Source organism: Promicromonospora sp. NPDC023987, from assembly GCF_040639055.1.
Classification (GTDB): domain Bacteria; phylum Actinomycetota; class Actinomycetes; order Actinomycetales; family Cellulomonadaceae; genus Promicromonospora.
In genome coordinates this window covers 1-49,886 of the sequence record NZ_JBEZZF010000043.1, presented here as the reverse complement: position 1 = coordinate 49,886, position 49,886 = coordinate 1, and the positions used below count along the sequence as shown (strand labels likewise).

At 71.5% G+C, this 49,886-nt stretch carries 45 protein-coding genes and 1 riboswitch; of the genes, 23 read left to right on the top strand and 22 right to left on the bottom strand.

The window, feature by feature from the left end:
* Positions 1 to 85: 85 nt before the first annotated feature.
* Entirely contained in the window at positions 86 to 556 is a 471-nt protein-coding gene (locus AB0F40_RS18395) for an STAS domain-containing protein (RefSeq protein ID WP_357470606.1), read from the bottom strand.
* Between the two features lie 270 nt (positions 557 to 826).
* Here AB0F40_RS18395 and AB0F40_RS18390 point away from each other — a divergent pair, with 270 nt between their 5' ends.
* Positions 827 to 3,175, top strand: a complete 2,349-nt coding sequence (locus AB0F40_RS18390) for a SpoIIE family protein phosphatase (protein WP_357470603.1) — start codon at positions 827 to 829, stop codon at positions 3,173 to 3,175.
* A 179-nt stretch (positions 3,176 to 3,354) separates the two neighbouring features.
* Here the strand turns inward: AB0F40_RS18390 and AB0F40_RS18385 are convergent, their stop codons facing one another.
* On the bottom strand, positions 3,355 to 3,759 hold the full coding sequence (locus AB0F40_RS18385; RefSeq protein WP_357470600.1) for an STAS domain-containing protein: 405 nt from the start codon (positions 3,757 to 3,759) through the stop codon (positions 3,355 to 3,357).
* Between the two features lie 131 nt (positions 3,760 to 3,890).
* Between AB0F40_RS18385 and AB0F40_RS18380 the strand changes: the two genes are divergently transcribed.
* The 3 genes from AB0F40_RS18380 (at position 3,891) to purD (ending at position 7,024) form a co-directional block, all read left to right on the top strand.
* Positions 3,891 to 4,334: a DUF3151 domain-containing protein gene (locus tag AB0F40_RS18380; RefSeq protein ID WP_357470597.1), complete on the top strand. Its 444-nt coding sequence runs from the start codon at positions 3,891 to 3,893 to the stop codon at positions 4,332 to 4,334.
* Positions 4,335 to 4,409: 75 nt separating this feature from the next.
* Complete coding sequence (locus tag AB0F40_RS18375) at positions 4,410 to 5,702, top strand: adenylosuccinate synthase (RefSeq protein ID WP_357470594.1); 1,293 nt, start codon at positions 4,410 to 4,412, stop codon at positions 5,700 to 5,702.
* 32 nt (positions 5,703 to 5,734) lie between these two features.
* Entirely contained in the window at positions 5,735 to 7,024 is a 1,290-nt protein-coding gene (gene purD, locus AB0F40_RS18370) for a phosphoribosylamine--glycine ligase (RefSeq protein ID WP_357470591.1), read from the top strand.
* Between the two features lie 346 nt (positions 7,025 to 7,370).
* On the opposite strand, the gene AB0F40_RS18365 is transcribed toward purD, so the two are convergent.
* Complete coding sequence (locus AB0F40_RS18365; RefSeq protein ID WP_357470588.1) at positions 7,371 to 9,665, bottom strand: substrate-binding domain-containing protein; 2,295 nt, start codon at positions 9,663 to 9,665, stop codon at positions 7,371 to 7,373.
* Positions 9,666 to 9,728: 63 nt separating this feature from the next.
* Here AB0F40_RS18365 and AB0F40_RS18360 point away from each other — a divergent pair, with 63 nt between their 5' ends.
* The 3 genes from AB0F40_RS18360 to AB0F40_RS18350 all read left to right on the top strand — a co-directional run bounded on the left by AB0F40_RS18360 (position 9,729) and on the right by AB0F40_RS18350 (position 13,504).
* On the top strand, positions 9,729 to 10,841 hold the full coding sequence (locus AB0F40_RS18360; RefSeq protein WP_357470585.1) for a LacI family DNA-binding transcriptional regulator: 1,113 nt from the start codon (positions 9,729 to 9,731) through the stop codon (positions 10,839 to 10,841).
* Positions 10,842 to 11,023: 182 nt separating this feature from the next.
* On the top strand, positions 11,024 to 12,385 hold the full coding sequence (locus AB0F40_RS18355) for a glycoside hydrolase family 6 protein (RefSeq protein ID WP_357470582.1): 1,362 nt from the start codon (positions 11,024 to 11,026) through the stop codon (positions 12,383 to 12,385).
* Between the two features lie 354 nt (positions 12,386 to 12,739).
* Positions 12,740 to 13,504 carry an alpha/beta hydrolase gene (locus AB0F40_RS18350; protein WP_357470579.1) on the top strand — a complete coding sequence of 255 codons (765 nt, stop codon included), beginning with the start codon at positions 12,740 to 12,742 and terminating at the stop codon, positions 13,502 to 13,504.
* Positions 13,505 to 13,508: 4 nt separating this feature from the next.
* Here AB0F40_RS18350 and AB0F40_RS18345 read toward each other — a convergent pair whose 3' ends face one another.
* Both AB0F40_RS18345 and AB0F40_RS18340 read right to left on the bottom strand, forming a co-directional pair.
* Positions 13,509 to 14,753, bottom strand: a complete 1,245-nt coding sequence (locus AB0F40_RS18345; protein ID WP_357470575.1) for a HipA domain-containing protein — start codon at positions 14,751 to 14,753, stop codon at positions 13,509 to 13,511.
* Positions 14,746 to 14,985, bottom strand: a complete 240-nt coding sequence (locus tag AB0F40_RS18340) for a helix-turn-helix transcriptional regulator (protein WP_357470572.1) — start codon at positions 14,983 to 14,985, stop codon at positions 14,746 to 14,748. Before AB0F40_RS18340 ends, AB0F40_RS18345 begins: the two co-directional genes overlap by 8 nt.
* Positions 14,986 to 15,277: 292 nt before the next feature.
* Here AB0F40_RS18340 and purS point away from each other — a divergent pair, with 292 nt between their 5' ends.
* Genes purS through AB0F40_RS18325 form a run of 3 tightly spaced genes read left to right on the top strand, consistent with a single transcriptional unit; the run spans position 15,278 to position 17,497 of the window.
* Positions 15,278 to 15,571, top strand: coding sequence for a phosphoribosylformylglycinamidine synthase subunit PurS (gene purS / locus AB0F40_RS18335; RefSeq protein ID WP_357470569.1), 294 nt, complete (start codon positions 15,278 to 15,280; stop codon positions 15,569 to 15,571).
* Positions 15,571 to 16,320 (top strand): phosphoribosylformylglycinamidine synthase subunit PurQ, encoded by a 750-nt coding sequence (gene purQ / locus AB0F40_RS18330; protein ID WP_357470566.1) that lies wholly within the window; start codon positions 15,571 to 15,573, stop codon positions 16,318 to 16,320. Before purS ends, purQ begins: the two co-directional genes overlap by 1 nt.
* A gap of 22 nt (positions 16,321 to 16,342) precedes the next feature.
* Positions 16,343 to 17,497, top strand: a complete 1,155-nt coding sequence (locus AB0F40_RS18325; protein ID WP_357470563.1) for a GNAT family N-acetyltransferase — start codon at positions 16,343 to 16,345, stop codon at positions 17,495 to 17,497.
* A gap of 6 nt (positions 17,498 to 17,503) precedes the next feature.
* Here the strand turns inward: AB0F40_RS18325 and AB0F40_RS18320 are convergent, their stop codons facing one another.
* From AB0F40_RS18320 to AB0F40_RS18310, 3 genes are all read right to left on the bottom strand, one after another.
* Positions 17,504 to 18,289, bottom strand: a complete 786-nt coding sequence (locus tag AB0F40_RS18320; protein ID WP_357470609.1) for an MBL fold metallo-hydrolase — start codon at positions 18,287 to 18,289, stop codon at positions 17,504 to 17,506.
* A 132-nt stretch (positions 18,290 to 18,421) separates the two neighbouring features.
* Positions 18,422 to 19,690 (bottom strand): O-succinylhomoserine sulfhydrylase, encoded by a 1,269-nt coding sequence (locus AB0F40_RS18315; protein ID WP_357470560.1) that lies wholly within the window; start codon positions 19,688 to 19,690, stop codon positions 18,422 to 18,424.
* Positions 19,687 to 20,136 (bottom strand): rhodanese-like domain-containing protein, encoded by a 450-nt coding sequence (locus AB0F40_RS18310; protein ID WP_357470557.1) that lies wholly within the window; start codon positions 20,134 to 20,136, stop codon positions 19,687 to 19,689. The genes AB0F40_RS18315 and AB0F40_RS18310 overlap by 4 nt, the downstream gene beginning before the upstream one ends.
* 353 nt (positions 20,137 to 20,489) lie before the next feature.
* Here AB0F40_RS18310 and AB0F40_RS18305 point away from each other — a divergent pair, with 353 nt between their 5' ends.
* Positions 20,490 to 21,761, top strand: coding sequence for a DUF4143 domain-containing protein (locus tag AB0F40_RS18305; RefSeq protein WP_357470554.1), 1,272 nt, complete (start codon positions 20,490 to 20,492; stop codon positions 21,759 to 21,761).
* Between the two features lie 31 nt (positions 21,762 to 21,792).
* A complete protein-coding gene (locus AB0F40_RS18300; protein WP_357470551.1) occupies positions 21,793 to 22,551 on the top strand; it encodes an aminoglycoside phosphotransferase family protein in 759 nt (252 codons plus the stop codon).
* A gap of 65 nt (positions 22,552 to 22,616) precedes the next feature.
* Here AB0F40_RS18300 and AB0F40_RS18295 read toward each other — a convergent pair whose 3' ends face one another.
* Both AB0F40_RS18295 and AB0F40_RS18290 read right to left on the bottom strand, forming a co-directional pair.
* A complete protein-coding gene (locus AB0F40_RS18295; RefSeq protein WP_357470548.1) occupies positions 22,617 to 23,828 on the bottom strand; it encodes a glycosyltransferase in 1,212 nt (403 codons plus the stop codon).
* Positions 23,825 to 24,271, bottom strand: a complete 447-nt coding sequence (locus AB0F40_RS18290; RefSeq protein ID WP_357470545.1) for a MarR family transcriptional regulator — start codon at positions 24,269 to 24,271, stop codon at positions 23,825 to 23,827. Before AB0F40_RS18290 ends, AB0F40_RS18295 begins: the two co-directional genes overlap by 4 nt.
* 124 nt (positions 24,272 to 24,395) lie before the next feature.
* Positions 24,396 to 24,509, top strand: a riboswitch (SAM riboswitch).
* 32 nt (positions 24,510 to 24,541) lie between these two features.
* Here AB0F40_RS18290 and AB0F40_RS18285 point away from each other — a divergent pair.
* Positions 24,542 to 25,972 carry an aminotransferase class V-fold PLP-dependent enzyme gene (locus AB0F40_RS18285; protein WP_357470542.1) on the top strand — a complete coding sequence of 477 codons (1,431 nt, stop codon included), beginning with the start codon at positions 24,542 to 24,544 and terminating at the stop codon, positions 25,970 to 25,972.
* A gap of 19 nt (positions 25,973 to 25,991) precedes the next feature.
* Here the strand turns inward: AB0F40_RS18285 and AB0F40_RS18280 are convergent, their stop codons facing one another.
* Positions 25,992 to 27,500, bottom strand: coding sequence for an amidase (locus AB0F40_RS18280; protein ID WP_357470539.1), 1,509 nt, complete (start codon positions 27,498 to 27,500; stop codon positions 25,992 to 25,994).
* A 145-nt stretch (positions 27,501 to 27,645) separates the two neighbouring features.
* Between AB0F40_RS18280 and AB0F40_RS18275 the strand changes: the two genes are divergently transcribed.
* Entirely contained in the window at positions 27,646 to 28,581 is a 936-nt protein-coding gene (locus AB0F40_RS18275; protein ID WP_357470536.1) for a hypothetical protein, read from the top strand.
* Between the two features lie 107 nt (positions 28,582 to 28,688).
* On the opposite strand, the gene AB0F40_RS18270 is transcribed toward AB0F40_RS18275, so the two are convergent.
* Both AB0F40_RS18270 and AB0F40_RS18265 read right to left on the bottom strand, forming a co-directional pair.
* Positions 28,689 to 29,582, bottom strand: a complete 894-nt coding sequence (locus AB0F40_RS18270) for an LLM class flavin-dependent oxidoreductase (protein ID WP_357470533.1) — start codon at positions 29,580 to 29,582, stop codon at positions 28,689 to 28,691.
* A gap of 28 nt (positions 29,583 to 29,610) precedes the next feature.
* Positions 29,611 to 30,612, bottom strand: a complete 1,002-nt coding sequence (locus AB0F40_RS18265; RefSeq protein ID WP_357470530.1) for a helix-turn-helix domain-containing protein — start codon at positions 30,610 to 30,612, stop codon at positions 29,611 to 29,613.
* Between the two features lie 64 nt (positions 30,613 to 30,676).
* Here AB0F40_RS18265 and AB0F40_RS18260 point away from each other — a divergent pair, with 64 nt between their 5' ends.
* On the top strand, positions 30,677 to 31,564 hold the full coding sequence (locus AB0F40_RS18260; protein ID WP_357470527.1) for a hypothetical protein: 888 nt from the start codon (positions 30,677 to 30,679) through the stop codon (positions 31,562 to 31,564).
* Between the two features lie 60 nt (positions 31,565 to 31,624).
* Here AB0F40_RS18260 and AB0F40_RS18255 read toward each other — a convergent pair whose 3' ends face one another.
* Genes AB0F40_RS18255 through AB0F40_RS18245 form a run of 3 tightly spaced genes read right to left on the bottom strand, consistent with a single transcriptional unit; the run spans position 31,625 to position 35,294 of the window.
* Positions 31,625 to 32,590: a MaoC/PaaZ C-terminal domain-containing protein gene (locus tag AB0F40_RS18255; protein WP_357470524.1), complete on the bottom strand. Its 966-nt coding sequence runs from the start codon at positions 32,588 to 32,590 to the stop codon at positions 31,625 to 31,627.
* Positions 32,587 to 33,936, bottom strand: coding sequence for a 3-oxoacyl-ACP reductase (locus AB0F40_RS18250; RefSeq protein WP_357470521.1), 1,350 nt, complete (start codon positions 33,934 to 33,936; stop codon positions 32,587 to 32,589). The genes AB0F40_RS18255 and AB0F40_RS18250 overlap by 4 nt, the downstream gene beginning before the upstream one ends.
* Positions 33,937 to 33,971: 35 nt before the next feature.
* Positions 33,972 to 35,294 carry an acetyl-CoA C-acetyltransferase gene (locus AB0F40_RS18245; protein ID WP_357470518.1) on the bottom strand — a complete coding sequence of 441 codons (1,323 nt, stop codon included), beginning with the start codon at positions 35,292 to 35,294 and terminating at the stop codon, positions 33,972 to 33,974.
* A 182-nt stretch (positions 35,295 to 35,476) separates the two neighbouring features.
* Here AB0F40_RS18245 and AB0F40_RS18240 point away from each other — a divergent pair, with 182 nt between their 5' ends.
* On the top strand, positions 35,477 to 36,217 hold the full coding sequence (locus tag AB0F40_RS18240) for a TetR/AcrR family transcriptional regulator (protein ID WP_357470515.1): 741 nt from the start codon (positions 35,477 to 35,479) through the stop codon (positions 36,215 to 36,217).
* Positions 36,218 to 36,277: 60 nt separating this feature from the next.
* A complete protein-coding gene (locus tag AB0F40_RS18235; protein ID WP_357470512.1) occupies positions 36,278 to 38,392 on the top strand; it encodes an acyl-CoA dehydrogenase in 2,115 nt (704 codons plus the stop codon).
* 9 nt (positions 38,393 to 38,401) lie between these two features.
* Here AB0F40_RS18235 and AB0F40_RS18230 read toward each other — a convergent pair whose 3' ends face one another.
* Positions 38,402 to 38,701 carry a hypothetical protein gene (locus tag AB0F40_RS18230; protein ID WP_357470509.1) on the bottom strand — a complete coding sequence of 100 codons (300 nt, stop codon included), beginning with the start codon at positions 38,699 to 38,701 and terminating at the stop codon, positions 38,402 to 38,404.
* Positions 38,702 to 38,983: 282 nt separating this feature from the next.
* Positions 38,984 to 39,862, bottom strand: a complete 879-nt coding sequence (locus AB0F40_RS18225) for a DUF2599 domain-containing protein (protein ID WP_357470505.1) — start codon at positions 39,860 to 39,862, stop codon at positions 38,984 to 38,986.
* 77 nt (positions 39,863 to 39,939) lie between these two features.
* Between AB0F40_RS18225 and AB0F40_RS18220 the strand changes: the two genes are divergently transcribed.
* On the top strand, positions 39,940 to 40,596 hold the full coding sequence (locus AB0F40_RS18220) for a hypothetical protein (RefSeq protein WP_357470502.1): 657 nt from the start codon (positions 39,940 to 39,942) through the stop codon (positions 40,594 to 40,596).
* On the opposite strand, the gene AB0F40_RS18215 is transcribed toward AB0F40_RS18220, so the two are convergent.
* The 3 genes from AB0F40_RS18215 to AB0F40_RS18205 form a co-directional block, all read right to left on the bottom strand.
* Entirely contained in the window at positions 40,562 to 41,743 is a 1,182-nt protein-coding gene (locus AB0F40_RS18215) for a T6SS immunity protein Tdi1 domain-containing protein (protein WP_357470499.1), read from the bottom strand. The two genes, AB0F40_RS18220 and AB0F40_RS18215, sit on opposite strands and share 35 nt — an antisense overlap.
* A gap of 83 nt (positions 41,744 to 41,826) precedes the next feature.
* Positions 41,827 to 42,477 carry a response regulator transcription factor gene (locus tag AB0F40_RS18210; protein WP_357470497.1) on the bottom strand — a complete coding sequence of 217 codons (651 nt, stop codon included), beginning with the start codon at positions 42,475 to 42,477 and terminating at the stop codon, positions 41,827 to 41,829.
* Positions 42,474 to 43,583: a histidine kinase gene (locus AB0F40_RS18205; protein WP_357470493.1), complete on the bottom strand. Its 1,110-nt coding sequence runs from the start codon at positions 43,581 to 43,583 to the stop codon at positions 42,474 to 42,476. The genes AB0F40_RS18210 and AB0F40_RS18205 overlap by 4 nt, the downstream gene beginning before the upstream one ends.
* 226 nt (positions 43,584 to 43,809) lie before the next feature.
* Here AB0F40_RS18205 and AB0F40_RS18200 point away from each other — a divergent pair, with 226 nt between their 5' ends.
* From AB0F40_RS18200 to AB0F40_RS18190, 3 genes are all read left to right on the top strand, one after another.
* Complete coding sequence (locus AB0F40_RS18200) at positions 43,810 to 44,187, top strand: hypothetical protein (protein WP_357470490.1); 378 nt, start codon at positions 43,810 to 43,812, stop codon at positions 44,185 to 44,187.
* Positions 44,184 to 44,705, top strand: a complete 522-nt coding sequence (locus tag AB0F40_RS18195) for a hypothetical protein (protein WP_357470487.1) — start codon at positions 44,184 to 44,186, stop codon at positions 44,703 to 44,705. Before AB0F40_RS18200 ends, AB0F40_RS18195 begins: the two co-directional genes overlap by 4 nt.
* Before the next feature lie 63 nt (positions 44,706 to 44,768).
* The gene (locus tag AB0F40_RS18190; protein ID WP_357470485.1) at positions 44,769 to 45,257 is read left to right on the top strand and encodes a GNAT family N-acetyltransferase; all 489 of its coding nucleotides are present in this window, start codon (positions 44,769 to 44,771) and stop codon (positions 45,255 to 45,257) included.
* Here AB0F40_RS18190 and AB0F40_RS18185 read toward each other — a convergent pair.
* Positions 45,239 to 46,156: an EamA family transporter gene (locus AB0F40_RS18185; RefSeq protein WP_357470482.1), complete on the bottom strand. Its 918-nt coding sequence runs from the start codon at positions 46,154 to 46,156 to the stop codon at positions 45,239 to 45,241. The two genes, AB0F40_RS18190 and AB0F40_RS18185, sit on opposite strands and share 19 nt — an antisense overlap.
* A 222-nt stretch (positions 46,157 to 46,378) precedes the next feature.
* Between AB0F40_RS18185 and AB0F40_RS18180 the strand changes: the two genes are divergently transcribed.
* Both AB0F40_RS18180 and purL read left to right on the top strand, forming a co-directional pair.
* On the top strand, positions 46,379 to 47,257 hold the full coding sequence (locus AB0F40_RS18180) for a glycoside hydrolase family 16 protein (protein WP_357470479.1): 879 nt from the start codon (positions 46,379 to 46,381) through the stop codon (positions 47,255 to 47,257).
* Positions 47,258 to 47,422: 165 nt separating this feature from the next.
* The gene (purL, locus tag AB0F40_RS18175; RefSeq protein WP_357470477.1) at positions 47,423 to 49,762 is read left to right on the top strand and encodes a phosphoribosylformylglycinamidine synthase subunit PurL; all 2,340 of its coding nucleotides are present in this window, start codon (positions 47,423 to 47,425) and stop codon (positions 49,760 to 49,762) included.
* The last annotated feature ends 124 nt before the right edge of the window (positions 49,763 to 49,886 follow it).

The following is a 49,886-nucleotide window of genomic DNA, read 5'->3' as shown; positions in this document are numbered from 1 at the left end:
CCCGTGTTTATGGTTAAATGTCCTGGTGGTCGGTAGCCCGAGCTACCGACCACCTGACCTTTTACCGATCACCCAGGGGTGGCCGTCAGCTGCTTACACCGGCAGGGGCCGGAGCACCGCCGGACGGCGGCGGACCCGACGGGCCCTCGTCGTCCAGCTCGAAGCCCGGGTCCTCGTCCACGATGTCGAGGAGGTCACCGATCCGGGTCACCTCGAGCAGAAAGCGCACGGTCGGCGGTGCGCGCAGCACGCGCACGCGGTGCGGGCTGCGGCTCGCGAGGCGCGCGAGGAACGCGACGCCCGACGAGTCCATGAAAGTCACATGATGCGCGTCGATCTCGACCGGGAGACGTGACTCCTCGGCCGCGGCCGTGGCCTCGTGCAGATCTCCACCGATATCGGCGTCGATCTCTCCGGAGAGCACGATCCGGGCGCGGGAGCGGCCCACGATGACGTGAATACTCGCGGGGTCGCCGATCTCGGGGGTCTGATGGCCGGGGTCCTGGGGGCTCCCGCCCTGCGGACCGCGCGGGGGGTCGTAAGTTCCGTCCTGCACGGTTCTCCTTCCGGGAGCAGTGGTCGTGGCGCTGTGTCGGTCCGATGATAGAGGTTGAGGTTCAGATCTCGGACCGTCCCAATCTACGGTTGAATGACCTGCTGGAGAAGCACCTCGAGCAATAGATACCGTTGGGAGGGCATTTTGACCGATTCGTCCGGTCTGACACCGTCCTCTCCGCCGCCGCGGCACCCCGGCCTTTCCATCTTCGGCCTTGGTCCGACTCAGGACGGGACATCGAACGGTAGAACCAGCAGGACATCGAACGGTATGTCGAACGGGAACGGCTTCGACACCGGCAGGCCCGCGCGCTCCGAGGCGGTGAGCGTGCCCCCGAGCATCCCGCCGAACAGCGCGCCGCGCGGCGCGCACCGGGCAGCCGGCGGCGCGGAACCGCGTCGGCACGCCGCGGGGTCGGGCATCCCGCGCACCCTGCCGCCGTCGATCGGTGACGTGGTCCTGCGCGCCGCGGTGAACGTGGGCATCCCCGTGTTCCTCACCGGGCCCACCGAGGACGGCATGCCGATGCTCTGGGCCAACAGCGCCTTCGAGCACTACGCCGGCGTGCGGTTCACCGACTTCGCGGGATACACCGTGCGCAGGCTCGGCGAGATGCTCGTGGAGCCGCAGGACCTCGAGCGCATGGCCGAGCTGGTGAACGCGGGCCAGGAGGTGCACGCGACCGTACGGTCCCACCTGCGCGGCGGTACGCACGGCTGGGCCCAGCTCACGCTCACCCCTGCCCGTGCGGGCCACAGCGACCGCATCACCCACTGGGTCGGGTTCAGCGTCGACGTCTCCGACCACATGGAGCGGCACGCCGCCCAGCTCGCGAGCCTCGAGGTCGAGCGGCAGCAGCGCGAGGACCTCGACCTCATCGCGCAGACCACCGAGATCCTGACCGACCTGGAGTACCCGTACGCCCTGCGCGACATCGCGGAGCTGCTCCAGTCGATGGTGCGCTGGGCGGGCTTCTACGTGAACGACGACGGCCTCAAGCACGCCGCCGGCATCGATGTCGCGGCACCGCCGAGCGGTCGCGGGCGCCGGCACGCGCGGTACATCGAGGGCGACAACATCGCGGACAAGAGCCAGCGCCGTCGGCCGCAGACCGATGCGCTCGGTGACTCGGTCACCACCGGTCCCATGCCCATCCTCGAGGTGGTGGACTCGGTGCAGGACGTGCTCGACGGCGTGCTCGACGGCCCCGTCGCGCTGCACCTCGACATCCCGCACGCGCCGCACTCGGCGTCGGGCTGGCTGCAGCGCGACCTCACGTTGCGCCTCGCCGACGAGCTGGGCAAGGCGCCCGACTCGGTAGTGGTGCACCCCGTCGCCGGGCGGCGGGACGTGCTCGGCCTGGTCGTGATCGTCCCGGACGAGGACGAGGCCGGCGACTACGTCGAGGTCGACGAGCCGGACACGCTGCGCACGGTCGTGGAGGTGGTGGCCCGCCGCGCGGGCAGCGCCATCGACAACGCGCGCATGTACGCGCGGGAGCACAAGCTCGCCGAGACCCTGCAGCGCGCCATGCTCCCCGAGCAGGCCGACGTCGCGGGGCTCGACGTGTGGACCTACTACGCCCCGAACGCCGAGCACGCCCAGGTGGGCGGTGACTGGTACGACGTGCTCCAGATCTCGCCGGATCTCGTCGGCCTGGTCATCGGCGACGTCGTCGGCCACGACGTCGAGGCCGCCGCCACCATGGGGCAGCTGCGGTCCGTGGTGCGCTCGTACGCCTTCGAGCTGTCGACGCCGAGCCGCGTGCTCGAGCGCGTGGACCAGCTCGTGGCGGGCATGGGCATCCCGCGTTCGGCAAGCATGGTGTACGCCTCGCTGAAGCGTGAGGAGGAGCCGGACGTCTGGACCATCGGCTACTCGCGTGCGGGCCACCTGCCGCCGCTCCTGCTGCGCGCCGGTGAGGTGATCAAGCTGGACGAGGGCGGGGGCGCGCTCGTCGGCTTCGGCTCACGGGAGCGGACCACCGGCGAGGCGCGCCTCCAGCCGGGTGACACGCTGCTGTTCTACACGGACGGTCTGATCGAGCGGCGTGACCGCTCCCTGCGGCTCGGCCTGGAGGCGCTGCTGGAGACGGCGTCGGCCATCACGGCGCGCGATGCTGCGGGCGTGGGCGAGGAGCTGCTGTCCCGCCTGGCGGACGCGCCGGAGGACGACGTCGCGATAGTGGTCGTCCGCATCCCCGACCCGACCGGCGACGCCGGCGAGACCGCCCTGTCGCCGCGGTGGCGGCGCTGGATGCTGCCGAGCGAGCCGTCGTCGATCGGCCGGGCCCGGCACGCGGTGCTGCGCACCTGCCAGGCGTGGGGCATCGAGGAGTCCGCGCAGGCCGAGCTCGTGGTGTCGGAGCTGGTCGCGAACGGCGTGCTGCACGGCTGGGGGCACATCGCGCTGCGCCTGTACGACACGGGCGACGGGCTGCGGATCGAGGTCGAGGACAACAACCCGGCGCCGCCGGTGGCGACCGACGGGCACCCGAACCGTCTGGGCGGCTTCGGCATGCAGATCGTGGACCGGCTGGCCGAGTGGGGCTGGCGCCCGTCGGGCAGCGGCAAGCTCGTCTGGGCGAAGCTCCGCCGTCAGCCGACCCCGCCGAAGTAGAACTGGGGCGAGATAGAACCCCAGCGAAGTAGAACCCCAGCGAAGTAGAACCCCAGCGAAGTAGAACCCCAGCGAAGTAGAACCCCAGCGCAACCCCGTGGGGCGCACTTGCGGTTCTACTTCGCCAGGGTTCTATCTCGCCAGGGTTCTACTTCGGCGGGATGGGGGTGGATAACGTTTTACGCAGTGGACGCGTCGCGATGGGATAACGGGGATACGTCATCATCCCGCGACGACATCACCGCGAACCCCGAGTCGGGCGCGGCCGGCTCGCACGAGTGCTCGTCGTCGACGCGGAAGAGCTCCATCGCTCCGCACACCTCGAGCACGAACAGGTCGCGCTCGTCAGCTCCGCGGATCACGGTCGCGCCGCCGCGCTTACGGCCGGCGTCGGCCAGCGAGATGAGGAACGCGGCTCCGGTGGAGTCCATGAACGTGACCCGGCACATGTCGATGACGAGCAGCTGCCGGCGCAGGCCGACGACGCGCGCCGCGATCTCCGGGAACTGGTCTCGTTCGGCGAGGTCGAGGTCGCCGGCGATCACGAGCGTCGTCGTCGTGGGAGACGTCGCGATCTCGATCATGTGTCGAGCGTAACGACTGTTCCCGGATCGCACCGGATGAAAGGCAAAATTCACCGTCCCTGTCGTCGTCCGGGGCAATCCGGTGCGGTCCCGTTTGTCCATTCCCGCCGCCCGGGTGTGAGAATTTGCGCATGAGCACTCACGAGAACCTGCTGCAGGGCCCGGAGCCGACGCTGCTTCCCGACGACTACCCGGCGGCTCGTGAGCGGCTGACCAGCGGTGACGACCCGGTCGCGGTGGCGGCGTCGGCCCCGGCGTCGTCGCTCGTCTGGGCGGTCCTGGCGGAGGGCGCGCTCGCCGCGGACAGCCCTGCCGGCAATGTCGAGGCGTACGCGTACGCGCGCACCGGCTACCACCGCGGGCTGGACGCGCTGCGCCGGGCCGGGTGGCGCGGACAGGGTCCGGTCCCGGCGAGCCACGAGCCGAACCAGGGCTTTCTCCGGTCGCTGCTCGCGCTCTCCCGGGCGGCTCACCTCATCGGCGAGGAGGACGAGTCGGAGCGTTGTGCGAAGTTCCTGGCGGACTCGGGAACGTCGGTGGACGAGGTACGCGCCCTGACGCTCACCACGAAGTAGACTCGGGCGCGGCCCGTCGGCGCCATCGTGCGCACCCGGCGGAGCAAATCAGGCAATCCGAGAAGGTGGAGATCCATGCCAGGCGTCGTGCTCGTCGGGGCCCAGTGGGGCGATGAGGGCAAGGGAAAGGCGACGGACCTCCTGGGCTCCCGCGTCGATTACGTGGTCAAGTTCAACGGGGGGAACAACGCGGGGCACACCGTCGTCATCGACGACGAGAAGTACGCGCTGCACCTCCTGCCGTCGGGGATCCTGTCGCCCGGCGTTGTGCCGGTCATCGCCAACGGCGTGGTGGTCGACATCGAGGTCCTGTTCCAGGAGCTCGACGCCCTGATCGAGCGCGGGGTCGACGTGTCCCGCCTGCTCGTCTCGGGCAGCGCGCACATCATCGCCCCGTACCACCGCACCATCGACAAGGTCACCGAGCGGTTCCTCGGCAAGCGCCGCATCGGCACGACAGGCCGGGGGATCGGCCCGTCGTACGCCGACAAGATCAACCGCGTCGGGATCCGCATGTGGGATCTGTTCGACGAGAAGATCCTGCGCGCCAAGATCGAGGGCTCGCTCGACCAGAAGAACCACCTGCTGGTGAAGGTCTACAACCGGCGCGCGATCACGGTGGACGAGACGCTCGACGAGCTGCTCCAGTACGCCGACCGCCTGCGGCCCATGGTCACGGACACCGCCGTCGAGCTGGACAAGGCCATCCAGGCGGGCAAGACCGTCCTGTTCGAGGCCGGCCAGGCGACCATGCTCGACATCGACCACGGCACCTACCCGTTCGTCACGTCGTCCAGCGCGACGGCGGGCGGCGCGGTGACCGGTTCCGGCGTCGGGCCCACGCGGATCGACTCCGTGATCGGCGTCATCAAGGCCTACACGACGCGCGTCGGCGAGGGGCCGTTCCCCACCGAGCTGTTCGACGACAAGGGCGAGTTCCTGCGCAAGACCGGCGGTGAGTACGGCGTCACCACGGGCCGCGCGCGCCGCACCGGCTGGTACGACGCCGTCATCGCCCGCTACGCGACCCGCATCAACGGGCTCACCGACATCGTGCTCACCAAGCTCGACGTGCTCACCGGCATGGAGAAGGTGCCCGTCTGCGTGGCGTACGACGTCGACGGCGTCCGCCACGAGGAGATGCCCACCGACCAGACGGCGTTCCACCACGCGAAGCCGATCTACGAGGAGTTCGACGGCTGGTGGGAGGACATCTCCAAGGCCCGCGCCTTTTCTGACCTGCCGCCGAACGCCCAGGCCTACGTGAAGGCCCTGGAGGAGATGTCGGGCACCCGGATCTCCGCGATCGGCGTCGGCCCGAAGCGGGACGAGATCATCCCCGTCCACGACCTCATCCACCCGCGCTGAGTCCATACCCACCAAGAGAGCCCTCTGCCACAGTGAAGATCCTCGTCATCGGTACCGGTGCCCGTGAGCACGCCATCATCCACTCCCTCCACCGGGAGACCGCGTCGGGGGCCGCCGCCCACGAGCTGCACGCCGCGCCGGGCAACCCGGGCATCGCCGCGCTGGCCACCCTGCACAAGGTCGATCCCCTGGACGGCGCGGCGGTGACGGCGCTGGCCGAGCAGGTTGGCGCCGAGCTGGTCGTCGTCGGGCCCGAGGCGCCCCTGGTCGCCGGCGTGGCGGACTCGGTCCGGGCGGCGGGCGTCCCGGTGTTCGGGCCGTCGGGGGAGGCGGCCCGGCTCGAGGGCTCCAAGTCGTTCGCCAAGGAGGTCATGGCCGCGGCGGGCGTGCCGACGGCGATGGCGCACGTGTGCACCGACGCCACCGAGGTCGCCGCGGCGCTCGACGCGTTCGGTGCTCCCTACGTGGTCAAGGACGACGGCCTCGCGGCAGGCAAGGGCGTGGTCGTCACCGACGACCGCGAGGTCGCCCTCGCCCATGGCGAAGCCTGCCTGTCCCACGAGAACGGCCGCGTGGTGGTCGAGGAGTACCTCGACGGCCCCGAGGTCTCGCTCTTCTGCGTGTCCGACGGCGCGACTGTGGTCCCGCTGGTCCCCGCACAGGACTTCAAGCGCGTTCGGAACGATGACGAAGGCCCCAACACGGGCGGCATGGGCGCCTACACCCCGCTCGACTGGGCGCCGTCGGGCCTCGTGGACGAGGTACTGACGCGCGTCGCCCAGCCCACCGTCGACGAGATGGCGCGCCGTGGCACGCCGTTCTCCGGCGTCCTGTATGTCGGGCTCGCGCTCACCAGCCGGGGCACCCGCGTGGTCGAGTTCAACGCGCGCTTCGGCGACCCGGAGACCCAGTCGGTGCTCGCCCGGCTCATGACTCCGCTGTCGGAGGTCATGCTCGCGGCGGCGCGCGGCAGGCTCGGTGAGCTCGAACCGCTGCGCTGGCGCCCCGAGGCGTCGGTGACCGTGGTCGTCGCGTCCGAGGGCTATCCCGAGCTGGCGCGGTCCGGCGACCCGATCACCGGCATCGAGGACGCGGAGTCGCTCCCCGGGGTGCACGTGCTGCACGCGGGCACCGGCCGCGCCGAGGCCGGCGACCTGGTCAGCTCGGGCGGCCGGGTCCTGTCCGTCGTGGCGCTCGGCACGGACCTGGCGGACGCCCGGCGCCGGGCCTACGAGGGCGTCGCGAAGATCGGGCTCAAGGGTTCGCATCACCGCACGGACATCGCGCTGAAGGCGGAGCGCGGCGAGGTCACCGTCCTGTAGGGCGGCCCAGCCGTAATGCGTCCAGCGGGGAAGGTCCGGACCGCGTCCAAACCGGAGTTCCACCCCTGACCGTTCCGGACTTCACACCATGTCAGTTCCGGAGTTCGACGGGTGTCGTCGCCTTCGAGGTCAAGGCTGCCGCAAGGGTCGCTGGCGACGACTTTCGAGGTCTGCGCAAGTTGCGCGACCTGCTAGGGGACGCCTTCGTCGCGGGCGTCGCCCTCTACACCGGTGCCCGCAGCTACACCTACGAGGATCGGCTCCACGTCATGCCGGTCGACAGACTCTGGCGCGAGTAGTGGGTCCCTGATCAGGATGTGGGACATCGCTCGGCGCAACCGGCCTTTCACCGCGCCACGCCCCCACGTTCGCGTGCCGGCATGCCGGTGACGTCCATGAGCACCCCGATCATGCGCGCGCGGATGCCGGCGTCGTCGGTCACGGTGGTGGCGCGGCAGCGCACCGACATCTCGCGGCCGTCGACGGCGAGCAGGCGGTGCTCCAGGTCGAGCGGCTCGGCCGCGCCCCCGAGCTGGCGGGCGATGGCGATCTGCACGGCGCGCACGTCCTGTGGGTGCACCCGCCCGGTCCACTCCTCGATGCCGGTGCACGGGGCGTCGTCGGGCAGGCCGACCAGAGCCCGCCAGGTACGCGAGTAGAACACCTGGCCGGTCGCGATGTCCCAGTCCCAGGTGCCCTCCAGCGCCACGTCCTGGACGAGGGCGTTGCGCTCGACCTCGGTGCGGAGGTCGAGGACCAGCGCGCGTTCCCTGGCCGCGGCCTTGGCGAGCGCAGTCTGCTGACGCTGCAGCGAGGTGAGACGGTCCTCCCGGTCGAGGGCGACGGCGACCATGGCAGCCCAGTGGTCGTACTTGTCGCGGGAGCTGGTGGCGTGCGTGTCCACGCCGCCGCCGATGGCGAGCATGCCCCAGTCGCTCTGCCCGAACGTCACCGGCACGACGAACACGACGCCTTCGCCGGCCAGTGCCGGCGGTGGGAACTCGCGCACGGGCAGCTGCGTGCCGACCAGGGCGGTCGCCTTGCGGGACACCGCGGTGGTGCCCACGATCTCGAGCGTCCGTGCCCCGTCCGCGGGGCGGTTCGCGGGGCCGTTCGCAGGGCGGTTCGCGGGGCCGGGCACTGAGCCGGGCGCCGGCGCGGTACCGGACAGCGGCGCTACCTCGGCGTCGGTCCACAGCGCGAGCGTGGCGGGGCCGCGATGCCCCCGGGGGAGCCAGGTGAGCGCGCGGATCGCCCGGCCGTCGCCGTGCAGCAGGTCGAGGTCGAGCTCGTACTGGTCGCCGATCGTGCGTTCGAGCTGTCCGGACCGGGCCAGCAGGGTCTGGGTGCAGCCGGCGCTGAGGGCGACGAGCACGTCGGTGGCCGTGTGGGTGACCGCCCGGCCGCGTGCGGCGCGGCTCGGGGTGCTGGGCCGCTCGCCCGGCACCGTTGGTGCCTGGCCGCTCCGCACCTGTGCGCGGAACTCCTCCTCGACCGATCGCAGCGCGGGGATGAGCTGTTCCAGTGCCTCCGGGTGGGGCCGGAGGGCTCGCGTGCTCTCGGCGAGGCTCGTGAGCGTCGCCTGGGTGGGCGCCTGGCCCAGTGCTGCCGCACTGCGGAAGAGCCGCTGCACGCCCCGGAGCCAGGAGTCGAGGTCGGCGCCGGGCCCGAGGCGCGCCTCCGCGCCGTCGAACGTCGCGCGGGCCACCTCGCCGAGCCGCCGCCACGCGGTCGAGCCCTCCTGCGCGAGCGGGCCCCCGAGGTGCGTGCCCGCGCGTGCGTCGAGGCAGCCGCACGACTCGCGCGTGACGAGCGTCGAGCGGGACAGGTGCTGGCCGGCCACGCGTTCGCCACGGATCCGCGCGAGCAGCAGGGCGACGGCGAGCTCACCGACCTGGTCGTGGTGCGGATCCACCGACGCGAGCCGTGGGCGCACCCGGGCACCCGCCTCCGAGTGGTCGAACCCGACGATCGCCTGGTCTCCGGGGAGGTTCAGGCCCTGGGCGCGCAGCGCGCGGGAGAACCCGATCGCGTTGCGGTCCGTCGCGGCGACCGTCGCCGTCGTCGGCAGGCCGGGGCCGCCGACGAGGGCCTGCGCCACGGTGGCGGCGCTCGCCTCCTGGTTGTCGGCCGTGCGGTAGAGCCACTCGGGTCGTGGCGTGATGCCGTGTGCGACGAGCGTGGCGAGGTAGGCCGCGTGGCGTTCGACGATGTCGGCCTGCCGGAGGTTGCCGAGGAAGCCGATCTCCCGGTGCCCGTGCGCGATGAGATGCTCCACCGCCGCGCGGGTCCCGCCCTCGTTGTCCGGCGTCACCACCGGGGCGTCGATGCTGGCCGTGCGCTCGCTGACCAGCACGATCGGAGTGCCGTCGGCGTCGATCCGGAGCAGTGTCGCCTCGTTGACGGCGGTGGTGATGACGATGACGCCGTCGAGCTGGCCGAGGCTGACGGCGGCCGTACCCGGTGGGCGGTCCGGGAACTGGTCGCGTTCCAGGTCGGCTGGGTAGGTCTGCACCGCGACCACGCGGTGCCCGTCCGGGCGGACGGTGCGCGCGATCCCGGCGAGCACCCGCCCGAAGTAATAGCCCCCGACCACCGGGGACAGCACCCCGATGACATACCTGCGCTTTCCACTCAGCATGCAAATACACCCGTCTTCGTTGACGCTGTGCAAAATTCACCCGAGGGTGCATGCTACGTGGTTATGGTCCCATCGTCGCGACCGAACGATCCTGAACTGTCCGAATTTCCGGCGCGCGTGCGGCGGCCCACGATTGTTGACGTCGCCAGGGTGGCCGGCGTGTCCACGGCGGTCGTCTCGTACACCCTGAACGGCCGCAGCGGGGTCTCCGCCACGACCAGGGAACGGGTGCTCCGGGTGGCGGACGAGCTGGGCTGGCGACCCGCCACCGCGGCCCGGTCCCTCCGCAGCGGGCCGGCCGCCGCAGCACTGGTCGTGGTGCACGACCAGCCGTTCGGCACCCGTGCCGCGTTCCCGCTCGACCTCGTTGCGGGCGCGCTCCAGACCCTCGGGCCGGACACGCTCACGCTCGCGGTGCACGTCGCGGAGTCGCCCGCCGACGCCGCGCAGCTCATGGACCGCTGGTGGACGGAACGCCGCTACGCGGCCTTCGTCGTCACGGGCATCCGGGTCGACGACGCACGCCTGGCGGCCCTGCGGACCCTCCCGGCGCCTGCGGTGGTGGTGGGGGCCGCCGTCGACAACTCGCCCGGCACCTGGCAGCACGTGGTCCTGGACGACGGCGACGCGTTCGCTCAGGTGGGCTCCTTCCTGGCCGGCCTCGGGCACCGGCGGATCGCGATGGTCGCGGGATCGGAGCGTCTGGTCGCGCCGGCCCGCCGTGCGGCCGCGCTCGAGGCGGCGCTCGTGCGGCACGGGATCGAGCTGCGCACCGTCGCGGGCGACGGCCCCGAGCGCGCGTCGGCGGCGCTGCGCCCGCTGCTCTCGGCGGCCGACCGCCCCACAGCGATCGTGACCGACGACGACGCCACCGCCGGTCTGGTGCTCGACGTCGCCCGGCGGCTCGGCCTCGGCGTGCCGTGGGACCTGTCGGTGGTGGCCGGGACCGACTCGCCGGCCTGCTACCTGACGACGCCGTCCCTCACCGCGGTCCCCTACCCGGTCGAGGAGCTCGGCAGGGCCACCGGCTGGGCCCTGCGCGCGGCCCTCGGCGCCGCGACGTCCCGGCGTGCGGTGGGGGTGGACCCTACGGAGGGCGCCGCACCGCCGTCGGGCACCGTGCCGGTGGGGCGGTTCGTGGTGCGCGGCTCGACGGCACCTCCAGCCGGGGACTAATCGTTTAAGACGGTTCTGCTGGAGCTCAACGGTAGGCAAAGGTGCGACATGCCACGGCGGAACGAGCCGCCGCGGTGCGCGTGGCGTCGTCCGGCCCCGGCCGGAGCGGTACGCGCTCGGCACGACCAACGGAGGTCACCGTGTCTACAGCACCACGCCGCCCACGCGGCACGTCCCCACGCATGTCACGCACCCTCGCGGCAGCAGCAGCGGGTGCGCTCCTCGCGGCTCCCGCCCTGGTCGCCACGAGCGCGCCCGCCGTCGCGCTCGAGGACAACCCCTTCGTCGGGGCCGGGCAGTACGTCAACCCGGACTGGTCGGCGTCGGTCGAGGCCACTGCCGCCCAGGTGAGCGACGCCGGTCTCGCCGCCGACATGCTGGCCATCGCCGACGAGCCGACGTCGGTCTGGATGGACCGGATAGCGGCGATCGAGGGCACCGAACGCCAGCACGGCCTGGAGTGGCACCTCGACCAGGCGGTGACCCAGTCCGGCGGCTCGCCCCTGGTGTTCAACGTGGTCATCTACGACCTGCCGGGTCGCGACTGCCACGCCCTCGCGTCGAACGGCGAGCTGCCGGCCACCGCCGAGGGGATGCAGCGGTACAAGACCGAGTACATCGACCCGATCGTCGCGCTGCTGGACCGGCCGGAGTACGAGAACCTGCGGATCGTCGCCACGATAGAGCCGGACTCGCTGCCCAACCTCGTGACCAACCAGTCCGACGCCGACTGCGTCACCGCTGCGCCCTACTACCGTGAGGGCGTGCAGTACGCGCTGTCCGAGCTGTACGAGGTCGGCAACGTGTACTCATACCTCGACGCCGCCCACTCGGGCTGGCTCGGCTGGCCCAACAACGCCAGCGGCTCCGCCCAGGAGTTCGCGAACGTCATCGAGGGCAGCACCTACGGGTGGTCCGCAGTGTCCGGCTTCGTCACCAACACGGCGAACACCACGCCGCTGGAGGAGCCGTACCTGCCCAACCCCGACCTCCAGGTCGGCAGCGGTCAGGTAAAGTCCGCCGGCTGGTTCGAGTGGAACCCGGACTTCGACGAGGTCGACTGGACGGCGCACCTGTACGACCTGATGATCGCCCAGGGCGCGCCGTCGAGCATCGGCATGCTCATCGACACGTCGCGCAACGGCTGGGGCGGCCCCGACCGACCGACGGCGGTGAGCACGTCGACCGACCTGAACACCTACGTGAACGAGTCCAAGGTGGACCGCCGCAACCACCGCGGCGCCTGGTGCAACCCCGAGGGTGCCGGCATCGGTGAGCGGCCGACCGTGACGCCGTCGGGCCACCCGGAATCACACCTCGACGCCTACGTGTGGGTGAAGCCCCCGGGGGAGTCGGACGGCTCGTCGGTGGAGATCCCGAACGACGAGGGCAAGCGCCTCGACCGCATGTGCGACCCGACCTACCAGTCCAGCGAGCTGGGCGGAAACTACACGGGGGCGCTCGCGGACGCGCCGCTGTCGGGCCACTGGTTCCAGGCCCAGTTCGAGATGCTCGTCGCCAACGCGCACCCGGCTATCGGCTAAGAGGAGTGGGCTGGGGCCGGGCCTGGATGGCTGCCTGGGGCTGCCCGGTGGTCGCCGATCCGCAACTTGCGCGTCTAACGGGCTGCCCGGGGTCGCCGAACCGCAACGTGGACGTCCACTAGGCCGCCGAGGGTCGCCGAACCGCAACCTGAGCGTCATCCTGACCGTCGATCCGCAACCTGCACGTCTGCCTGGCCGCTGATGGACGATCAACCTTCGGGTCGGCGTCAGATGGACGTTCAGGTTGCGGTTCGGCCCCCAGACCCGGCCCCGGCCCCGCTCGTCTTGCTGAGTGGCGGCTTGATCTCCCGGAAGCTCGGGCGCAGCTACCATCACCCCTTTGTCGAGAGAGGAGTGACCGTGGCTCAGCGCGTCACGTTCGAGAGCACGTCCGGGCCGCTTCTCGCGGGCATCATCGATCCGCCCGACGGCGAGGTGCGCGGCTGGGGAGTGTTCTCCCACGGCTTCACGCTCGGCAAGGACTCGCCGGCCGCCGCACGGATCTGCAAGCAGCTCGCGAGCGAGGGCATCGGGATGCTCCGCTTCGACAACCTCGGGCTCGGCGACTCCGAGGGCGACTGGGGCGACGGGTCCTTCACGCACAAGGTCGCGGACACGGTGCAGGCGGCCCGGTTCATGGCCGACCAAGGGCGGCCGGTGCATCTCCTGGTCGGCCACTCGTTCGGCGGTGCCGCGGCGATCGCGGCCACCGGGGACATCCCCGGTGTGCAGGCCGTCGCGACGATCGGAGCACCCGTCGAGCCGCGCCATGCGGAGCACAACTACGACGCCGTCCTGGGCCGGGTGTTCGCCGACGGTCACGCCCAGTGGATGGTCGGCGGGCGAGCGCTGACGCTCAAGCGGCACTTCGTGGAGGACGTCCGCCGCGCCGACCTGCGGTCGAAGATCCGCGAGATGGACTCGCCGCTGCTCGTGATGCACTCGCCGACGGACAGCACGGTGGACATCTCGAACGCCGGGGAGATCTTCCAGGAGGCGCGGCACCCGCGGTCCTTCGTGTCGCTGGAGGGCGCCGACCACCTGCTCACCGCGCCGGGTCAGGCCAAGCGCGCGGCCCGCATCATCAGTGCCTGGGCGGATCAGTACCTGACGGTCTGAGCTGCTAGATCGCGGCACCGACGGGCCGGCCGGCGAGAAGATTCGAGGCGAATCTCGTGACATCTTCGACCAGGCCGGGATGTGCACGCGGGTCCGGTTCCTCGCTGTGGGCAGTCTCCAGCACCGTGGCGAGGGTCTGTTCGATGACGTCGTCGCTCTCCCGTAGCCCCCATGTTGCGAGCTCTGCGGCGAGATGGGTCCGCGTGACTGCGGCATGGCGATACGTGCGGTCGACTGCAAGTGCCAGCTCGCCGTCATTGGGGAGATGTGCCTGGGGAACGACGTCGTAGGCAGGTGCTAGTTCGAACGCGCTGTCGCGTGCGTGGAGCAGCGACACGTTCTTGGCGTGCAGGTCGAGGTTCCCGATCGCGACGGTGAGCGTCGCCAGTCGTGCAAGCTGCAGTGCGGACTCGTGCCGACCTGACCGGCTGAGCTCGCGTGCGATGCGGGCCAGCGAAGCCTTCCCGCCGAGCCGCTGGTACTTCTGGTCTCCGCGGAGGCCGAGCACCTGGTTGAAATCCTCCTGGTGAATGCGACTCGGTGGCTCGCCGTCGCCCCTGTTGGTGCGGTCGTAGCGCTCGATGACCAGGGCGGGGACTCCCTCGAATTCTTCGATGTGTGTGGTGAAGGTCGAGAGGCCCAGCGCGCGAGCGAACCGGGATCCGTACTCCTCGTCGTAGATGATCGTCGGGTACTCGCGCGACTCAGGCTTGAGGATGTGCGTCGACGGATAGCCGTCGACGACGCGCGACCAGCCCTGTCCGGAGTGGGCGAGTACGACCTTGTCCTGGACCCCGGCCAGTGACGTCTTACCGCTCAGGGGCTTGTTGGCCAACGGGAATGTTGCGACATTGCGCAACAGGTCCGCGACCTCGGACCGGGTGAGCGGCTCGCTTGCCGGCGTCCTCGGCTCCCCGGGTTTTTGGGGGTCCCAGATCTGGAGGGCACCTGCGACGTCACGTCCGTACTGGCGAAGCATGCCGACGACGTCGTGCTCCGCGACGTCGGCGTTCTGTGCCAGACGACTGAGCATGCGACCCTCGGGCAGAAGTTCCCGAAAGAAGTTCTGCCGTCGTGCTCGACGAGCGCGAGCGGGGATGACTGCCAACGGCACGGCGAGGGACATCACCGTGCTGTCGAGACCGAATGTCTCGATCGCCAGCTCGGTCGCTGCGAAGTCGAAGTTCGTACCCGTTCCGACGAGTGTGCCGACATGAATGTCGTAGAGCTCGACAACCAGATCACCCATCGGAGCTCCGGGGGCCGATCGTTGCGGTGAGCTCGGTACCGGTCTCTCTCATGAGGGCGAAGAGCCTGTCGACGAAGATCGACGGCTTGCCTGCCTCGATCTCCCAGATGTAGCGCTGCGACGTGCCGATGCGTGAGGCCATCTCACGCTGGCTCCATCCGTTGAGCAGGCGAGCTTGCTGAAGGATCCGCCCGAGCGATTCGGGGTCCGTGACCTTGCCGGTGTACGGCATCGCATACCTCCAGTGACTACGTTTTAGTAGTCGATCTACAAGACTCCGATAAGGTAGTCACCTGTGATGACTACGTTATGCGCGTCAGTGATGGTCATGCAAGCTGTCGAGCCGCCTCGGGAACGCTGCGCTCAATCGTGAACAAGAAACCCCTCCACTCGGGGATTTCCAGCAAGGAGTGCGAGAGGCGCGCGGTACAGGTCACCTTTCCCGGACGGCGAGGCACTGCTGAGCGCCAGTAGACTTGGGCAGAGATTCCCTCGCTATCTTTCCCGTCAGCAAGGAGCCCTCCGTGGGACGCGTCGTCGTCGAGGTCATGCCCAAGCCCGAGATCCTGGACCCCCAGGGCAAGGCCGTGGTCGGAGCGCTGCCGCGCCTCGGCTTCACCCAGTTCTCCGGTGTGCGTCAGGGCAAGCGGTTCGAGCTGGAGGTGGACGGTGAGGTGACGCCTGAGATCCTCGCCGCCGCTCAGGAAGCAGCAGTCACCCTGCTGTCCAACCCGGTGATCGAGGACGTCGTGTCCGTCGCCGAGGCCGCACCCGCCGAGGTCACCGGTGAGGCGAGCGGCGCACCGGTGGGTGCCTGATGTCGGCGATCGAGCCGACGTCGGCCACCACGCCCGTGCCGGGGATCGACGGCGCCCGGATCGGTGTCATCACCTTCCCCGGCACCCTCGACGACCGTGACGCGGCCCGGGCCATCCGGCTGGCTGGTGCCGAGGCGGTGTCGCTGTGGCACGCGGACGCGTCGCTGCAGGACGTCGACGCCGTGGTGCTGCCCGGCGGCTTCTCCTACGGCGACTACCTGCGCGCCGGCGCGATCAGCAGGTTCGCGCCGGCGATGACCGCGGTGGTCGACGCCGCCAAGGGCGGCATGCCGGTGCTCGGCATCTGCAACGGCTTCCAGGTCCTGACCGAGGCGCACCTGCTGCCCGGCTCGATGGTCAAGAACGACCACCTGCACTTCGTGTGCCGGGAGCAGTCGATGATCGTGGAGAACGCGCGCACCGCCTGGACCAACGAGTTCCGCCGCGGCCAGCAGATCAAGATTCCGCTGAAGAACCAGGACGGCCAGTTCGTCGCCGACGAGCGCACGCTCGACGAGCTCGAGGGCGAGGGCCGCGTCGTCTTCCGTTACGACGGCTGGAACCCGAACGGTTCGCGCCGCGACATCGCGGGCATCACCAACGATCGCGGCAACGTGGTGGGGCTCATGCCGCACCCCGAGCACGCGGTGGAGCCCGGCTTCGGCCCGGCATCCACCGATGGGCCGCGCTCCGGTGTCGACGGGCTGACGTTCTTCACGTCGGTGCTGTCGTCGCTGGTCCACGCCTGACGCGCGGCCGGAGCGGGTACGCATGACCGCTGAGGTTCTCACGGGCATCACGATCGAGACGGTCGGCTGGGACCATGCCGACGCCGTCCGCCTGCGTGCCGAGCAGCAGCACGAGATCGACCTGCGGTACGCGGAGCCGGGCAGGCCCGAGGCGACCGGACCTGACCCGCGCGACCAGGTCGACCCGTCGAACGTGTTCGCGACCCTGCTGCTCTGGGTCGACGGCGAGCCGACAGGTCACGCCGCCCTGCGCGACCTGTCGGGGCGCGACGACTACCAGGGCGGGCGGCACCCCGACGGGACGGCCGAGGTCAAGCGCGTGTACGTGGCGCCGGGCCACCGCGGGCGTGGGCTGTCCCGCACCCTGATGAGCGCGGTGGAGGACGTCGCCCGCTCCGCGGGAGTGCGGCACCTGGTCCTGGAGACGGGGCTGATGCAGCCCGAGTCACTGGGGCTGTACCTGCGGATGGGCTACGACCCGGTCGAGTCGTTCGGCGTGTTCTCGGACGAGCCCGGCTCGCGCTGCTTCGGCAAGTGGTTGGGTTCCGGGCCTCGAGGGGCTCGACCCGCGGAAGAGGTCGAGTCCGCTCCGCTGGTCGAGCCTGTCGAGACCCGCCCCGAGCTCCGCCAGGTGTCCTGGAACGACCCCAGCGCGGCGGCCCTGCGGCGCGCGATGTGGGAATTCCACAAGGAGCGCTATCCCGAGCTCGCGCGAGCCGTCGAGGCCCGAGGCGGCCACGCCGTCGCCGACGCGGAACGCGGCCGCCCGGCCCTGGTGACGTTCCTCGCGACCCTGGACGGCCGGCCGGTCGGCTGCGCGACGCTCGTGGCGGCGCAGGTCGGGCCCGAGCATCTCGCGGCAGACGCTCTCCGGGGCGTGGCCGGCCTCACCGCCGTCGGCGCGCCCGGAGCGGCGCAGGACACGTACGGCTTCGAGATGCGGAGCGTCTTCGTGGACCCGACCGCCCGCCGCTCCGGCGTCGCGACGGCCCTCGTCGGGCGGATCGAGGCGGAGGCCCGACGCCGGGGAGGGCGCGCGCTCTACCTCGGCACCGGTCGGCGGCAGCCGGAGGCCTTGCGCCTCTACGTCAAGCTCGGGTACCGGCCGGTACTGCCGTTCCCGCCGCACGACGACCCGCAGGACGCGCTGCTCCTGCTCCTGGGCAAGCTGCTCTGACCTGCCTCATCGGCCTTGGAGATAGTCCAGCTGCGCTCGGACCGACGAACGGGCCGCGCCCAGCACCGATGGGTCGACGTCGGCGTAGACCGTCCCCGTCACGTCGTCCAGGAGCGAGTCGGGGAGCGGCGCCGCGGCGTCGGGCAGCTCGGTCCTGAGCGCCGAGAGCGCCGCACGCACCTGGTCCAGGCGCTGCAACCGGTGCTCGCGGTACTCGCGTACCACCGCACCGAGATCCGGGATCACCGGTCCGTGACCCGGCAGGCCGGGCCCGGGGTGGGGCCCGTGCAGCGCCTTCAGCCGGTCGAGCGAGGCCAGGTAGTCCCGCAGGGAGCCGTCCGGTTCGGCCAGCACGGTCGTTCCGCGTCCCAGCACGGTGTCGCCGGTGAGCACCACCCTGCCCGACGCCGGGTCGCCGGGCACCGACACCACGAAGCACACGGAGTCGGCGGTGTGGCCCGGCGTGGTCAGCACCTCGATACGCAGGCCGGCGACATCGAGGACCTCGCCGTCGGCTAGCGGCCTGGGGCTCGTGCCGCCTATTTCTCCCCGGTCCCCGCCGACGCAGAACTCCGGCAGCACCCCCCGCGACGGCGCCCCGGTCAGCTCGCGGAACCGCGCCAGTCCGCCGGTGTGGTCCGCGTGCCGGTGGGTCACGAGTACCAGGTCGACCGGGCCGGCCGCTGCCACCGCCGCCAGATGCTGCTCCAGCGGCGGACCAGGATCCACGACCACGCAGCCCTGTGCCCCGGGCGCCCGCAGGACGTACGACCGGGTTCCGTCGAGAGTCATCGGCCCGGGGTTGTCGGCGCGCAACACCCAGGCAAGGGGCGAAACAGGATCCACGTAATCACCATATCCAGTGGCCGTTGAGTGCTGGATATTTGCGCTTTCAGACGCCTGCCGAGCGCAAATATCCAGCACTCAACGCCGGGTCTGGGTGAGGGCCTGTTCTAGGTCCTCGATCAGGTCCTGGGTGTCCTCCAGGCCGACCGAGAGGCGGACCGTCGTCTCCGTGATGCCGACGGCCGTGCGGCCTGCCGCGCCGAGCTTGCGGTGCGTGGTGGTCGCCGGGTGCGTGATGAGCGACTTCGAGTCCCCGAGGTTGTTCGAGATGTCGATGACCTGGAGCGCGTCGAGGAACTCGAAGGTGTGCTTCTTCGCGGTGTCGGCGTCGGCCCCCGGCGGGACCGCGAGGTCGAACGTGACCACGGTGCCGCCGCCGCTCATCTGGGCGCGGGCGAGGTCGGCCTGTGGGTGCGAGTCGAGGAACGGGTAGCGCACGGCTCCCACGCCGGGGAGCTCCTCCAGGGCGTGCGCCACCGTGAGCGCGCCGGCACCCTGCGCCGCGATGCGCACCGGCAGCGTCTCCAGGCCCTTGAGCAGCGTCCACGCGTTGAACGGCGACAGCGACGGCCCCGTGTTGCGGATGAACGTCTGCACCGGTCCGGTCACGTACTCGGCGGAGCCGAGGATCGCGCCGCCCAGCACCCGGCCCTGCCCGTCGATGTGCTTGGTCGCGGAGTAGACGACGACGTCGGCGCCCAGCTCCAGCGGCTTCTGCAGCAGCGGGGTGGCGAACACGTTGTCGAGCACCACGGTCGCCCCGGCGGCATGCGCGAGGTCGACGACGCCGCGCACGTCCACGATGTCCTGCATCGGGTTGGACGGCGTCTCGAAGAACACGACGTCCGCCGGTGTCGCGAGCGCCTCCTCCCACTGGGACAGCACGTGTCCGTCCACGTAGTCGGTGCGCACTCCCCACTTGGCGAGGATGTCCTGGAAGATCACCATGCTGGACCCGAACAGGGCCCGGGCCGCCACGATCCGGGAGCCTGAGCTGACGAGCGCGGCCAGTGCGGTGAACACCGCCGACATCCCGGTCGCCGTCGCGTAGCAGGCCTCTGCGCCCTCCAGCAGCCGGATCCGCTCCTCGAACGTGTGGACGGTCGGGTTCCCGTAGCGCGAGTAGACGAACCGGTCGATGTCGCCGGTGAACGCGGCCTCGGCCTCCGCCGCCGTCTCGTACACATAGCCCTGCGTCAGGAACAGCGCCTCGCTCGTCTCCTGGAAGTCGCTGCGCTGGTGCCCGCCGCGCACGGCGAGGGTGGCGGGGCGGACGCCGCGGGGGAGCGGTTTGCGGCCGGACCCACCGGGGGTCGCGTCGGGCGGGAACGCTCCGGTGACGGTCACTTGGCGTCCTCCGTCCAGGGCAGGCCGGCGACCTTCCAGCCCTGCTGGTCGCGGACGCCGTCGACCCCTGGCGCCCCCTCGAAGCCCTCCAGCACGTTGTACGACGGCGCGATGCCCGCCGCGGTGGCGAGCCGGGCGGCGCCGATGGAGCGTTGGCCGGAACGACAGAGAAAGATGACGGGGCCGTCGGCGATGCCCGCTGCCTTGAGCTCCTCCAGGAACCGGGTGTTGGGGCGCCCGCCTGCCTGCACCCACTCAGCGAACACAGGCTGCTTGTGGATCGATGCCGTGTCGGGGACGCCGATCGCGCGCCACTCGGCCTCGGTGCGGACGTCCACGAGCGTGGCGTCCGGGTCGGCGGCGAGCAGGTCCCAGGCCTGCTGGGGCGTGATGTCGCCGGCGTAACCCTCGGCCAGCTGGGCTTCGATGTGCGCGGGGACGCTCATGGTGTACCTCCATCGGTCGTGGCGGTAGCACCCTCGACCGTCCTCGCTCTGCCAGGTCGACAGGGCGGGGGCGCTGGGTTGCTGCGGCTTCGTCGTGCCACGTCACTCGGCCGCTCGGGATGGTCGTTCGCGATCGTACGACACGTTGTCCGATGGGTGGGATGCCGTCTCGACAGGCGGCGTGGGCCCGACGGGATGTAAAGTTTGATCCCGACGGGATGTAAAGTTTGATCCCGACGGGATGTAAAGTTTGATCCCGACGGGATGTAAAGTTTGATCCCGACAGGAGGCCAAAGCCCAACTGTGCCCAATTGTCGCCGGCATGCTCGGCGCGTGACCGGGAAGTGTCAGAGATGACCTACACACCCAGAGCGATCGACACGCATCTCACCGAGATGCTCAACGGGTTGCCGGCTGTCTCGATCGAGGGGCCGAAGGCGGTTGGCAAAACGAAGACTGCTGCGCGGCTCGCGCAGACAACCATCCGTCTCGATCGTGGGAACGAAGCGGAGCTTCTGGCGCTCGACCCGGACCGCCTGCACAGGGATCCGACACCGATCCTCATCGACGAATGGCAGCTTATGCCGCAGTCATGGGATCTCGTTCGCAGGGCGGTCGACGATGGCGCAGGTGCCGGCGCGTTTCTCCTGACTGGCTCAGCCACGCCACGGGCGAAGATTCACTCGGGCGCCGGGCGGATCGTCCGCATTCGCATGCGGCCGATGTCGTTTGCCGAGCGGCAGATCGAATCTCCGACCGTCTCGTTCGCAAGTCTGCTGAGAGACGGGCCCGCGGAGGTCGGCGGGCGAACTGAGGTCGCGCTGGGGGACTATGCCGAGGAGATCGTTCGCTCTGGCTTTCCTGGCATTCGCACTCAACAAGGCACACACCATCGTGACGCCCTCGACAGCTACCTGGCACGGATCGTCGAGCACGACTTCAGCGAGCTTGGTCATGTGGTTCGTCGTCCGAAAGTGCTCGAGGCATGGCTGACGGCGTATGCGGCGGCAACGGGAACGACGGCGACATACGAGACGATCTTGGACGCGGCGACACAGGGGATCAGTGACAAGCCGACCCGTCCGACGACCGTTGCCTATCGTGACACCCTGGAACGGCTGTGGATCCTCGATGAGGTGCCAGCCTGGGTCGGAAGCCGGAATCGCTTAGCGTCTCTAACTCAGGTCTCAAAGCATTTCCTCGCGGATCCGGCGCTTGCCGCACGGCTGTTGGGAGTCGGGGCCGGCGCACTGATCGACAAGCCTCAGCCGGGAAAGATCGTAGTCCGGGACGGCACGCTGCTCGGTGCCTTGTTCGAGCACCTTGTAGCTCTGAGCGTCCGTGTGCATGCGGAGGTTGAACGAGTGCGCGTCCTACATCTGCGGACCAAGGGCGGCGAGCACGAAGTTGATCTCATCGTCGAGCGTGACGACGGGAAGGTGCTGGCCATCGAGGTGAAACTGAACCGATTGCCGAACGACAAGGACGTCAAGCACCTGCGTTGGCTGAAGGAGAAGCTGGGCGACGACCTTCTCGATGCTGTTGTCATCACCACCGGGCCGCTCGCATACCGTCGACCGCAAGACGGGATCGCGGTGGTTCCGTTGGCGCTGCTCGGACCGTGACAAGGCTGTGGACAAGTCTGTGGAGAAAGCTGTGGACGATGCTGTGGACGAGCACGAGCTGACCGGCGGAAACACCACCAGCGTCGTGCGGGTCGGCGACACGGTGCACCGCCAGGCCGGCCCGTGGGCGCCGACCATCCAGCGCCTGCTTGCCCACGTCCGGGCCCGCGGCCTGGCCGACGTTCCTGCGCCGCTCGGTTTCGACGAGCAGGGCCGGGAGATCGTCTCGTACCTTCCGGGCGACGTGCCCGGCTGGCCCGCCCCGGAATGGCTCTGGTCCACGGACGTCCTGGTGGAGGCGGGCTGTCTCCTGCGACGCTTCCACGACGCCACGGCCGGCTTCGGCCCGTCCGACGCCGTATGGCGCCTCCCCGCGACCGAGCCCGCCGAGGTGATCTGCCACAACGATGCGGCGCCCTACAACATGGTCTTCCGCGATGGTCGGCTCGTGGGCGTCATCGACCTCGACACCGCTTCGCCCGGCCCACGGGTGCGGGACCTGGCCTACCTCGCGTACCGGATCGCGCCGTTTTCGGGTGACGCGTTCGCCGGGGTCGGCTACGGCGTCGGGCACCTGGATCCGATGGCGCGGCTCGACGCGTTGACCTCCGCGTACGGATTCCCGTACTCGCGTGCCGAGGTGCTGGGCGCGATGGTCGACAAGCTGCACGACCTGGCCGGTTGGACCGAGGCACGGGTCGACGACGACGGCGGCCCGGCCGAGCTGCGCGAGCACGCCGCCATGTACCGCGCGGACGCACAGCGGATCGCCGCGACCGCGGGGGAATGAGTTCGGTCCGATGGGATGAGTTCGGTCAATTAACTGACCGAACTCATCCCATCGGACCGAAGTCATCATGTGGGCAAGCTGGCGATCCGCGCGACCGCGGCGGCGACGCCGTCCTCCTCGCCGACCTGCGCGGCCAGCTCCCGCGCCGCATCGCCCCTCGACGCCGCGTCGTCGATCGCCGCCGCCAGCCGGCCGGCGGTGAGCCTGCCGGTCAGCGGAGCGGCGGCGATCCCGAGCTCGTGCACGCGCCGCGCCCAGAACGGCTGGTCGCCCAGGAACGGCCTGACCACCTGCGGCACCCCGGCCCGGACGGCCGCCGCGACGGTGCCGACACCCCCGTGGTGCACGGCGACGGCGGTGCGTGGCAGCAGGAGGCCGTGCGGCGCCTGGTCCAGCACGTGGACGCTCTCCGGCACGCGCGACGGCCGGAGCGCACCCCAGCCCGTCGCGAGGACCGCGCGCCGTCCCGAGGCGTGCAGCCCGTCGAGCACTGCTCGCGTGAAGGACTCTGGGTCCTTGGCGAGCATGCTGCCGAACCCGACGTACACGGGCGGATCGCCGGCGTCGAGGAACCGGTCGAGAGCCGCTGGCAGAGCCTGGCCCTCCTCCGGCGGCAGGCTCCAGAAGCCGATGGGCGCGACCTCGGCCGGCCAGTCGTCGGGCGCGGGCAGCAGGTGTCGGCTCCAGGCGTGCAGGACGCCGTCGCGTGCCACGCGCTCGGTGAGCCCAGGCGCCGGGCCGGTCAGGCCGAGGGCCTCCGCCCGCCAGGAGCTGACCATGCGCCGGTACGGCGCCTCGACGGCGCCGGCCAGCCGCCAGCTCGCGCGGTTGAGGAACCGGGGCGGCCGGACCGGGCTGAGCGGGGACGGGAACCGTGCAGTCGGGCTGAACAGCGGGACGGGCAGCGCGGCGACCGACGGCACCCCCAGCCGGTCCGCGAGGTGGGGCGCCCCCAGCGACTTGGGTGCGTAGACGACGACGTCGGCGTCGCTGTCCTGCAGGGTGGCCAGGTCGTCGAGCCAGCGCCGGAGCAGCGGCAGTGCCGATCGGGCCGCCGTGATCGACGCCCGTGCTCCCTTACCTGCCACCTCCTCCTGCAGGGCGAAGATGCCGTCGTCGAGCGGCGCTACCGGGAGCCCGCGGGCCGCGGCGTCCTCGGTCAGGCGGCGTGGTGCGGCCAGCAGCGGCTCGTGCCCCGTCCGGGCGAGCTCGGCGGCGAGCGCCGCGAACGGCTCGACGTCGCCCCGGCTGCCCATGGTGACCAGGAGAACCTTCATCGCGAGGCCTCCCACTCGTCCAGCAGCGCGGGGAACCGGTCCGCCATGAAGGCGTACATGTCGCGCATGTTCTCCAGGCGTCGGCGCCGCCGCGGGTCGTCGCCCACTGCGGCGAGCCCGCGCGCGGCGAGCTCCTGGAAGGCGTCGAACTCCGCCATCTTGGCCCGGAACGCCCTGCCGAAGACGTCCTCGGTGAGCCGGTACCGGTCGCGGCGCTCGCCCCGTCGCCGGAAGCGCTCGACCATGCCCGCCTGGTCGAGCTGGCGCAGCGCCACGCTCATGCTGCTCTTGGCGACGGCGAGCCGTTCGCACAGCTCGGGTGCGTCGGCACCGTCGTCGTCCGACGCGAGCAGGTGCCCGACGACGCGGCCGGCGGTGCGGCTCAGGCCGAGCCGCTCGTAGAACAGCCCTGCTTCCTCGGTGAAGTCCTCGACGGTGCTCATGGTCCGAGCCTACTCCTTTGTTCGGGAAGTTCCGAACAAACAAAACGAAGCCACACATCCCGAGATGCGAGACGTCCGTCCCAATCGTTGACACGCCGCCCGGTCGGCCCGCAACATTGCGTCAGGTCATGAGCGCCAGCGCCAAGCCCCGGCTCGCTGGCCGGCAACCCTCCTTCCGCGGCGGGGTGCCCCGGGTGACGACTCGGCCGCGCGCACCCGCGTGCGGCAAGCGCGGGGGAACCCTCCCCCAGGACCGTGCTGGAGGACGCCATGTCTGCAACCACCCTCACCCACACCACGCTCACCGACGACACGGTGGCCGACGTCGCCCCGCTGCGCCCCGTGGTCGGCGGCGGGACACCCGTCCCGCTCGTGGACGGAACCCGGGTGCCCTACGCCAACCTCGACGTCGCCGCGTCGGCCCCGGCGCTGCAGGCCGTCGCCGACCGCGTCACCCAGGTGCTCCCCCTGTACGCGAGCGTCCACCGCGGCGCGGGCTACCTCTCCCAGGTCAGCACCGCCCTCTACGAGACGGCCCGGCGCACCATCGGCGCGTTCGTCGGCGCCCGCGAGGACGACCTGACGATCGTCACCCGCAACACCACCGACTCGCTGAACCTCCTCGCCGGCTGCGTCCCCGCCCAGCCCGACGGCGAACCCGGCCGGGTGCTGGTGCTCGACGTCGAGCACCACGCCAACCTGCTGCCGTGGCAGCGCGGCGCCGAGGCGACAGTGCTGACCGGCGGCTCCACCGTGGCCGAGACGCTCGCCCAGATCCGCGACGAGCTGGCCGCCGCGGCGCCGCACCGGCAGTTCGCGCTCCTCGCCCTCACCGGCGCCTCCAACGTGACGGGAGAGTCGCTCCCCGTCGACGAGATCGTCGCGGTCGCCCACGAGTTCGGCGTGCGCGTGGTGCTCGACGGCGCCCAGCTCGTACCGCACCGGCGCATCTCCCTCGGGTCGACCGGTGTCGACTACCTCGCCTTCTCCGGGCACAAGACGTACGCCCCGTTCGGCGCGGGCGTGCTGGTGGGCCGACGTGACTGGCTCGACGCGGGCACGCCGTACCTCGCGGGCGGCGGTGCCGTGCGGCGCGTCCGCGTGGCGGGCACCGACTGGCACGAGGGCCCGGCCCGGCACGAGGCGGGATCGCCCAACGTGATCGGCGCCGTGGCGCTCGCCGCGGCGTGCGAGGAGCTCGCGGCGCTCGCTCCGGCGGACGTCGTGGCGCACGAGAACGCCCTCCGGCGTCGGCTCGTGTCCGGGCTCGAGGCGATCGACCGCGTCGAGGTGGTACGGGTGTGGGCGGACGCCGTCGACCCCGTGGGCGTCGTGACCTTCACCGTGGCCGGTTACGACCCCGGCCTCGTCGCCGCCTACCTCTCCGCCGAGCACGGGATCGGTGTGCGCGACGGGCGCTTCTGCGCACACCCGCTGCTCGGCCGCCTCGGGTTCGACGCCGGTGCGGTGCGCGCCTCGGTCGGCGTCGGCACCGCGGGCGAGGAGGTCGAGCGGCTCGTCGCTGCCGTCGGCCGCCTGGTGGCGGACGGTCCGCAGGCCGGGTACGACGTCGTCGACGGGCTGTGGGTGGTGACCGACGACCCGCGGCCCGTCCCGGAGGGCTCCGGCCTCGCGGGCCTCCTGGCGACGGCGGCCCTGGGCTTCGACGAGGCCTTCGGCTGCCTCCCGGACGAGGGCTGAGAACCCCGTTCTCGACAGATCAGATCGGGAACGACGGGCGTGGCCGGAGGGTCGCCTCCAGCTGGGCTGCTAGGGCCAGCAGGGTTGGCTCGCCGCCCGGCCTGCCGATGATCTGCACGCCCATCGGCAGCCCGGCGGGCGCCTCGGCCGTCGGCGCCGTCCAGTGCGTCGGCACGGTGATCGCGGGCAGCCCCGCGACGTTGAGCATCGAGGTGAACGGCGTGTACTGGCACTGCTGCTCGAAGTTCCGCTCCGGGTCGCCGGCGTCGTACCAGCCGATGGGGCGCGGGGTGAGCGCGAGCGCGGGCGTCACGACGGCGTCGTACACGCTGACCTGGGCGACCAGCGAGCGCTCGTAACCGTTGAGCGTGCGCACCGCCTCGGCGAGCTGCCGCGCCGGGACCTGACGCCCCGACCGGATCAGCCACTGCGTCAGCGGCTCCAGCTTGCCGAGCGTCTCGGGGTCGTCGATCGGTACCGCCGAAGCGCCCCCCATCCACAGGGTCCGGAACGCCGGTGCGTACTCGGGCGCCTCGGCCAGCGCCATCTCGTCCATCGTGTGCCCCAGCCCGGCGAGCGCCCCCACGCCCGCGTCGAGCGCGGTCCTGGCCTCCGGCGACACGGTGATGGCGTAGAAGTCGTCCCACGCCGACGTGGTGGTCACCCCGATCCGTGCGGTGCCGCCGTCCGGCCCGCTCCTCCCGGTCAGCGGGTCGGGCAGCGTGGCACGCTGCGCGGCCGCCAGGTAGGCGCCCGCCTCGTACGACGGCGCGCGCAGCGAGAACGGGTGCGCGACGACGCCCCCGGCGCGCCTCGGGAGCATCGCCTCGAGCAGGAGCGCGGCGTCGGCGACGGTGCGCGCGATCGGCCCGTTCACGACCAGCCCGCCGAGCGAGTCGACGCCGCTGCCCGCGGGCAGGAGCCCCCGCGTCGGCTTCAGGCCGACGACGCCGCAGGCGGCCGCCGGGATCCGGACCGAGCCGCCGCCGTCGGACCCGGGGGCGAACGGGACCATGCCCGCCGCCACCGCCGCTGCCGCGCCACCGCTGGACCCGCCCGCGCCGCGGGTCAGGTCCCACGGTGTGCGGGCCGGCGGGGCCCCAACCGGCTCGGTGTAGGCGGGGAAGCCCAGCTCGGGCGCTGCCGTCTTGCCGAGGCTGACGATGCCCGCCGCGTCGAGGATCTGGACGATCTCGTCGCTCTCCTGAGCGGGCGGCAGGCCCGCGAACGCGCGGGACCCGAACCCGGTCGGCACGCCGGCGCGGTTCCACAGGTCCTTGTCGCCGGTCGGCAGGCCCCAGAGGCTGCCTGACGCCGGGGGCGCGCCGCTCGGGCCACCACCGTCCCGCCGGAGTGCCGCCGCTCGCTCCCTGGCTCGCTCAGGGGTGACGGCGGCGAACGCACCGACGGCACCGTTGAGGCGCTCCACCCGGTCGAGGAAATGGTCGGTGACCTCGGTGGGCGAGAGCTCGCCCGCGGCAAGGAGGTCGCGGAGCTCGACGGCGGTCCGCTCATGCAGGGCATCCATCCGGCCAGGTTATGCGCTGGGCGCCAGGTGTCTGGAAAAGCCGCTTATGTCTCACCCGCTCTACAGCGCGCGCGGCCAGATTCACGAACAAGACAACTGGTGCTTGGCCGCCTGACCTGCACATATGCGCCTTCTCTGCCTAATGGTGCGCGCAGGAAGCAATTCCACGCCGCGCAGAATGCGCTTCTGCGGCATATGTTCGTGGAGTGCTGGCACCTTTGTGCTGCGCCACCGTGGTGTAGCAGAGGTGACGAGAAAAGTCTCGAAGGGGGAGAGAACTATGCCATTCCTCAATGCAGGTCTTGTTGTGCCGCTCCAGGTCGACTGGCTCGCGCCGCTGACGAACGCGCTCGGCGCGATCGCGAGCTTCATCCCGAAGCTGCTCGTGTTCCTGATCGTTTTCCTCATCGGGTACTTCATCGCGAAGGCGGTCGCCCGGTTCGTCGGGATGGTCCTGAAGCGGATCGGCTTCAACAAGGTGCTCGAGAAGGCAGGCGCCAACCGGCTCCTCGCGGGTTCGGGTATCGAGCCGATCGCGCTGCTCACGAAGATCATCTACTACTTCATCCTGCTCATCGCGCTCCAGCTCGCACTGAGCGCGTTCGGTCCCACCAACCCGGTGAGCGCGATCGTCAACGACATCGTGGCGTGGCTCCCGAAGCTGGTCGTCGCGATCATCATCGTGGTGATCGCAGGCGCCATCGCCAATGCCGTGAAGGACCTTCTCCTCAACTCCATGAGCCGGGTTTCCTACGGTCCTCTGGTCGCGAAGTCCGTGTCCTTCTTCATCATCGCGCTGGGTGTTATCGCCGCCGTGAACCAGATCGGCATCGGCACGACCGTGACAATGCCCGTCCTGGTGGCATTCCTGGCTACCCTGGCCGGCATTCTGATCGTCGGTGTCGGTGGTGCGCTGATCGGCCCCATGCGGCCTCGTGTCGAGGGTTTCCTCGGCAACCTCTCGTCGGGTGGTGGCGCCGCTGCCACGCCCGTCGCGGAGCATGGCGCCGCCCCCGCGGCCGCGCCCCGCACCGACCCGGGTGAGTCGGGTTCGTTCGCGCCGCCGCCGCGCGACATCTGACCGCCTGACCGGCCCGGAAGCACGACGCCGGGGTCGCGGCGCCCAGGAGGCGCTGCGACCCCGGCGTCGCGCTGTGTCGCCGGGCACGTGGCCCGGAGCGCGGCCGGCTAGGCCGTGCGGAGCAGCTCCTGGGCGGCGCCGACCACGCTGACGAGCTGCTCCAGGTCGGGGTCGTCCTCCGTCGGCTGGAGCGCCACGGTGTCCACGCCCGCCCCGCCGTACCTGCGCACCCCGTCGGCAAGTGCCTGGGCATCGCCCCACAGGGCGTACTGCGCGAGCGCGGTGTCGTCGGCCACGTCCATGCCCCAGGCGGTGAGCTCGGCCCGCAGGCGCGCGGCGGCGCCGGGCCCGGTGCCGCCCGGGACGAACTGGATCACGGGAAAGCTCGCCCCGTCCCGGCCTGCCACCGCCCGGCCCTCGGCGACCCGCTCGAGCACGGCGGGCAGCCCGGGCAGGCCGACAGAGCCCTCGAGCACCACGCCGTCGCCGAACTCGCCCGCCAGGCGCAGCGACCTCGGCCCGGTCGCGGCGACCGGAACCGGCACGGGCCGCGCGGGCGGCCAGTCGAGCGCGACGTCGTCCAGGGACACGTACCGACCTGACGCCGTCACACGCTCCCCGGCGAGCAGCGCCCGCAGCGCGCCCGAGTACTCGCGCATGAGGGTCAGCGGCGAGGCGGCCTTCGCGCCCACCTGAGCCATCCACGGCTGCACGCCGTGCCCGATCCCCGGGACGAGCCGGCCCGGGAACATCCCGTCGACCGTCGCGATCTCCATGGCAGTGAGCGCGACGTTCCGCAGGGGCGTCGGCAGGACCCCGATCCCGACCCGGACCCGCTCGGTGGCGGACAGGATCGCGGCCGCGGTGGAGATGCCGCCGGTCTGGAAGCAGTCCTCCCAGAGCCAGACCTCGTCGATCCCCGCGGACTCGACGGCGCGAGCGAGCGGGATGATGCGTGACGGCGGGGTGGATGGGCGGATGATGCACGCCAGGCTGGTCATGGCGCCCACGCTGCCACGGAGCGAGCCGTCAGAGCCAGCCCTTGCGCGCGGCGTGCCAGCCGAGCTGGATGCGGGTCGAGACGCCGGCCACGCCCATCAGCACCTTGACGCGCCGCTGGACGGTGCGCAGGGAGAGCCCGAGCTTGCTCGCCACCGACTGGTCGGTGAGGCCGGCCAGCATGAGCGCGAGGATGCGGGCGTCCTCCTGGTCGAGGTCGGACGGTTCGGGCCGTTCGCCCGGCCGGGCGAACGGGGTGGCGTCGCGCCACACGCTCTCGAACAGGGCGATCAGCGCGTCCAGCAGCCCGGACGGGTGGATGATCAGCGCGCCCACCAGGTCGGGCGCCAGGTCCGAGCCTTCGGTGCTCACCTCGACGACGGTCTGGATCGGCACGAAGGCGAGCCGGTGGTCGATGATGAACAGCTTGATCGGCACCCGCTCCGAGAACCGCACGTCCTCGCCGTTCTCGATGGCCTCGGCGACATCGTCGACCCGCAGGACGCCCGTGTCCAGGAACACCCGGTCCACGACGACGCGGTACCGCACGCCACGTGCGACGGCCTGGTCCTCCGCGGTGTTCTCGTCGGCGGGCATCACGAAGACCGGCGGCTTGGTGAACGACTCGACGGTCTCGCGTGCGCCGAGCTGCAGCTGCATGATGCGGTGCTTCACGGCGTCGGCACCGCGCACCACGTCGACGACGTCGGTGGCCGGCCGCAGCGCGGACGACCGCCGGAACTCCTCCTCGAGCTCGATCAGCTCGACCTGTGCGGCGCGGATCTCGTCCTTGCGGCGGGCGAGCAGCGCACCCAGCGCTATCTCGGGGGGAGCGGCCTGGAAGCGGGAGTCGTCGGCGCTCTGCCGGGCCGCGAGGCCGTGGCTCTCCAGCGCGCGGAGCACGTCCAGCGCGTCACCGGGGTCGCACCCGAGCCGCTCGCCCAGCTCCGCCGCGTCGAGGGACGGAGACGCCACCAGGTCGCGGTACGCGAGGGACTGCGTCTTCGTCAGGCCGAGTACGTCACCGAGCATGGGCACCCTCCCACCGGATGAAGTTCGCCGCCGTGGCGAGGATACGGGAGATAGCCTCCGGAGCGTGAGCATCGAGGACGTGAGCTTCCCCGCCGCCGCCGGCGAGCCCGTCGCCGGACGCTGGTTCCTGCCGGACGGCGCGGTGGTCGGCGTCGTGGGGATCGCACCAGCCATGGCCATGCCCATGCGGTTCTACCGGCACCTCGCGGCCTGGCTCGCCGACCGGGGCTTCGCGGTGCTCACCTTCTCGTACCGCGGTTCGGAGCCTGAGCTGTACGGCCCGATGCGGGACTCCACGGCGACCGCGCTGGACTGGTACCACGACGCGGAGGTCGCGGCGGGGCACGCTCGCGCGCGGGCAGACGTCGTCGGCGTCCCGTTCACGTGGGTGGGCCATTCGTTCGGCGGCCAGAGCCTGGGCTTCCTGTCCGACGTCGGCGTGGACGGCTGCGTCATGGTGGCATCGGGGACCGGCTGGCGAGGCAAGGCCGTCCCGATGATCAAGCGTTGGTCGCCGCTCCTGTGGCGGGCCATCGCACCCGCCGCGATCGCGGCCGTCGGCTACTACCCGGGCCGCCGGCTCCGGATCCTCGACGACCTGCCCGGCGGCGTCATGCGGCAGTGGGGGCGCTGGTGCCTGCACGCGGACTACCTGTTCAGCGAGCATCCCGAGCTGCGTGACCGCTTCGCGAAGGTCGAGACGCCGATCACCGCCCTCTGGACGGCCGACGACGAGCTGATCTCCCCCGAGTCGATCCGGTACTGGAGCCGTGAGTTCCCGAACGCGGACGTCGAGCTCGTCGAGATGCGCGCCGCCGACCACGGGCTGGCCCGCGTCGGCCACTCGGGCTTCTTCCGCCCCAAGCGCGCGATCCTCTGGGAAGAGCTGCTGCTGCCGCGCCTTGCTGCCCGACAGGCCGAAAGTCCGCCTCCACCATGCGATCAGGCTTGAGAACGTCGAGGATCTCAAGCCCGATCGCATGGTGAAGGCTTTCGCGGTCCGCCGTGCCGGTCAGAGCGGGGTGACGGTGCCTCGGAAGTGGCGGGTGTTCTTGCCCGAACGCCAGCCCTCGTAGACGAAGCCCTCCGCGGCCGGCGAGCCTCCTGGGATGGTCGAGCCTGTCGAGACCTCGTCCGCGTACCGGATCGCCACGTCGACCGTGCTCGGGAGCAGGACCGGCTTGAAGAACTCGACGGTCCACTCGTACGTCTCGCCCCGGCGGGCCGGCCCCACCTCGGCCAGCGCCCGCGCCGCCGTGTACATCCCGTGCGCGATCGCCCGCGGGAACCCGAACGCCTTGGCGCCGAGGCCCGACGTGTGGATCGGGTTCTGGTCGCCCGACACCGCGCCGTAGGCCCGGCCGGTGCCGCCGCCGAGCTTCCAGCGTGCGGTCGGCAGGGGTGCCGCCCACTCCGCGCGCGGGGCCTCGGCCGGCGGCGCACCGCCGTCGGGCGCGGTGAAGCCCTTGGCCAGGTACGTCGACACGCCCCGGTAGGCGAGCTCGCCGCCCACCAGCACCTCCGCCACGAGGTCCACCTGGACGCCGCGGCGGTGCGCACGGGCGTCCTGCGCCCAGGCCCGCACCGTCAGCGTCTCGCCCAGCCGCACGGGCCGGAGCACGCGCGCCGTGTTCCTCAGGTGCACCATGCCCAGCAGCGGCAACGGGAAGTCACCGCGCACCATCACCGCCGTGGCCAGCGGGAACGCCAGCACGTGCAGGAACCCGGCGGGCAGCACCTCGGACGCGGGCTCGCCCAGCAGGCGGAGGTAGGACGCGAGGTGCGTCGCCTCGCCCGAGGTATCGACGTCCGCCACCTGATAGGCGACCTCGGGCAGCCGGACGGCGCCCTTTGGCCGCTTGCCGACGGACCCGGAGGCGCCCTTGGCGAGCAGCCCGCCGAGCTTCGGCAGCCGAGCCAGCTCGGTCATGCCGTACGACGCCGGTGCTCCCGTCCTGGTCAGCTCGCTACCCGTCACTTGCCCACCATCGACTGACCGCAGACGCGCAGGACCTGCCCGTTCACGCCCTTCGCTACCGGCGACGAGAGGAACGCGATCGCCTCGGCGACGTCGAGCGGCAGCCCGCCCTGCTGGAGCGACGGGATGACGCGCCGCGCCACCTCGCGCGTGGCGAACGGGATGGACCTGGTCATCTCGGTCTCGATGAACCCCGGCGCGACGGCGTTCGCCGTGCCGCCCAGCTCTGCCACGAGCGGCGCGGTGGCGGCCGTGTGGCCGATCACGCCGGACTTCGAGTACGCGTAGTTGGTCTGCCCCTTGTTGCCGGCGATGCCCGACGTCGAGGCCAGCGACACGATGCGCAGCCCCTCGACCCCGGCGGCCAGCAGCTGCTCGTTGATGCGCAGCTGGGAGGCGAGGTTCACCGCGATGACGGAGTCCCACTGGCCAGGCTTCATGTTCGCGAGCAGCTTGTCCCGCAGGATGCCCGCGTTGTGCACCAGGACGTCGATCCCGCCGAGGTGCCGGGTCGCCTCCAGGATCTTGGTGCCGGCGTCGGCGGCGGTCACGTCCAGCTGCACGGCAGTGCCCTTGACCTCGTTCGCGACGGCGGCCAGCGACTCGCCGGCGGCGGGCACGTCCACGACGACGACCTTGGCGCCGTCCCGGGCCAGGGTGCGTGCGATCGCCGCACCGATGCCGCGCGCGGCGCCAGTGACGACGGCCACCTTGCCGGCCAGGGGCTGCTGCCAGTCGACGTCGTCCAGCGGGTCCGACGGGCCGACGGGCAGCACCTGGCCGTCGACGTACGCCGACTTCGCGGACAGGAAGAAGCGGAGCGTGCCCAGTGCGGACGCCGAGTCGACGGCCGCACCACCGGTCAGCTGCAGGCCGTTCGCCGTGGCGCCGCCCCGCAGCTCCTTGCCGAGCGAGCGCGTGAAGCCCTCGAAGCCGGCCCGGGTCGCGGCGAGCGCCGGCGGGTCGCCGGCCTCCGGTGCACGGGACAGGACGACGACGCGCGCGTTGCCCGCGAGCCTGCGCAGCGTGCTGCCCAGCGCCAGCACCGCCTCCGAGACGGCCTCGGGAGACTCGGCGGCCGTGCCGACGAGGACCACGCCACCCCAGCGGACGTCGGCGGCACCCTCCGTGGAACGGCGCACGTCCACGTCCCAGGCGAGCAGGGCCTTGGCGAGCGCGTCCGCGTCGGCGGCCGAGGCGTCGTCGGACACGACGAGCACAGGGCCCACCGTCAGGGGTGCGCCAGGGGCGTAGCGGCGCAGGACGGCGGGCCGGGGGAGGCCCAGCTGCTTCGCGAGCTTCTTCCCGAGCTCGCCGTTCACGAACCTGGTGTAGTTGTCAGCCACGGATTTCCTTCCGATCTGGGGGGGAGGGGAGGGCCTCAGGAGGACTCGACGACGGCGACGGCACCCAGGCCGCCGGCGGCACAGACCGAGATCAGTGCCCGTGCCGGGCGGCCGGTCTCGGCGGCCTTCTCGGCCACCAGCTTCGCCGCGGTCGCGATGATGCGCCCGCCGGTCGCCGCGAACGGGTGGCCCGCCGCGAGCGAGGAGCCGTTCACGTTGAGCTTGCTGCGGTCGATCTTGCCGAACGCGCCGTCGAGGCCGAGCTCGGTGCGGCAGTACTCCTCGTCCTCCCACGCCGCGAGCGTGGTCAGCACGGTGGAGGCGAACGCCTCGTGGATCTCGAAGAAGTCGATGTCGTCGAGGGTGAGGCCGTTGCGGGCCAGCAGCCGCGGCACGGCGGCGGCAGGTGCCATGAGCAGCCCTTCGTGACCGTGCACGAAGTCGACGGCCGCGGTCTCCGCGTCCACGAACTTCGCCAGGACCGGCAGGTCGCGTTCCTCGGCCCAGGCGCGCGAGGCGAACAGGACGGCGGAGGCGCCGTCGGTCAGCGGCGTCGAGTTGCCCGCCGTCATCGTGGCCGTCTGGCCGAGCTTGGCGCCGAAGACCGGCTTGAGCTTCGCGAGCTTCTCGAGCGACGTGTCGGGGCGCAGGTTGTCGTCGCGCGTCAGGCCCTTGAACGGGGTGACCAGGTCGTCGAAGAACCCGGACTCCCAGGCGCGGGCGAGGTTCTGGTGCGAGTTGTAGGCGATCTCGTCCTGGGCCTCGCGGGAGATGCCCCACTTGGCAGTCGTGATGGCCTGGTGCTCGCCCATCGAGAGGTGCGTACGCGGCTCACCGGTGCTCGGGGTCGCGGGGGCCAGGTCCTTCGGGCGGATCGCGGCCAGGGCCTTGAGCTTGGCGCCGGTCGTCCTGGCGTGGTTGAAGTCCAGGAGCGCGGCGCGGAGGCGGTCGCTGACGACGATCGGCGCGTCCGACACGGTGTCCGTGCCGCCCGCGATCCCGGACTCGATCTGGCCCAGCTTGATCTTGTTGGTCACCGCGATGGCGGCCTCGAGGCCCGTGGCGCAGGCCTGCTGCACGTCGTAGGCCGGGGTGGTGGGCGCGAGGGAGGAACCCAGCACCGACTCGCGGATCAGGTTGAAGTTCTTGCTGTGCTTGAGCACGGCGCCGCCGGCTACCTCACCGAGGCGCTCACCCTGCAGGCCGAACCGGGCGACGAGGCCCTCCAGCGCTGTGGTGAACATGTCCTGGTTGCTGGTCCGGACGTACTTCTTGCCGGCGCGGGAGAACGGGATGCGGTTGCCGCCGATGATGACGGCCTCGCGCGTGGACGGGACGGGGGAGGGGGTAGTGGACACGTCGCTGTTCCTTCTCACTCATCGTCGGGCAGGTGGCTTCTTGGACCGAGCCTGGTCGAGTCCGGGGCAGGTCGCTACCGGGTTCGTCCGAGGTGGTGCCCAGGACTCACAGTACCTGATACTCTCAGTCTCGTGAGACGAATCACAAGACCTCTAGCGAGTCCAGGTGGGGAGGCGGAGCGATGAGCATCGGAGTCGACGGTCGTTCGACCCGCTGGGACGACCACCGCACCGCCCGTCGGGCAGAGCTCGTCCGTGCCGCGCGCAAGGCCGTGCACCGCCTCGGGCCCGCGGTCTCGATGGACGAGATCGCCGCTGCGGCCGGTACGTCCAAGTCCATCGTCTACCGGTACTTCGACGACAAGGCGGGTCTGCGGCTCGCTGTCGCGGAGACCGTGGTGATGCAGATGCACGACGCCCTGCGCGCCGCAGCGCAGCGTGCGGACAGCCCCGAGATGGCGCTGCGCGAGATGGTACGGGTCTACCTCGAGATGATCGAGAGCTCGCCCAACGTGTACTGGTTCGTCACCCGGACCGCCATCGGCGGCAACGAGCCCGCCCCGATCGAGAGCGGCCGTCGTGGCCGGCGTGCCACGGCCGCCGAGGACGCGACGGACGCTGCCGTGCCGACCACACCCGTCGACCTGCACCCGCTCGGCGCGTACCTCGACTCGGTGATCGAGCTGGTCGCCGAGCCGTTCGCCCGGGCTACCGACGTCCCGCAGGCCGACGCCGCCGCGTGGGCCGCCGGCGCCGTCGGCTTCGTGCGGGGCTCCGGCGAGTGGTGGCTCGGCCACCGCAACATCGAGTCCAGCCCGCTGACCCGTGAAGAGCTGACGGAGCGCGTGACGCTCTGGCTCTGGACCGGACCGGTGGGCGTGCTGCACCACGACCGCCCCGGCACCGCGTCCGTGACCACCTGACCTGACCCACCCTCCCGAGACCCAGCACCTGGCCCACCGGCCGAACACCGAGGAGAACCGATGACGACCACCTCCGAGCCCGTGACCACTCCCACGGCCACCGAGGCCACCGCGCCCCGGCCCGCGGCGCCTCGTGCGCCGTCGGGCAGCCGGGTGGACGTGCCCGCGCTGCAGCAGATGCTGCTCGGCCGTTGGCCGGAGGAGCGCTCCGAGGCTCGCCGCATGGTGGCGGAGCACCCCGAGCTCTGGAAGCAGGAGGGGATCACCAAGGAGGAGCACCGGACGATCGCCCTCGCCCAGATGCGGCAGATGGTGCCCTACGGCCAGGTCCTGCGGGCCTTCCCGGAGCGCCTGGGCGGTCGCGGTCAGGCGGGCGCCAACCTGGTGGGCTTCGAGGAGCTCGTCGTCGCCGACCCCTCGCTGCAGATCAAGGCCGGCGTGCAGTGGGGGCTCTTCGCCTCCGCGATCAACCACCTCGGCACCGAGGAGCAGCAGGACCGGCTGCTGCCCGGCGCGATGGACCTGTCCGTCCCCGGCGCGTTCGCGATGACCGAGACGGGCCACGGCTCCGACGTCGCCTCGATCGGCACCACCGCGACGTATGACGTGGAGACCGAGGAGTTCGTCATCAACACCCCGTTCCGCGGGGCGTGGAAGCAGTACCTCGGCAACGCGGCGAAGGACGGCGTGGCGGCGACGGTGTTCGCGCAGCTCATCACGGGCGGCGTGGACCACGGTGTGCACTGCTTCTACGTGCCGATCCGCGACCCGCAGACCATGGAGTTCCTGCCGGGCGTCGGCGGTGAGGACGACGGCCAGAAGGGCGGCCTCAACGGCATCGACAACGGCAAGCTGCACTTCACGGACGTGCGCGTGCCGCGCCGGGACCTGCTCGCCCGCTACGGCCAGGTGGCCGCCGACGGCACCTACACCTCCTCGATCGACAGTCCCGGTCGCCGCTTCTTCACGATGCTGGGTGCCCTGGTGCAGGGGCGTGTCTCCCTCGACGGCGCTGCGATCACCGCGGCGAAGATCGGCCTCGCGATCGCCACGAAGTACGCCGAGCAGCGCCGCCAGTTCTCGCCTGCGGCCGGTGCCGACGAGCTGACGCTGCTCGACTACGCGACGCACCGCCGCCGGCTCTTCCCCCGCATCGCGGAGGCGTACGCGATGCACTTCGCGCACGACGAGCTGCTCGACCTGTTCGACGCGGTGTTCTCCGGCCGCGAGGACACCCCGGCGATGCGCGAGGACCTCGAGACCACCGCTGCCGCTCTCAAGGCGACCTCCACCTGGTACTCCCTCGACACGCTGCAGGAGTGCCGTGAGGCCTGCGGCGGCGCCGGCTTCCTCTCCGAGAACCGCTTCACGGGCCTGCGCGCGGACCTCGACGTCTATGCCACCTTCGAGGGCGACAACCACGTGCTGCTCCAGCTCGCCGCCAAGCGGCTCGTGGGCGACTACGGCAAGAAGCTGGCCAGGGCGGCCAAGTCCCCCGCTGGTATGGCGGGCATCGTGGCAGGGCAGGCCAAGGACGTCCTGCTGCACAAGGTGCCGCTCAAGCGGCTCGGCCAGACGGTGGCCGACGGCGCCGGCACGCGCGCCGCGGGTCGCCTGCTGGACGCCGACCTGCAGCGTGAGCTGATCGCCGGCCGTTACGAGGGCATGGTCGCCGCTACCGCGCTGGGCATGCGCCCGGCGCTCAAGGCCGACTCGATCCGTGCGCAGGAGATCTTCGACGACAACCAGGTGCGCCTCATCGGGTCCGCTGCGGCGTGGGCCGAGCTGGTGCGCTGGGACGCGTTCACGAAGGCCATCGGCACGATGCCCCACGCCGGTACGCGCAGGACGCTGACCCTCCTTCGTGACATCTACGGCCTCACGACCATCGAGCGGCACCTCGACTGGCACCTGACCAACGGCCGACTCTCAGCGGGGCGTGCGAAGGCCGTGACGTCCACGATCGACCGGCTGCTCAAGGAGCTGCGCCCGGACGTGCTCGACGTCATCGACGGCTGGGGCTTCGGCCAGGAGCACCTGCGTGCCCCGATCGCCGACGGCTCGGAGAAGGCGCGTCAGGACGAGGCGCGCGCCTACTACCGCGAGCTGCGCGCGAGCGGTACGGCGCCGGTCAGCGAGAAGGAGCTGCGCAAGCAGCAGGCGAGGACGGCCTGACGGCACCGGTCACGCGGCGTCCGGCACCGCGGCGACGACGGGGACGGGGAGCTGCTGCACGGGTGCCGGTACGGGCTCGTCGGCAGACTCCTCGTCCTCGGCGGGGCGCGCGAGCGGCCCGCCGAGCGTCACGGGGGCGTCCGGCTCCCCCGTCGGCACAGGGATCGCGCGGACGACAAGAAGAATGCCCGCCAGTCCGAGGAGGGCGGCGAGCACGGTGAGTGGTACGAGCTGGTAAGCCACTGTGAATCCGAGCAGTGCGCCGCAACCGACGGCGATGATGGATCCAAGAACGAGTACACGAGTCATCGGGAGCCTCCCTGCCAAGGTATCTCCGAGGAGCTATGCCTGACCCCAGGGGGAACTCCCGTGGATCGCTGGGCACCCGCGGATGACGGTCGTGCGTCTGGGCGCGCGCGACATCATGAGCTGAGGTCCGGCTGAGCTGGGGCTCATCAGATTGTGTGGCGAGCCTGCCCCGCCTTCGCTTCCAGGAAACCTCAACCGGCGCGCCCTCGCACCTTGAATCGCACCGCTGACGGTCACGACTCGGTCACGGCTCGGGTCGCCCCGGTTCGGGGCGCGCCGGTCTCATACCGGGTTGCAGTGCGCGGTGGCGGTGAGGATCAGCCCGACGTCGGGTCGCCAGGGCTCGAGGTTCCACGTGCTCTTGTCGGGTGCGCCGACCGCGTGGCACACGAGCTGGTGCTCCATGGTGGGGCTCTCCGCTTCCGGCTCCGCCGCGACGAGCTGGCTGCGGATCAGGTCGAGCCCTGCCTCGCCCGCGTGCCGCGCCCAGTCCGTCGGGTCGACGGCGAGCGACCGTCCACCCTCGTTCTCGCCCCAGGTCGCGCTCTCGATCGCGTGCGTGCCGACCTCGAACGTGACCTCCAGCGGCCCTTTCTGGTCCGCCTTCCCGGCGGTTCCCGAGCCCTGCGCCGGCGGGACCCGGTCGTCCACCTCCACCCGGGCGTGGGTGGCGTCGGTGTCGGTGACCTCGATGCGGGGCGCGTCGTCCTCGGTGCCCGACGGCGGTGCGGGCGGGCCGATCGCCGCGACGGGTGTGCCCCCGTCGTCGAGCACGGTGATGCTGCCGTCCGGGTCGACGTCGAGCGTGCCCGGCGACGTGAGGGTCAGGTCGGCCGTCCCGCCGAGGGCAAGGCTGAGGGTGACCGTCTGCAGCCCTGGGACGTCACCGTCGGCCCGCACCACGGCGGCCTTCCGGGAGTCGATACGCAGGACGGCACCGTCGAGGGTGACCGTGCTGGTCCGCGCCTCGGGCCGACCGGTATCGGAGGGCTTCGGCTGCTCCGGGTCGGCCGGCGACCGTCCTGCGGTCGACGTGGGCTCCTGGTCCGGGTCGTCGGCTCTCGCCGTCCTGTCGGCCAGGTCGCAGCCGCTCACGGTGAGCAGTACCGCCAGGGCGGCGCATACGGCGCGGGGCGCCACAACGGCGCGTCGGATCGGCACAGCCCCATTGTGCGGGGCGCGGACGCGCTGCGGAGCGTTGGGTGGCGCGTGTCGGCCGCAACCCCTATGTTTAGAACATGCGTTCGAACATGGAGCTGGTGACACAGGGTCCCGCCAACGTGCCGGGCCAGTCCGCGCGTGGTGCAGCCGCACCGCGCGAGTCTGGGTTCGCGAGCGGTTTCGCGAACCTCACGGAGGCGGTCGACGCAGTGGCGGCGGTCGACGCGCTCCTTGCCTCGCTCGCTGCCTCGCGCGCCGTGCTCATGGAATCGGTCCGGGAGTGGGTGGCCGGCCGGCCCGAGCTGTTCGGCGCCTCCGAGGTCGAGACGGACGACCTCGCCGGGCTGGCTCCCGAGCTCGTCGAGGAGCTGGCCAAGGCGTTGCGGGTGCCGGAGGGCACGGCGGTGGCGCTCATCGAGGAGTCCCGGGCGCTGGTGCACGAGCATCCGCGGACGCTTGCGGCGCTGCGCGGCGGGCACATCACCCACGCGCACGCGCAGACGATCCTCGGCTACACCGACGGGCTGCGGCGGGGCAACCGGGTGGCGCTGGAGACCCGCCTGCTCAAGCGCGCGCGCACCACGACCCCGGGGGAGCTGAGCCTGGTCGCGCGGACCGAGCGCGAGCGTCGGCTGCGTCCGGACCGACCGACCGGCGTGCCCGTCGTCCGTCAGGCGGCGGCCGCGCGGCGGCAGCGGCTCAGCGCTTCCCCCACAGGTCGTCCCACGCGGTGAACGGGTCGTCGGTGCGCCCCGCCTGCTGCGGGCTGCCGCCGGCGGCGACCGCCGGCGCGTGGCCGCCCCAGGCCGGGCTGCCCCACGTGGGACTGTTCCAGGCCGGGCTGCCCCATGTCGACCCGGCCTGATCCTGCTCGTCCTGGCTGCCGGCACCCGGGGCACTGCCGTACGGGAGCCAGTCCTGCTGGGTGTACGGGGCGCTGGGCTGCTGCTCGTCCGGGTCCGTCCCGTACTGCTCGGGAGCCGTCGGGTAGGGCGGGTCGAACGAGTCGGCGTAGCTCTCGGGCGGCGCCTCGGGCCGGGGTGCCTGGCTCGCTGCCGGCCACGGCTGCGCCGGGTCGGCCTCCCCGGGCCAGGACGAGGCCGACTGGCCCTGGCCCTGGTTCTGGCCCTGCCAGGGTGGCGTCGGACCGGGCTGTTCCGGGCCGGCGGGCGCCTCGTGGCGCGCGATGCCGTGCCTCGGGCTGCGGTAGCTCTGTGCGGCGTGCGGGACGTGGCCCGAGCCGGTCGGCCGGCCGTGCAGCGGCGCGAGCGGCGGATAGCCGCTGTCATCGTGCTGCTTCGGCCCGGAGACCGCCGCGAAGGTGGTGGTGGCCAGATACTGCTCGAACGGTACGTCGAAGGTCTCGTCGTCCGACCATGCGGCATCCCGGGCTGCCCCGACCTGGCGGGCCGGGGTGCGGCGACCGTCGTCGGGCATCGGGGGCAGTCTGATCTCGCCCGGGTTGTGGAGCACCTGGTCGTGCATCTGGCCCACCCAGTTGACCGCGAGCTCGAAGCGCATGGTGCCGAGGCCGTCCGCCCCCAGCTCACCGCCGAGGGCAGGGTGCGGGTTGAAGGTGTAGACGTCGTCCTCGCCGAGGTGGATGCCGCGGCTGCGGGCGTCGCGGACCAGGTCGTCCATCAGGTAGGTGGCGCGGCCCTCGGCGGACTCCAGCTCGGTGTACATGGTGACCGCGGAGGTCCAGCGGAGCTCGAGCGTGCCCTCGACGGTGTCCAGGAACCACCATCCGTCCAGCGACTCGAGGAAGATGTCGCCGAAACAGGTAGCGAAGCGCGGATTCTGCTCGCTGAGCCCCAGCCACTGCCATGAGGCGAGCCCGAACTCGAAGGAAACCTTCGGAAAAGTTCGAAGCAGCTTCATGTCCGAATGAAACCACTATCAGGTAAACGCCGGAACCCCCGGTGACATCTTTGTTATGCGGCGACTCAGTAGCCGGGAACGGCTCAGGCCAGGCCCGACTGGTAGGCGAACACCACCAGCTGGGCGCGGTCACGGGCGGAGAGCTTGATCATCGCGCGCGACACGTGCGTCCGGGCGGTGGCAGGGCTCAGCACGAGGTGCTCGGCGATCTCGTGGTTGCTCATGCCCTGCGCCACGAGGCAGACGACCTCGTGCTCACGGTCGGTGAGATCACCGATGCGCGGGTGTGGCCGCAGCGTCCGCGGCGACGCTGCGGTGAACTCACGGATCAGCGTGCGCGTGGCCGACGGCGCCAGCAGCGCACCGCCGTCGTGCACCGTGCGGATCGCGGCGACGAGATCCGCCGGCGGAGTGTTCTTGAGCAGGAATCCGCTGGCGCCGGCGCGCAGACCGTCCACGACGTACTGGTCGTGCTCGAACGTCGTGAGCACGACCACGCGGGTGGCGACGAGATCGGGGTCCTCCGCGATGCGGCGGGTCGCCTCGATCCCGTCGATGCCCGGCATCCGGATGTCCATGAGCACGACGTCGGGCCGCAGGCGGCGGGCCTCGGCCACGGCGGCGATCCCGTCGCCGGCCTCGCCGGCGACCCTGGTGTCGTCCTCCCCGGAGAGCAGGGCACGCAGCCCCATCCGGACCAGGTCCTGGTCGTCCACGAGCAGCACCGAGATCATGCGACACCTCCAGCGGGCAGGGCTGCCCGCACCTCGAAGGACTCGTCGTCGGGCCCGGCGACGAGCTGCCCGCCCAGCGACTCGACCCGGCGTCGCATCCCGGTGATCCCGAAGCCCGCGACGAAGCCACCGTCGGGGCCGCGCGGGTTCCGGACGCGCAACCGGACCACGTCCGCCCCGTAGGCCACCTCGACGTGCGCCGCGGCACCGGCCCCGTGCTTGACCACGTTGGTCAGCGACTCCTGGAGCACACGGTAGGCCGCGAGGTCCACGGCGTCGGGCAGCGGCAGGGGCGTGCCGCTGACCTGGAGGTCGACGGCCACTCCCGCCGAGCGCACCCGCTGTGCCAGCACCTCCAGGTTGGCGAGGCCCGCCGTCGGCGCACGCTCGGGCGCCGAACCGGAGGAGGTCCCGGGCCGGATCTGCGCGAGGGTGGTGCGCAGCTCGGTCAGACCCTCGTCCGCGGCCTTCGAGATGGCCCCCAGCGCGGTGGCCGCGTCGTCCGGCGTGCCGAGGTGGAGCGCGATGTCGGCCTGCATCTGGATGGCGGCCAGCCCGTGCCCGACGACGTCGTGCACCTCGTGCGCGAGCTGCAGCCGCTCGTCGTCGCGGGCCCGCTGCTCCGCCGCCGTGCGCTCGGCGGCCCGCGCCTGGTGCCACATCCGCCGGGCGACGCCGATGCTGAACGGGACCACGACGAAGGCGCTCGCAGGGACGAGCCCTGCCGGGAGGCCGAGGCCTGCCGGATGCGTGAACACGTGCAGCACGAGCAGAACCAGCGTGCCCGCTGCGTACAGGAGGGCGGGCCGGAGCGGCCGGCGGCGCGCCAGCGAGTAGACGGCGACCGCGAGGCACACCATGACCGGGCCGTACGGATAGGCGAGCAGCAAGTACGTGACGGTGGCGGCGGTGACCACCCCGAGCGCCGGCACGGTCCAGCCGGTACGGAACAGTGTCCCGGCCGCCGCGGTGGCCGCCAGCGCGAACCCCAGGGCGTCGACGGGACGATCCACCCCCGACGCCGCGTCAAGGAACGGCAGCGACACCAGCACCAGCGCCGTCAGCACAGCGGTCACGCCGACGTCGACGAGACGCACCTTCCCCATGTCTCTCACCTCTGTCTCTCACCTCCAGGCCCACTGTGGCCGACGGCGGGCACCGCGTCACCCCCTGGACGCCGTACCCGTGCCTACGTCGTGGGGCGTACGCGGGCCTGCCCGCCCACGTCCGGCGGCGCAGCACGGGTGCCGCCTCGCGGCCGATTCGGTCCACGACCTAGACCGCGACGCTGGACACGTGGGCGCCGCCCGGTGCCCGAGGAGGGACAGGACCATGAATCTCAGAGGAGCTGCGGTGCTCGGGCTCGTCGCCGCGACGATCGGGATCTACGTTGCCCGCGCGGGAGGGGCCCCGGCGCCGATCGTGCCGCCGGCCGCCGTGCTGATGGTCGTCGCGGCGGTGCTGCTCGCCGTGTTCCGCACCCGGACCTGGCCGGCGGTCGTCACCGTGGTCGTGGCGCTCGCCGAGGCCGCAGGCGTGGTCGCGACCGGCAGCCTTGGCAACCTGGCCTTCGCCGAGCCGCTGCTCGGCGCGGGTACGGCGCTGCGTGTCGTCGGCGTCCTCGCGGTGCTCATCGCGGGGACGATGCTCGTGGCGCGCCGACCAGCCCGTGCCGGGGCCGGTCCTCGTGAGCGGGAGGTCGCGCCATGAAGCTCGCGCCGCGCGTCCGGAAGGCCGTGCTGACCCTGCACATCGTCTCCGCCGGCGCCTGGATCGGCATCGACGTGCTGGTCGCCGTGCTCGTCGGGGTCGGGCTCTCGGGCGGCTCGGACGCCGCCCGCGGGCTCGCCCTGCGGGCCCTCGCCGAGTACGTCGTGAGCCCGATGCTGGTCTCGGCACTGGTCTGCCTCGGTTCGGGCCTGCTGCTCGGTCTCGCGACGAAGTGGGGGCTGGTGCGCTACTGGTGGGTGGCCGTCAAGCTCGTCATGAACGTCCTGCTGTGCGTCCTGATCGTCGTGGCGCTGCGCCCGGGCATGCCCGAGGTCGGCGCGGCAGGAGAGGCGATCGAGGCCGCGCAGGTGCCGGCCACGGACGTCTCCTTCCTCGTGTTCCCGCCGACGGTGTCGCTCACCGTGCTCGCCGCCGCCACGCTGCTGTCCGTGTACAAGCCGTGGGGACGGGTGCGCCAGGCCGCCCAGGGGCTGACCGCTGTCAACGCCGGCGCCTGACCGTGGCCGAGCACGCCGCATGTCCGGCCGGACGATGTCAGACGCTCGGTCTACGGTCGTCGGATGAGCATCGAAGTGCGGGACGCGGACCCCGCCGAGTACGAGGCGGTCGGCAAGATCGTCGCAGCCGCGTTCTTCGCGGACGGGCAGCTCGACGCCCCCGACGCGGGCTTCTACGCCGACGTCCTCCGCGATGTCGAGAGCCGTGCCGCCGCGGCGGAGATCATCGTGGCACTGGACGGTGGTGAGGTGGTGGGTGGCGTGACGTTCGTGCCCCGCGGCGGTCCGATGGCCGACATCGCCAAGGAGGGCGAGGCGGAGATCCGCATGCTGGGCGTCGCGCCGGACGCGCAGGGCAGGGGCGCCGGGACCGCGCTGATGCGCGAGTGCATCGCGCGCTCCGTGGGCGCCCGGCGGATCGTCCTCTCCACCCAGACCGTGGCCACCGGCTCGCACCGCCTCTATGAGCGGCTCGGATTCGTGCGTGCCCCGGGCCGCGACTGGGCGCCCGTGCCCGGCGTGGACCTGCTCTGCTACGTGCTGGCGCTGTAACGGGGCCCGCCCGGCCACCGCAGCAGGCCCGCCGTGATCGCCACCCCCAGCAGGAGCAGCAGGCCGCCGCCCGCCTCCGCCGCGTTGGGCACCTCGTCGAGCACCAGCCAGGCGGCGGTCATGCCCGCCACCGGCACCAGCATGGTGAACGGCACCACCGCGCTCGCCCGGTAGCGGGCGAGCAGCGTGTTCCAGATGCCGTAGCCCACCAGGCTCGCGAGCCACGCGGTGTAGAGGGTGGAGAGCACCACGGCCCACGTGGGGTGGGTGAGCGAGTGCGCGACCGCCGTCGGGCCGTCCAGCGCGACGGCCAGGGCGAACATCGGCACGGGGACCACGAGCCCCGACCACACGGTCATGGACAGGCCGGCCAGCGGGCTCGACCGCTCTCCGGCCAGCTGCGTGGCGGCGCCCAGCCGGCGCACGATCACGTTGCCGGTCGCCCAGGACGCGGCGGCCGCGAGGGTCAGCAGGAAGGCGAACCCCGGCGTCGCCGCCGAACGGCCGACCCCCACGATCACCAGCCCCGCCGCGCCGAGGAGGACACCGACGAGCTGCGGCGGCGTCGGGCGCTCGCGGAGGGTGACGCTCGCGAACAGGACGGTGAGGACCACCTGCGCCTGGAGCACCAGTGACGCGAGGCCCGGCGGCATGTCGAGCCACAGGGCCGTGTACATGAGACCGAACTGACCCAGGCTGAGGAACATGCCCACCAGCAGCACGTCCTTCAGCGGGGCCACCGGGCGGGGGACCAGGATCGCCGGGACCAGCACCACGACGAAGCGGATGGCGACGAAGAGCGCCGGCGGCATGTCGTCCACGCCGACGTCGATGGCGAGGAAGTTGGTGCCCCAGATGACCATGACGAGCACGGCCAGGAGCGAGTGGCGCAGGGGCATGCCGTCATCGTCGACCGGAGCAACCCTGTACGTCCATCGCGTATCACTGGCTGATTGTTCAGCGGGCCTGAACGGTGATGGGCGCCCTGACTACGTGTTTTCACGATCTTGTTCCACCGACCGGGTGAAAAGTAGCGTCGCTGGGCACCGGCCGGCGGATCGACCGCAGGCCCGGCCCGCAGCCTGTGCGGCGGGCGACACACGTTCGCGAAGGAGCGTCCGATGCGTAGCACCAGACACCGCACGATCCGAACCACCGTCACGGCTGCTGCCGCCATGACGTTCGTCCTGTCCGCCTCGCTCGTCGCCACGGCGGCGGCTCCCCATGCTCCCGACTCGGGACCTGCCCGGTCGGCATCCGACACCTCCGCCGACCTCGGCGCGCTGACCTGGTCGGACGAGTTCGACGGCGCGGCGGGCAGTGCGCCGGACCCGGCGAGCTGGAACCACGAGACCGGCGCCGGCGGCTGGGGCAACAACGAGCTGCAGAACTACACCAGCTCCCGGGAGAACTCGGCACTGGACGGCAACGGCAACCTCGTCATCACCGCCCGCCAGGACGGCAACGGCGGGTACACCTCCGCACGGCTGACCACGCAGGGCAAGGTCCAGCCGAAGTTCGGCCACCTCGAGGCGCGGATCAAGATTCCCCGCGGCCAGGGGATCTGGCCCGCGTTCTGGATGCTCGGCGGGCAGTTCCCCGGCACCCCGTGGCCCGACTCGGGCGAGATCGACATCATGGAGAACGTCGGTTTCGAGCCCCACCTGGTGCACGGCACCCTGCACGGCCCCGGCTACTTCGGCGGAGGGGGCCTCACCGGCTCCTACATGCACCCGCAGGGCTGGTCGTTCGCCGACGACTTCCACACCTTCGCCATCGACTGGGAGCCCGGCAGGATCAGCTGGTCGGTGGACGGCAACGTCTACCAGACCCGCACCACCGCGGACACCGGCGGCAACCCGTGGGTCTTCGACCAGCCGTTCTTCTTCATCCTGAACGTCGCGGTGGGTGGCGACTGGCCGGGATACCCGGACGGAACGACGCAGTTCCCGCAGCAGATGGTGGTCGACTACGTGCGGGTCTACGACTCCCAGCTCTGACCTGCCGTATCTCGGACCGCACCGGACGTGTCGGAAGCGCGGATCACTCCTGTGACCCGTGCGTCCGACACGTCCGGGAGAGCGGGACCGCCTCCCCGCGCGACGCGTCGTAGACTGGCCGCGCGCTCCGGCGCCCAGAAACCTACCCCGCTCGCGAGGAACTACATGACCGCGCCCGCGTCCCAGGCACCCTCCCGCCCGAACCCCGCCGTCCCGAACCTGGACACGGTGGAGACCGCAGCGGCCACCCCTGATGAGGTGCAGCCGTACGGTGAGCTCGGACTCAAGGAGGACGAGTACCAGCGCATCAAGGACATCCTGGGCCGCCGCCCCACCGCGGCCGAGCTCGCGATGTACTCCGTGATGTGGAGCGAACACTGCTCCTACAAGTCGTCGAAGGTGCACCTGAGCAAGTTCGGCGAGAAGGTCACCGACGAGATGAAGGAGCACCTCCTCGTCGGTATCGGTGAGAACGCAGGCGTCGTCGACATCGGCGACGGCTGGGCGGTCACCTTCAAGGTCGAGTCGCACAACCACCCCTCGTTCGTCGAGCCCTACCAGGGCGCCGCGACCGGTGTGGGCGGCATCGTCCGCGACATCATCTCGATGGGCGCGCGCCCCGTGGCGGTCATGGACCAGCTGCGCTTCGGCGCCGTCGACCACCCCGACACGGCGCGCGTCGTGCACGGCGTCGTCTCAGGAGTGGGTGGCTACGGCAACTCCCTCGGCCTGCCGAACATCGGCGGCGAGCTCGTCTTCGACGGCTCCTACCAGGGCAACCCGCTCGTCAACGCCCTGTGCCTCGGGGTGCTCCGGCACGAGGACATCCACCTCGCCAACGCCAGCGGCCTCGGCAACAAGGTGGTGCTGTTCGGCGCGCGTACGGGCGGTGACGGCATCGGCGGTGCCTCGATCCTCGCGTCCGAGACGTTCGAGGACGGCGTCCCCGCCAAGCGCCCGAGCGTGCAGGTGGGCGACCCCTTCATGGAGAAGGTGCTCATCGAGTGCTGCCTCGAGCTGTTCTCGGCCAAGGTCGTCGAGGGCATCCAGGACCTCGGCGCCGCCGGCATCTCCTGCGCGACCTCGGAGCTCGCCTCCAACGGGGACGGCGGCATGCACGTCGAGCTCGACGACGTCCTGCTGCGGGACCCCACGCTGAACGCCGGCGAGATCCTCATGTCGGAGTCGCAGGAGCGCATGATGGCCGTGGTGCGGCCGGACCAGCTCGACGCCTTCCTCGCGATCACCAAGAAGTGGGAGGTCGAGACCGCCGTCATCGGCGAGGTCAACGGTTCCGGCCGCCTCACCATCGACCACCACGGTCAGCGGATCGTGGACGTCGACCCAAGGACCGTCGCGCACGAGGGGCCCGTGTACGACCGGCCCTACGCGCGTCCGGCCTGGCAGGACGCGCTCCAGGCCGACTCGACGACCGCTGCTGGCCTCGCCCGCCCGGCGTCCGGCGAGGAGCTGCGGGAGACCGCGCTGACGCTGCTGGCCTCGCCCAACCTCGCGTCCAAGGCCTGGGTCACCAACCAGTACGACCGGTTCGTCCAGGGCAACACCGCGCTCGCCCAGCCCGACGACGGCGGCGTCATCCGCGTCGACGAGACGACTGGTCTCGGTGTCGCGCTCGCGACTGACGCCAACGGCCGCTACGGCAAGCTCGACCCGCGTACGGGCGCCGCGCTGGCCCTCGCGGAGGCGTACCGCAACGTCGCCACGTCGGGCGCCAAGCCCCTCGCCGTGACCGACTGCCTCAACTTCGGCTCGCCGGAGCACCCCGACTCGATGTGGCAGCTCGTCGAGGCGATCGAGGGCCTCGCCGACGCCTGTCAGGAGCTCGGTGTCCCGGTCACCGGCGGCAACGTCTCGCTCTACAACGGCACGGGCGAGCCCGGCCAGATCGACTCGTCGATCCACCCCACCCCCGTGGTGGGCGTGCTCGGCGTGCTCGACGACGTCAGCACCGCGCTCTCGTCCGGCTGGCAGACCGAGGGGCTGTCGCTCCTCCTGCTCGGCACCACGCGGGACGAGCTCGACGGCTCCGCGTGGGCCGACGTCGTGCACTCGCACCTCGGTGGCCTGCCGCCGCGCGTGGACCTGGCCGCCGAGAAGGCGCTGGCCTCGGCTCTCGTCGAGGCGCGCAAGACCGGTCTCGTCGCCGCCGCGCACGACCTGTCCGAGGGCGGCCTGGTCCAGGGCCTGCTCGAGGCGTCGCTGCGCTTCGGCGTCGGCGCGTCGGTGGCGCTCGAGGGCGTGACCGGCCGCGACAAGGTGGACCCCTTCGTGGCGCTGTTCGCCGAGTCGACGGGCCGCGTGATCGTCGCCGTCGATCCCGAGCACGAGGGCGAGCTGACCCACCTCGCAGAGGACGCCGGCGTGCCGGTGTTGCGGCTCGGCACCACGGGCGGCGACGCCGTGGTGATCGAGGGCCAGTTCGAGATCCCGCTGACGGAGGCGAGCGAGGCGCACGAGGGCACGCTCCCGTGCATCTTCGGCTGACCCGAGGCTCCCTGACGGGATGATCGGTAAAAGGTCAGGTGGTCGGTACCCCGGGGTACCGACCACCTGACCCTGTAAGGAACACCCGCGCCCCCGCCGGGAAGGGGCCCCCCACCAAAGGGAA

Coding starts and splice junctions, on each gene's coding strand:
- purL (WP_357470477.1), top strand. CDS start 47,423: ATGACCGCGCCCGCGTCCCAGGCACCCTCCCGCCCGAACCCCGCCGTC.
- AB0F40_RS18180 (WP_357470479.1), top strand. CDS start 46,379: ATGCGTAGCACCAGACACCGCACGATCCGAACCACCGTCACGGCTGCT.
- purQ (WP_357470566.1), top strand. CDS start 15,571: ATGTCGGCGATCGAGCCGACGTCGGCCACCACGCCCGTGCCGGGGATC.
- AB0F40_RS18375 (WP_357470594.1), top strand. CDS start 4,410: ATGCCAGGCGTCGTGCTCGTCGGGGCCCAGTGGGGCGATGAGGGCAAG.
- AB0F40_RS18265 (WP_357470530.1), bottom strand. CDS start 30,612: ATGCTCGGTGACGTACTCGGCCTGACGAAGACGCAGTCCCTCGCGTAC.
- AB0F40_RS18215 (WP_357470499.1), bottom strand. CDS start 41,743: ATGAAGCTGCTTCGAACTTTTCCGAAGGTTTCCTTCGAGTTCGGGCTC.
- AB0F40_RS18310 (WP_357470557.1), bottom strand. CDS start 20,136: ATGAGCGTCCCCGCGCACATCGAAGCCCAGCTGGCCGAGGGTTACGCC.
- AB0F40_RS18270 (WP_357470533.1), bottom strand. CDS start 29,582: ATGACCAGCCTGGCGTGCATCATCCGCCCATCCACCCCGCCGTCACGC.
- AB0F40_RS18205 (WP_357470493.1), bottom strand. CDS start 43,583: ATGGGGAAGGTGCGTCTCGTCGACGTCGGCGTGACCGCTGTGCTGACG.
- AB0F40_RS18365 (WP_357470588.1), bottom strand. CDS start 9,665: ATGCTGAGTGGAAAGCGCAGGTATGTCATCGGGGTGCTGTCCCCGGTG.
- AB0F40_RS18280 (WP_357470539.1), bottom strand. CDS start 27,500: ATGGATGCCCTGCATGAGCGGACCGCCGTCGAGCTCCGCGACCTCCTT.
- AB0F40_RS18190 (WP_357470485.1), top strand. CDS start 44,769: ATGAGCATCGAAGTGCGGGACGCGGACCCCGCCGAGTACGAGGCGGTC.
- AB0F40_RS18195 (WP_357470487.1), top strand. CDS start 44,184: ATGAAGCTCGCGCCGCGCGTCCGGAAGGCCGTGCTGACCCTGCACATC.
- AB0F40_RS18340 (WP_357470572.1), bottom strand. CDS start 14,985: ATGCCGTACACCGGCAAGGTCACGGACCCCGAATCGCTCGGGCGGATC.
- AB0F40_RS18290 (WP_357470545.1), bottom strand. CDS start 24,271: ATGAGCACCGTCGAGGACTTCACCGAGGAAGCAGGGCTGTTCTACGAG.
- AB0F40_RS18385 (WP_357470600.1), bottom strand. CDS start 3,759: ATGATCGAGATCGCGACGTCTCCCACGACGACGACGCTCGTGATCGCC.
- AB0F40_RS18320 (WP_357470609.1), bottom strand. CDS start 18,289: ATGACTCTCGACGGAACCCGGTCGTACGTCCTGCGGGCGCCCGGGGCA.
- AB0F40_RS18325 (WP_357470563.1), top strand. CDS start 16,343: ATGACCGCTGAGGTTCTCACGGGCATCACGATCGAGACGGTCGGCTGG.
- AB0F40_RS18220 (WP_357470502.1), top strand. CDS start 39,940: ATGCGTTCGAACATGGAGCTGGTGACACAGGGTCCCGCCAACGTGCCG.
- AB0F40_RS18360 (WP_357470585.1), top strand. CDS start 9,729: ATGGTCCCATCGTCGCGACCGAACGATCCTGAACTGTCCGAATTTCCG.
- AB0F40_RS18390 (WP_357470603.1), top strand. CDS start 827: ATGTCGAACGGGAACGGCTTCGACACCGGCAGGCCCGCGCGCTCCGAG.
- AB0F40_RS18355 (WP_357470582.1), top strand. CDS start 11,024: ATGTCACGCACCCTCGCGGCAGCAGCAGCGGGTGCGCTCCTCGCGGCT.
- AB0F40_RS18240 (WP_357470515.1), top strand. CDS start 35,477: ATGAGCATCGGAGTCGACGGTCGTTCGACCCGCTGGGACGACCACCGC.
- AB0F40_RS18235 (WP_357470512.1), top strand. CDS start 36,278: ATGACGACCACCTCCGAGCCCGTGACCACTCCCACGGCCACCGAGGCC.
- AB0F40_RS18345 (WP_357470575.1), bottom strand. CDS start 14,753: ATGGGTGATCTGGTTGTCGAGCTCTACGACATTCATGTCGGCACACTC.
- AB0F40_RS18185 (WP_357470482.1), bottom strand. CDS start 46,156: ATGCCCCTGCGCCACTCGCTCCTGGCCGTGCTCGTCATGGTCATCTGG.
- AB0F40_RS18305 (WP_357470554.1), top strand. CDS start 20,490: ATGACCTACACACCCAGAGCGATCGACACGCATCTCACCGAGATGCTC.
- AB0F40_RS18295 (WP_357470548.1), bottom strand. CDS start 23,828: ATGAAGGTTCTCCTGGTCACCATGGGCAGCCGGGGCGACGTCGAGCCG.
- AB0F40_RS18200 (WP_357470490.1), top strand. CDS start 43,810: ATGAATCTCAGAGGAGCTGCGGTGCTCGGGCTCGTCGCCGCGACGATC.
- AB0F40_RS18285 (WP_357470542.1), top strand. CDS start 24,542: ATGTCTGCAACCACCCTCACCCACACCACGCTCACCGACGACACGGTG.
- AB0F40_RS18210 (WP_357470497.1), bottom strand. CDS start 42,477: ATGATCTCGGTGCTGCTCGTGGACGACCAGGACCTGGTCCGGATGGGG.
- AB0F40_RS18230 (WP_357470509.1), bottom strand. CDS start 38,701: ATGACTCGTGTACTCGTTCTTGGATCCATCATCGCCGTCGGTTGCGGC.
- AB0F40_RS18380 (WP_357470597.1), top strand. CDS start 3,891: ATGAGCACTCACGAGAACCTGCTGCAGGGCCCGGAGCCGACGCTGCTT.